51 protein-coding genes and 1 riboswitch (2 of these 52 running past the window's edge) are annotated in these 56,260 nt (G+C 65.0%); of the genes, 30 read left to right on the top strand and 21 right to left on the bottom strand.

Annotated features, from left to right (window positions below; genetic code table 11):
• The 5 genes from metF to IB275_RS28250 form a co-directional block, all read right to left on the bottom strand.
• Positions 1-10, bottom strand: partial view of a methylenetetrahydrofolate reductase [NAD(P)H] gene (metF, locus tag IB275_RS28270; protein ID WP_138213901.1) — the 5' end (the start) only. Its footprint begins 839 nt before the window's first position; only the first 10 of its 849 coding nucleotides appear in the window; the start codon lies at positions 8-10; the stop codon falls past the left edge of the window.
• A 54-nt stretch (positions 11-64) separates the two neighbouring features.
• Positions 65-595, bottom strand: a complete 531-nt coding sequence (locus IB275_RS28265; protein WP_192293223.1) for an HD domain-containing protein — start codon at positions 593-595, stop codon at positions 65-67.
• Between the two features lie 53 nt (positions 596-648).
• On the bottom strand, positions 649-2,058 hold the full coding sequence (gene ahcY, locus IB275_RS28260) for an adenosylhomocysteinase (protein ID WP_192293221.1): 1,410 nt from the start codon (positions 2,056-2,058) through the stop codon (positions 649-651).
• 22 nt (positions 2,059-2,080) lie between these two features.
• Positions 2,081-2,193: riboswitch (S-adenosyl-L-homocysteine riboswitch) on the bottom strand.
• Between the two features lie 293 nt (positions 2,194-2,486).
• Entirely contained in the window at positions 2,487-3,710 is a 1,224-nt protein-coding gene (locus IB275_RS28255) for a CaiB/BaiF CoA transferase family protein (RefSeq protein ID WP_151188564.1), read from the bottom strand.
• Between the two features lie 124 nt (positions 3,711-3,834).
• Entirely contained in the window at positions 3,835-5,016 is a 1,182-nt protein-coding gene (locus IB275_RS28250) for an acyl-CoA dehydrogenase (RefSeq protein ID WP_192293220.1), read from the bottom strand.
• Between the two features lie 228 nt (positions 5,017-5,244).
• Here IB275_RS28250 and IB275_RS28245 point away from each other — a divergent pair, with 228 nt between their 5' ends.
• The 5 genes from IB275_RS28245 to IB275_RS28225 all read left to right on the top strand — a co-directional run bounded on the left by IB275_RS28245 (position 5,245) and on the right by IB275_RS28225 (position 9,533).
• Entirely contained in the window at positions 5,245-6,153 is a 909-nt protein-coding gene (locus IB275_RS28245; protein WP_192293219.1) for a LysR family transcriptional regulator, read from the top strand.
• Positions 6,154-6,258: 105 nt separating this feature from the next.
• Positions 6,259-6,666, top strand: coding sequence for an acyl-CoA thioesterase (locus IB275_RS28240; RefSeq protein WP_045215897.1), 408 nt, complete (start codon positions 6,259-6,261; stop codon positions 6,664-6,666).
• A 193-nt stretch (positions 6,667-6,859) separates the two neighbouring features.
• Positions 6,860-7,867, top strand: a complete 1,008-nt coding sequence (locus tag IB275_RS28235) for an ABC transporter substrate-binding protein (RefSeq protein ID WP_192293217.1) — start codon at positions 6,860-6,862, stop codon at positions 7,865-7,867.
• Positions 7,868-7,950: 83 nt separating this feature from the next.
• Positions 7,951-8,757, top strand: a complete 807-nt coding sequence (locus tag IB275_RS28230; RefSeq protein WP_015479267.1) for an ABC transporter permease — start codon at positions 7,951-7,953, stop codon at positions 8,755-8,757.
• Positions 8,757-9,533, top strand: a complete 777-nt coding sequence (locus IB275_RS28225; protein WP_192293215.1) for an ABC transporter ATP-binding protein — start codon at positions 8,757-8,759, stop codon at positions 9,531-9,533. The genes IB275_RS28230 and IB275_RS28225 overlap by 1 nt, the downstream gene beginning before the upstream one ends.
• A gap of 19 nt (positions 9,534-9,552) precedes the next feature.
• On the opposite strand, the gene IB275_RS28220 is transcribed toward IB275_RS28225, so the two are convergent.
• Together IB275_RS28220 and IB275_RS28215 are read right to left on the bottom strand one after the other, a co-directional pair.
• Entirely contained in the window at positions 9,553-10,545 is a 993-nt protein-coding gene (locus tag IB275_RS28220; protein WP_192293213.1) for a TPM domain-containing protein, read from the bottom strand.
• Entirely contained in the window at positions 10,542-11,156 is a 615-nt protein-coding gene (locus IB275_RS28215) for a LemA family protein (protein WP_192293211.1), read from the bottom strand. Before IB275_RS28215 ends, IB275_RS28220 begins: the two co-directional genes overlap by 4 nt.
• 146 nt (positions 11,157-11,302) lie before the next feature.
• Between IB275_RS28215 and IB275_RS28210 the strand changes: the two genes are divergently transcribed.
• The 3 genes from IB275_RS28210 to IB275_RS28200 all read left to right on the top strand — a co-directional run bounded on the left by IB275_RS28210 (position 11,303) and on the right by IB275_RS28200 (position 13,232).
• Positions 11,303-12,133, top strand: coding sequence for an EamA family transporter (locus tag IB275_RS28210; RefSeq protein WP_192293209.1), 831 nt, complete (start codon positions 11,303-11,305; stop codon positions 12,131-12,133).
• Positions 12,134-12,233: 100 nt separating this feature from the next.
• Positions 12,234-12,620 (top strand): MAPEG family protein, encoded by a 387-nt coding sequence (locus IB275_RS28205; RefSeq protein WP_151188562.1) that lies wholly within the window; start codon positions 12,234-12,236, stop codon positions 12,618-12,620.
• A 144-nt stretch (positions 12,621-12,764) separates the two neighbouring features.
• Positions 12,765-13,232 (top strand): c-type cytochrome, encoded by a 468-nt coding sequence (locus IB275_RS28200; protein WP_192293207.1) that lies wholly within the window; start codon positions 12,765-12,767, stop codon positions 13,230-13,232.
• A 78-nt stretch (positions 13,233-13,310) separates the two neighbouring features.
• On the opposite strand, the gene IB275_RS28195 is transcribed toward IB275_RS28200, so the two are convergent.
• The gene (locus tag IB275_RS28195; RefSeq protein WP_192293205.1) at positions 13,311-13,709 is read right to left on the bottom strand and encodes a DUF1090 domain-containing protein; all 399 of its coding nucleotides are present in this window, start codon (positions 13,707-13,709) and stop codon (positions 13,311-13,313) included.
• Positions 13,710-13,887: 178 nt separating this feature from the next.
• On the opposite strand from IB275_RS28195, the gene IB275_RS28190 reads away from it, so the two are divergent.
• A complete protein-coding gene (locus tag IB275_RS28190) occupies positions 13,888-14,892 on the top strand; it encodes a CE1 family esterase (protein WP_192293202.1) in 1,005 nt (334 codons plus the stop codon).
• Here the strand turns inward: IB275_RS28190 and IB275_RS28185 are convergent.
• Positions 14,889-15,635, bottom strand: a complete 747-nt coding sequence (locus tag IB275_RS28185) for a metallophosphoesterase family protein (RefSeq protein ID WP_192293200.1) — start codon at positions 15,633-15,635, stop codon at positions 14,889-14,891. The two genes, IB275_RS28190 and IB275_RS28185, sit on opposite strands and share 4 nt — an antisense overlap.
• A gap of 172 nt (positions 15,636-15,807) precedes the next feature.
• Between IB275_RS28185 and IB275_RS28180 the strand changes: the two genes are divergently transcribed.
• Positions 15,808-17,112, top strand: a complete 1,305-nt coding sequence (locus tag IB275_RS28180; RefSeq protein ID WP_192293198.1) for a ferredoxin reductase family protein — start codon at positions 15,808-15,810, stop codon at positions 17,110-17,112.
• A gap of 5 nt (positions 17,113-17,117) precedes the next feature.
• On the opposite strand, the gene ligB is transcribed toward IB275_RS28180, so the two are convergent.
• The 3 genes from ligB to IB275_RS28165 all read right to left on the bottom strand — a co-directional run bounded on the left by ligB (position 17,118) and on the right by IB275_RS28165 (position 21,144).
• Positions 17,118-18,785 carry an NAD-dependent DNA ligase LigB gene (gene ligB / locus IB275_RS28175; RefSeq protein WP_192293189.1) on the bottom strand — a complete coding sequence of 556 codons (1,668 nt, stop codon included), beginning with the start codon at positions 18,783-18,785 and terminating at the stop codon, positions 17,118-17,120.
• Between the two features lie 148 nt (positions 18,786-18,933).
• Positions 18,934-20,124: a methionine adenosyltransferase gene (gene metK, locus IB275_RS28170; RefSeq protein ID WP_192293187.1), complete on the bottom strand. Its 1,191-nt coding sequence runs from the start codon at positions 20,122-20,124 to the stop codon at positions 18,934-18,936.
• Positions 20,125-20,142: 18 nt separating this feature from the next.
• Positions 20,143-21,144 (bottom strand): ArsR/SmtB family transcription factor, encoded by a 1,002-nt coding sequence (locus tag IB275_RS28165; protein WP_192293185.1) that lies wholly within the window; start codon positions 21,142-21,144, stop codon positions 20,143-20,145.
• A gap of 224 nt (positions 21,145-21,368) precedes the next feature.
• Here IB275_RS28165 and tkt point away from each other — a divergent pair, with 224 nt between their 5' ends.
• From tkt to IB275_RS28125, 8 genes are all read left to right on the top strand, one after another.
• Complete coding sequence (tkt, locus tag IB275_RS28160) at positions 21,369-23,366, top strand: transketolase (RefSeq protein WP_192293183.1); 1,998 nt, start codon at positions 21,369-21,371, stop codon at positions 23,364-23,366.
• Between the two features lie 59 nt (positions 23,367-23,425).
• Complete coding sequence (epd, locus tag IB275_RS28155; RefSeq protein WP_192293181.1) at positions 23,426-24,472, top strand: erythrose-4-phosphate dehydrogenase; 1,047 nt, start codon at positions 23,426-23,428, stop codon at positions 24,470-24,472.
• A 28-nt stretch (positions 24,473-24,500) separates the two neighbouring features.
• Positions 24,501-25,664: a phosphoglycerate kinase gene (locus tag IB275_RS28150; RefSeq protein ID WP_192293179.1), complete on the top strand. Its 1,164-nt coding sequence runs from the start codon at positions 24,501-24,503 to the stop codon at positions 25,662-25,664.
• A 425-nt stretch (positions 25,665-26,089) separates the two neighbouring features.
• A complete protein-coding gene (locus IB275_RS28145) occupies positions 26,090-26,425 on the top strand; it encodes an MliC family protein (RefSeq protein ID WP_192293177.1) in 336 nt (111 codons plus the stop codon).
• A 120-nt stretch (positions 26,426-26,545) separates the two neighbouring features.
• Positions 26,546-27,610, top strand: a complete 1,065-nt coding sequence (gene fba / locus IB275_RS28140; RefSeq protein ID WP_138213927.1) for a class II fructose-bisphosphate aldolase — start codon at positions 26,546-26,548, stop codon at positions 27,608-27,610.
• An 88-nt stretch (positions 27,611-27,698) separates the two neighbouring features.
• Positions 27,699-28,130 carry a hypothetical protein gene (locus IB275_RS28135; RefSeq protein WP_192293175.1) on the top strand — a complete coding sequence of 144 codons (432 nt, stop codon included), beginning with the start codon at positions 27,699-27,701 and terminating at the stop codon, positions 28,128-28,130.
• 37 nt (positions 28,131-28,167) lie between these two features.
• Complete coding sequence (locus tag IB275_RS28130) at positions 28,168-28,938, top strand: class I SAM-dependent methyltransferase (RefSeq protein WP_192293174.1); 771 nt, start codon at positions 28,168-28,170, stop codon at positions 28,936-28,938.
• Between the two features lie 49 nt (positions 28,939-28,987).
• Positions 28,988-29,482 carry a YgjP-like metallopeptidase domain-containing protein gene (locus tag IB275_RS28125; protein WP_081515415.1) on the top strand — a complete coding sequence of 165 codons (495 nt, stop codon included), beginning with the start codon at positions 28,988-28,990 and terminating at the stop codon, positions 29,480-29,482.
• Here IB275_RS28125 and IB275_RS28120 read toward each other — a convergent pair.
• Positions 29,476-29,943, bottom strand: a complete 468-nt coding sequence (locus tag IB275_RS28120; protein WP_192293172.1) for a hypothetical protein — start codon at positions 29,941-29,943, stop codon at positions 29,476-29,478. The two genes, IB275_RS28125 and IB275_RS28120, sit on opposite strands and share 7 nt — an antisense overlap.
• Positions 29,944-30,119: 176 nt before the next feature.
• Positions 30,120-32,549, bottom strand: coding sequence for a penicillin-binding protein 1A (locus IB275_RS28115; protein ID WP_192293170.1), 2,430 nt, complete (start codon positions 32,547-32,549; stop codon positions 30,120-30,122).
• 186 nt (positions 32,550-32,735) lie between these two features.
• Here IB275_RS28115 and IB275_RS28110 point away from each other — a divergent pair, with 186 nt between their 5' ends.
• The 11 genes from IB275_RS28110 (at position 32,736) to hemE (ending at position 48,661) form a co-directional block, all read left to right on the top strand.
• On the top strand, positions 32,736-33,800 hold the full coding sequence (locus tag IB275_RS28110) for a pilus assembly protein PilM (protein ID WP_017520515.1): 1,065 nt from the start codon (positions 32,736-32,738) through the stop codon (positions 33,798-33,800).
• Positions 33,800-34,393, top strand: a complete 594-nt coding sequence (gene pilN, locus IB275_RS28105; protein WP_192293168.1) for a type 4a pilus biogenesis protein PilN — start codon at positions 33,800-33,802, stop codon at positions 34,391-34,393. The genes IB275_RS28110 and pilN overlap by 1 nt, the downstream gene beginning before the upstream one ends.
• The gene (pilO, locus tag IB275_RS28100) at positions 34,390-35,052 is read left to right on the top strand and encodes a type 4a pilus biogenesis protein PilO (protein WP_192293166.1); all 663 of its coding nucleotides are present in this window, start codon (positions 34,390-34,392) and stop codon (positions 35,050-35,052) included. The genes pilN and pilO overlap by 4 nt, the downstream gene beginning before the upstream one ends.
• On the top strand, positions 35,049-35,573 hold the full coding sequence (pilP, locus tag IB275_RS28095; protein WP_192293164.1) for a type 4a pilus biogenesis lipoprotein PilP: 525 nt from the start codon (positions 35,049-35,051) through the stop codon (positions 35,571-35,573). The genes pilO and pilP overlap by 4 nt, the downstream gene beginning before the upstream one ends.
• Positions 35,574-35,626: 53 nt before the next feature.
• Positions 35,627-37,705 carry a type IV pilus secretin PilQ gene (locus IB275_RS28090; RefSeq protein WP_192293162.1) on the top strand — a complete coding sequence of 693 codons (2,079 nt, stop codon included), beginning with the start codon at positions 35,627-35,629 and terminating at the stop codon, positions 37,703-37,705.
• Between the two features lie 35 nt (positions 37,706-37,740).
• On the top strand, positions 37,741-38,232 hold the full coding sequence (gene aroK / locus IB275_RS28085) for a shikimate kinase AroK (RefSeq protein WP_263864845.1): 492 nt from the start codon (positions 37,741-37,743) through the stop codon (positions 38,230-38,232).
• A gap of 50 nt (positions 38,233-38,282) precedes the next feature.
• Positions 38,283-39,389: a 3-dehydroquinate synthase gene (gene aroB, locus IB275_RS28080; RefSeq protein WP_192293160.1), complete on the top strand. Its 1,107-nt coding sequence runs from the start codon at positions 38,283-38,285 to the stop codon at positions 39,387-39,389.
• A gap of 6 nt (positions 39,390-39,395) precedes the next feature.
• Positions 39,396-41,087 carry an AAA family ATPase gene (locus IB275_RS28075; protein ID WP_192293158.1) on the top strand — a complete coding sequence of 564 codons (1,692 nt, stop codon included), beginning with the start codon at positions 39,396-39,398 and terminating at the stop codon, positions 41,085-41,087.
• Between the two features lie 461 nt (positions 41,088-41,548).
• Positions 41,549-45,994 (top strand): glutamate synthase large subunit, encoded by a 4,446-nt coding sequence (gene gltB, locus IB275_RS28070; RefSeq protein WP_192293156.1) that lies wholly within the window; start codon positions 41,549-41,551, stop codon positions 45,992-45,994.
• Positions 45,995-46,021: 27 nt separating this feature from the next.
• On the top strand, positions 46,022-47,440 hold the full coding sequence (locus tag IB275_RS28065; protein ID WP_192293154.1) for an FAD-dependent oxidoreductase: 1,419 nt from the start codon (positions 46,022-46,024) through the stop codon (positions 47,438-47,440).
• 156 nt (positions 47,441-47,596) lie between these two features.
• Positions 47,597-48,661, top strand: coding sequence for a uroporphyrinogen decarboxylase (gene hemE, locus IB275_RS28060; protein ID WP_192293152.1), 1,065 nt, complete (start codon positions 47,597-47,599; stop codon positions 48,659-48,661).
• Between the two features lie 192 nt (positions 48,662-48,853).
• On the opposite strand, the gene gabP is transcribed toward hemE, so the two are convergent.
• Positions 48,854-50,245 (bottom strand): GABA permease, encoded by a 1,392-nt coding sequence (gabP, locus tag IB275_RS28055; RefSeq protein WP_192293150.1) that lies wholly within the window; start codon positions 50,243-50,245, stop codon positions 48,854-48,856.
• Between the two features lie 243 nt (positions 50,246-50,488).
• Positions 50,489-51,820: an MFS transporter gene (locus IB275_RS28050; protein WP_192293651.1), complete on the bottom strand. Its 1,332-nt coding sequence runs from the start codon at positions 51,818-51,820 to the stop codon at positions 50,489-50,491.
• A 245-nt stretch (positions 51,821-52,065) separates the two neighbouring features.
• Here IB275_RS28050 and IB275_RS28045 point away from each other — a divergent pair, with 245 nt between their 5' ends.
• Positions 52,066-52,959: a LysR family transcriptional regulator gene (locus tag IB275_RS28045; protein WP_081515428.1), complete on the top strand. Its 894-nt coding sequence runs from the start codon at positions 52,066-52,068 to the stop codon at positions 52,957-52,959.
• A 129-nt stretch (positions 52,960-53,088) separates the two neighbouring features.
• On the opposite strand, the gene IB275_RS28040 is transcribed toward IB275_RS28045, so the two are convergent.
• The 5 genes in view from IB275_RS28040 to IB275_RS28020 are tightly spaced (at most 47 nt apart) and all read right to left on the bottom strand, a layout consistent with a single transcriptional unit that may run on beyond the window.
• Positions 53,089-53,529, bottom strand: coding sequence for an excinuclease (locus IB275_RS28040; protein ID WP_192293148.1), 441 nt, complete (start codon positions 53,527-53,529; stop codon positions 53,089-53,091).
• 27 nt (positions 53,530-53,556) lie between these two features.
• Entirely contained in the window at positions 53,557-53,955 is a 399-nt protein-coding gene (locus IB275_RS28035) for a hypothetical protein (protein ID WP_081515430.1), read from the bottom strand.
• A 47-nt stretch (positions 53,956-54,002) separates the two neighbouring features.
• Entirely contained in the window at positions 54,003-55,229 is a 1,227-nt protein-coding gene (locus IB275_RS28030; RefSeq protein WP_192293146.1) for a beta-ketoacyl-ACP synthase, read from the bottom strand.
• The gene (gene fabG, locus IB275_RS28025; protein ID WP_081515432.1) at positions 55,229-55,957 is read right to left on the bottom strand and encodes a 3-oxoacyl-ACP reductase FabG; all 729 of its coding nucleotides are present in this window, start codon (positions 55,955-55,957) and stop codon (positions 55,229-55,231) included. The genes IB275_RS28030 and fabG overlap by 1 nt, the downstream gene beginning before the upstream one ends.
• Positions 55,954-56,260, bottom strand: partial view of a hotdog family protein gene (locus tag IB275_RS28020; protein WP_081515433.1) — the 3' portion only. Its footprint extends 191 nt past the window's final position; only the last 307 of its 498 coding nucleotides appear in the window; the start codon falls outside the window, past its right edge; the stop codon is at positions 55,954-55,956. Before IB275_RS28020 ends, fabG begins: the two co-directional genes overlap by 4 nt.

Below are 56,260 nucleotides of genomic sequence, written 5' to 3'. Positions count from 1 at the left end.
TCTGACTCATGGTCGTTCCTTCGGCGCCGCGTCATCGCGTGGCTGCCGGCATGTGCCGTCGACTTCAGAAGTGACGGCGGTAGTTGTCTATCTTCGTGCGCAGTCGCTCGGCGCTGGGCTCGTGCGCATGGCCGAGGACGGCCAGGATGCGCTGCGACTGAGCATGGTATTCGGCGATCTTGCTCCGCGCCCAGGTCGAGGGTGGCGGCTGCAGGTTGGTGATCCGGTCGCACAGCTTGACGATCGCATACTGCGCCGCGCCGGTCGCCAGCCTTTCGAGGTAGATGTCGAATGGCAGTTTCTCGCCATTCACCACCTTGCTCAGGCGCTGGGCGCCGTCGGCGACGAACTCGCCGAAACGCGTCTGCAGTTCCTCGAAGGGCACCGGGGTGTCTTCGAGCACGTCGTGCAGCAGGGCGATCTGGACGGTTTCCGCCAGGCGCTGGATGGGCGCTTCGCGGTCGGCCGCCATCACTTCATTGGCTACCATCGCCAGGTGGACTGCGTAGGGCAGCGACGAGGCGGTCAGCGTCTGCCCGGCGTGAGCGCCGGCGGCGAAGAGCCAGGCCTGGTTGTAGCTGTCCTGCAGATCCATGGGGCACCAGATGGCAAAGAGGGCAGACGATTGCTCGTCTGCCCTCTGGCACATCAGTAGCGGTAGGTGTCCGGCTTGAACGGGCCTTCCACGGTCACACCGATGTACTCGGCCTGTTTCGGGGTCAGCTGGGTGACGACGCCACCGAAGCCTTTGACCATTTCCAGGGCCACTTCTTCGTCCAGTTTCTTCGGCAGGACTTCGACGGTCAGACGCTCGGCTTTCTTCTCGGCGGAGAGGTCAGCGTACTTCTGCTCGAACAGGAAGATCTGCGCCAGCACCTGGTTGGCGAAGGAGCCGTCCATGATGCGGCTCGGGTGGCCAGTGGCGTTGCCCAGGTTCACCAGACGGCCTTCGGCCAGCAGGATCAGGTAGTCGTCGTTGGCCGGATCGAAGTCGCCAGCGCCGGTGCGGTGGATCTTGTGCACCTGCGGCTTCACCTCTTCCCAGGCCCAGGTCTTGCGCATGAAGGCGGTGTCGATCTCGTTGTCGAAGTGACCGATGTTGCACACCACGGCGCGCTTCTTCAGCGCTTTCAGCATGCCGGCGTCGCAGACATTGACGTTGCCGGTGGTGGTGACGATCAGGTCGATCTTGCCCAAGAGAGCGGCGTCAACGCTGGCTTCGGTGCCGTCGTTCAGGCCGTTCTTGTACGGGGAGACCAGCTCGAAGCCGTCCATGCAGGCCTGCATGGCGCAGATCGGGTCGACTTCGGAAACCTTCACGATCATGCCTTCCTGACGCAGGGACTGGGCGGAGCCCTTGCCCACGTCGCCGTAGCCGATCACCAGGGCCTGCTTGCCCGACAGCAGGTGGTCGGTGCCGCGCTTGATGGCGTCGTTCAGGCTGTGTCGGCAGCCGTACTTGTTGTCGTTCTTGCTCTTGGTCACAGCGTCGTTGACGTTGATCGCCGGGACTTTCAGGGTGCCGGCCTTGAGCATGTCGAGCAGACGGTGCACACCGGTGGTGGTCTCTTCGGTGACGCCGTGGATGCGCTCGAGCATCTGCGGGTATTTCTTGTGCAGGATTTCGGTCAGGTCACCGCCGTCGTCCAGCACCATGTTGGCGTCCCACGGCTGGCCATCCTTGAGGATGGTCTGCTCGATGCACCACTCGTATTCCTGCTCGGTCTCGCCTTTCCAGGCAAAGACCGGGATGCCGGCGGCGGCGATGGCGGCAGCGGCCTGGTCCTGGGTGGAGAAGATGTTGCAGGACGACCAGCGCACTTCGGCGCCCAGCGCGGTCAGGGTCTCGATCAGTACGCCGGTCTGGATGGTCATGTGGATGCAGCCGAGGATCTTCGCGCCTTTGAGCGGCTGGCTGGCGGCGTACTTGCGGCGCAGGCCCATCAGAGCCGGCATTTCGGACTCGGCGATGATCAGCTCGCGGCGGCCCCAGGCGGCCAGGGAAATGTCGGCGACTTTGAAGTCGGTGAAACCGGCAGGCGTCATGACAGCGCTCATGCGTAACTCTCCATTCGTTGTCTGCGAATGGGCGCCGTTGATGCGTTTGGCGATCGGCGGTTGCCGACCGTGACGCGCCCCATCCGAGCCTGACATGTCGAAGCGAATCGACCTGCTGCAGCGCCCCTCGGACAGGTGGCGGGAACAGCCGGACAGTGCCGGCCGTTATTGAAGCTTGCGGATTATAGCCATGGCGCATGACAAGCCAAAGGCTTTTGGTCGCGTTCGCGTACTGGATCGCGGCCGGGGTCCCCGTCGCGCCCGCACCAGGGGCCGTGAAAACCCTGACGCGGGCGTCGTGGCGGGGATCGTGGGCGCCCGCCGGAGCAGGCGCCGATGGTCTGTCGTAGGGCTGCGGAGTCGACAGGCGGCGGATAACGCCTGAGGCGTTATTCGCCCTACGGAGGTTTATCGTTCGGCCGAAGGTGTCAGATCACGCCGTCGTCGCGCAGCTTGCCGATGGCGGCCTGGTCCAGGCCCAGCACGCCTTCGAGGATTTCCTGGGTGTGCTGGCCGAGGGTCGGCGGGGCGTTGCGGTACTCCACGGGCGTCTCGGACAGACGGATCGGGCTGGCCACCTGCGGCACGCTGCCAGCCAGCGGATGCGGCAGGTCCACGCGCAGGCCGCGTGCGATGACCTGCGGGTCGGCGAAGACCTGGGCCAGGTCGTTGATCGGGCCGCAGGGTACGCTGGCCTGTTCCAGCAGCGTGATCCATTCGGCAGTGGTGCGCATCACGGTGGACTGGCGGATCAGCGGGATCAGCACCTCGCGGTGCGCCACACGCGCCTGGTTGGTGGCGAAGCGCTCGTCGCTGGCCCATTCCGGATGGCCCGCCAGTTCTGCGAACTTGCGGAACTGCCCGTCATTGCCGACGGTGAGGATGAGGTCGCCATCGGCGGTGGGGAAATCCTGGTACGGCACGATGTTCGGGTGCGCGTTGCCCAGGCGACGCGGCGGGTTGCCGGTGGTCAGGTAGTTCAGGGTCTGGTTGGCCAGGCAGGCGACCTGCACGTCCAGCAGCGCCATGTCGATGTGCTGGCCGATGCCGCTGACATCGCGGTGGGCGAGGGCGGCGAGGATCGCGGTGGACGAGTACAGGCCGGTGAGGATGTCGGTCAGCGCGACGCCGACCTTCACCGGGCCGGCGCCTTCCTCGGCGTCGGAGCGGCCGGTCAGGCTCATCAGGCCGCCCAGGCCCTGGATCATGAAGTCGTAGCCGGCGCGCTTGGCGTAGGGGCCGAACTGGCCGAAGCCGGTGATCGAGCAGTAGATCAGCTTCGGATTCAGCGCTTTCAGCGACTCGTAGTCCAGGCCGTAGGCTTTCAGCCCGCCAACCTTGAAGTTCTCCAGCACGATGTCGGCCTTGGCGGCGAGTTCGCGCACCAGGCGCTGGCCTTCGGGCTGGGTGAAGTCGATGGTCAGGGATTTCTTGTTGCGGTTCGCCGACAGGTAATACGCCGCTTCGCTGGTGTCGCGGCCGTCTGCATCCTTCAGGAACGGCGGGCCCCAGGCGCGGGTGTCGTCGCCGCTGCCGGGACGCTCGATCTTGATCACTTCCGCGCCGAGGTCGGCGAGGATCTGCCCGGCCCAGGGGCCGGCGAGAACGCGGGAGAGGTCGAGGACACGGATGTGCGAAAGGGCGCCGGACATGCAATCACCTGCAGCTTGAATAGGGGCGGGGAGGGCGCAGTGCGGGGACTCCACGGTCCTCCCCGGGGCCTCTCGGGCGAGAGGTAAAACGGGCGCCAGCTCCGAAGGAACTGGCGCGAGGCGCTTAGAAGAACGCCTGGATGCCGGTCTGGGCGCGGCCGAGGATCAGCGCGTGGACGTCGTGGGTACCTTCGTAGGTGTTCACCACCTCCAGGTTGACCAGGTGGCGGGCCACGCCGAACTCGTCGGAGATGCCGTTGCCGCCGAGCATGTCGCGGGCCAGGCGGGCGATGTCCAGGGCCTTGCCGCAGCTGTTGCGCTTCATGATCGAGGTGATTTCGACGGCGGCGGTGCCTTCGTCTTTCATCCGGCCCAGGCGCAGGCAGCCTTGCAGGGCGAGGGTGATGTCGGTCTGCATGTCGGCCAGCTTCTTCTGGATCAGCTGGTTGGCGGCCAGCGGGCGGCCGAACTGCTTGCGGTCCAGGGTGTACTGGCGAGCGGTGTGCCAGCAGGCTTCGGCGGCACCCAGGGCGCCCCAGGAGATGCCGTAGCGGGCGGAGTTCAGGCAGGTGAACGGACCACGCAGGCCGCGTACGTCCGGGAAGGCGTTCTCTTCCGGGCAGAACACGTTGTTCATCACGATCTCGCCGGTGATCGAGGCGCGCAGGCCGACCTTGCCGTGGATCGCCGGGGCGGACAGGCCTTCCCAGCCTTTTTCCAGGACGAAGCCACGGATCTGGCCTTCGTCATCCTTGGCCCAGACCACGAAGACGTCGGCGATCGGGCTGTTGGTGATCCACATCTTGGCGCCGGTCAGGCGGTAGCCGCCGTCGACTTTCTTGGCGCGGGTGATCATCGAGCCCGGGTCGGAGCCGTGGTCCGGCTCGGTCAGGCCGAAGCAGCCGATGTACTCGCCGCTGGCCAGTTTCGGCAGGTATTTCTGCTTGGTGGCTTCGTTGCCGAATTCGTTGATCGGCACCATCACCAGGGAGGACTGCACGCTCATCATCGAGCGGTAGCCGGAGTCGATGCGCTCGACCTCACGGGCGATCAGGCCGTAGCACACGTAGTTCAGGCCACTGCCGCCGTATTGTTCGGGGATGGTCGCGCCGAGCAGGCCGGTTTCGCCCATCTCGCGGAAGATCGCCGGGTCGGTCTGTTCATGGCGGAAGGCTTCCAGCACGCGCGGGGCCAGCTTGTCCTGGGCGAACTGGTAGGCGCTGTCGCGCACCATGCGCTCTTCTTCGGTGAGTTGCTGATCCAGCAGCAGCGGATCTTCCCAGTTGAAGCTTGCTTTGGTCGCCATGGAGAAACCTCGAACGCAGACAGTGAAAGACCCGCACAAGTCTAGGCGGGCTCGGTGTTGGCCATCCTAGTCAGCCGTCGGGAAGCCGGGCAACCGACTAATTCGCACGCTGTTGTGCTATTTTGTCACTCCGTAATCGCAGGGTTGATGCGATTTTTCCAGGAATGGCCTCTATATCAGGCGTTCCTGGCGAATTCTGCGCATCATGATATTCCGAAGAGGCATTCGATGCGACGCAAGATACCGACCACCGCGGCGCTGGTCGCCTTCGAATCCGCCGCTCGCCACGAAAGCTTCACCAAGGCCGCCGACGAACTGTCGCTGACCCAGAGTGCCATTTGCCGGCAGATCGCCACGCTGGAGGAGTTCCTCGGCGTCGAGCTGTTCCGCCGTTCGCGGCGCGGGGTGAAGCTGACCGAGGCGGGGCTCAACTACAGCCGCCGCGTCGCCCAGCGCCTGGATGCGGTGGAGCGCGACACCCTGGCAGTGATGGGGCAGCAGGGTGGCGGTACGCTGGAGCTGGCGGTGGTGCCGACCTTCGCCACCCAGTGGCTGCTGCCGCGGCTGAAGGACTTCAAGCGCCTGCACCCGGAAGTCACGGTCAACCTGACCAACCGCACCCGGCCGTTCCTCTTCGCCGACACCGAGTTCGACGCCGCGCTGTATTTCGGCGATGGCGTGTGGTCCGGTACGGTGGCCAATTTCCTCATGCACGAGAACCCGGTGCCGGTGTGCAGCCCTGAGCTGCTGAGGGGGCAACGGGCGTTGTCTGCGGCACAGATCGCCGAGCTGCCGCTGATGCAACAGACCACCCGCCCCTACGCCTGGCGCCAGTGGTTCGGTTCGCTGGGCATGAGCGTGGCGCACGACATGAGCGGCACCCGCTACGAACTGTTCTCCATGCTCGCCCAGGCGGCGATGCACGGCATGGGCGTGGCGCTGATCCCGCCGATGCTGATCCAGCAGGAGCTGGCCGACGGCCGGCTGATCGTGCCGATGCAACATGCCTATTTGAGCGAAAATGCCTATTACCTGATGATTCCCGAACGCAAGGTGGAGTCGGCGACCCTGGGCGCGTTCCGCGACTGGCTGGTCGACGAGGCGGCACGGTACAGAGCCGAAGCCGGCCTTGGCTGAGCCATGACAAGCAGACAGGCATCGGCCGGGTCCAGACTTGCATAGCCGGCGGGGCTTTCCCCGTCATCGCGCTCATGAGGCGCAACCTCCCAAGAAGGAGCTTCCATGAATTTCCATACCCGCAAATGGGTCAAGCCTGAAGACCTCAACCCGAACGGCACCCTGTTCGGCGGCAGTCTTCTGAAGTGGATCGACGAAGAAGCGGCGATCTACGCCATCATCCAGCTGGGCAACCAGCGCGTGGTGACCAAGTTCATCTCGGAGATCAACTTCGTCAGCTCGGCACGCCAGGGCGACATCATCGAGCTGGGCATCACCGCCACCGAGTTCGGTCGCACCTCGATCACCCTGACCTGCGAGGTGCGCAACAAGATCACCCGCAAGAGCATCCTCACGGTCGACAAGATGGTCTTCGTCAACATCGGCCCGGACGGTCAGCCGGCGCCCCACGGCCGCACCGAGATCCTCTACATCAAGGACCAGTTCAAGGACGACGCCATTCCCCAGCCCTGATGGCTGACTCGCCGAGGTGATTGCCAGCGTGCCCGGAGCCAAGCCGAACTGCGGCGAAAACCTTTGCATTTGCGCCGATTGAATGTGAGCCTGTGCCCGCCCACGGCGGGCATGGGCCGACGCACGCTCCCCGCCGATCCAGCAGCACGCATTCACCCGAATGTGCCTGCAAAACAATGACCGGGGAGAGACCATGCACACCACCTTCGCATCCGCGCTGCGCCAACTGGCCGTGGCCACTTGTGCCAGCCTTCTGCTGACCGGCGTCGCGCACGCCGCAGCGATCAAGGCCGACACCAAGCCCGAAGCCGGCCCCTTCAAGATGGGCATGCAGCCCTGGCTGGGCTACGGCCAGTGGTATGTCGCCGAACAGGCTGGCGCCTTCAAGGCCAACGGCCTGGAACAGGTCGAGCTGGTCAACTTCACCGAAGACAAGGACATGAACGCCGCCCTGGCCAGCGGCCAGATCGACGGCGGCAACCTCGCCACGCACACCGCGATGGCCATGGTCGCCGCCGGCCTGCCGGTGAAGATCGTCCTGCTGCTGGACCAGAGCACCAGCGCCGACGCGCTGATCGTCGACCCGTCGATCAAGACCCTGACCGACCTCAAGGGCAAACAGGTCGCCTACGAAGAAGGCACCACCAGCGACATCCTCCTGCACAGCGCCCTGCGCAAGGCCGGCCTGACCATCGCCGACGTGCAGCCAGTGCCGATGCCTGCCGCCAACGCCGGCAGCGCGCTGATCGCCGGCCAGGTTCCGGCCGCCGTGACCTACGAGCCCTACCTGTCCGCCGCCAAGCAGCAGAACCCCAAGGTCAACCTGCTGTACAAGGGTTCGGACGATCCGGGCATCATCAGTGACGTGTTCGTGGTCCGCGACGAAGTCCTCAAGGAGCGTCCCGGCCAGGTGCTGGCGCTGATCAAGAGCTGGGAGGCCGGCCTCAAGCACTACAACGAAAAGGGCGCCGAAGGCCGCGCCGCCATTGCCAAGGGCGTGGGCGCCGACGAGTCAGAGCTGACCAGTGCCTTCGACGGCGTGCACTTCTACTCGGTGAAGGAGAATCAGGCCGAGTTGAAGGGCGCCTTCCAGAAAGGCTCGTTCGAGCACATCCAGAAGGCCGCCAGCGAAGCCGGCATCCTCCAGCAGCCGGTCACCCCGGCGCAGGCCATCGACGCGCGTTTCGTCGAGGCGCTCTGATTCTCTGATTCATTGATCTTCCGAGACACGGCGCGCGCCGGCCCTGAGCCGGCGCGCGTCTTTCTCCGTTCGACGAGCCCGACATGAAAGCCCGTAAATCCAACCCGCTGTTCACCATCGGCAAGCCGATCGCGCAGCGCCATTTCCTGCTCATCGGCGGCGCCGTGTTCGTCCTGCTGGCGCTGCTCTGGTGGCTGGCCGGCGCCAGCGGCGCGGTGCCGAAGATATTCCTGCCGGCGCCCGGCGACGTCTGGGCGCGCATGCTCAAGCTGGCCGCCGACGGCACACTGTGGTCGGACCTGAAGGTCAGCGTGTACCGCATCGCCGTGGCCTTCCTGGTGTCCTCGGCGATGTCCATCGTGATCGGCGTGTTCGCCGGCTGCTACGGCTTCTGGAAAGCCGCCACCGAGCCGCTGGTGGACTTCGTGCGCTACATGCCGGTGGTCGCTTTCGTGCCGCTGACCATCCTCTGGGCCGGCACCAGCGACTTCCAGAAGTTCCTCATCATCTGGATCGGCACCTTCTTCCAGCAGGTGCTGATGGTGATGGACGCCATCAAGCGCGTGCCGGCGGACTTCGTCGGCCTCGGCCGCACCCTCGGCATGCCGGATCGCCGCATCCTCCTGAGGATCGTCCTGCCCAGCGCCCTGCCGGGTATCTGGGACGCGCTGCGGATCAGCCTCGGCTGGGCCTGGACCTGGCTGGTGCTGGCCGAACTGGTGGCCGCGACCTCGGGCCTGGGCTACCGCATCACCGTGTCCCAGCGCTTCTTCCAGACCGACACCATCATCGGCTACATCCTTCTGCTGGGCTTCCTCGGGCTGGTCACCGACCAGGCCATGCGCGCCGGCGAGAAGGTCCTGTTCCGCTACAACCGGAGACGCAGCTGATGGCGACTTTGGAAATCTCCGGCCTGAACAAGAGCTTCGCGGTCGGCAAGGAGCGCCGCGAGGTGCTGCGCAACATCGACCTGACCCTGGCGGACAACGAGTTCGTCTCTATCGTCGGCACCTCGGGCTGCGGCAAGAGCACGCTGCTGTCCATTGCTGCCGGCCTGGAGGAATTCGACAGCGGCAGCGTGAAGGTGGACGGCGTGCCGATCGCAGGTCCCGGCCTGGACCGTGGCGTGGTGTTCCAGTCCTACACCCTGCTGCCCTGGCTCACTGCGCGGCAGAACGTCGAGTTCGCCCTCAAGGCGGCCGGCATGTCCCGCGCGCAGTGCCGCGAGATCGCCGACGAGCACCTGGAACTGGTGAAGCTGACGAAGTTCGCCGAGGCCTATCCGAACGAATTGTCCGGCGGCATGAAGCAGCGCGTGGCGATTGCCCGAGCGCTGTCCTACCGGCCGAAGATCCTGCTGATGGATGAGCCCTTCGGCGCGCTGGATGCCATGACCCGCCACCAGATGCAGGAGCTGCTCACGCGCATCTGGGAGACCCACCGGCTGACGGTGATGTTCGTCACCCATGACGTGGAGGAGGCGGTCTACCTGTCCGACCGCATCGTGGTGATGGGCCTGGGCCCCGGGCGGATCAAGGCCACCTTCGATGTGAAGCTCGGTCGCCCGCGCCATGAGGACATGGCCGCCAGTGCCGAGTTCATCGACCTGCAGCGCCAGGTGCTGCGTTCGATCCGCGAAGAAGAGCAGGGCGTCGCCGCCCTGTAATTCTCAAGCGTGCATGGGCTTACCAGCGGCCGGAGGCCCCGCCGCCGCCGCTGGAGCCACCGCCCCCTCGGAAGCCACCGCCCCCGCCGCCCCCACGCCCACCGCCGCCACGTCCGATCGAGCTGATGATCATCAGCAGCAGCTGCAGCACGCCCGAGGTCAGCCACATCGGCGGCAGGAAGAAGATGTACAGCACCAGCGGAATCGAGAATGAACCGATCATCTGCTGCTGCAGGGCGGCGGGATTGGCTTCGCTGAACAGCAATACCGCCGAGGCCACGCCGCCGACCAGCGCGCTGCACAGCAGGTAGCGGCCCATGCTGCGCTGGCGCAGCCACTGCACCGGGAACAGCAGGCACAGCAGCGGCACACCCACCAGCAGAGCGAGCAGGCCGAGCAGGCGTGCAGGCGGGATTTCCTCAGCGGCGCTGGCGTTGCGGTTGGAGTACGCATCGCTGTAGCCCGTCACCGGGCCCGTCTGCGGCAGTTGATCCGTCGCGCCCGTATCGGGTTCGGCAGGGGCCGCCGCTGGCGGTTCTATCAGCGCTATCAGGCTGTCCACGCCGGCCTGGATGCCGCCGGCGAAGTCACCGGTCTTGAAGTGCGGGACTATGGTGTCGCGGATGATGCGCCCGGCCTGCACGTCGGTGATGGTGCCTTCCAGTCCGTAGCCGACTTCGATGCGCAGCGCGCGGTCATTCTTGGCCACTACCAGCAGCACGCCGTCGTCCACGCCCTTGCGGCCCAGCTTCCACTGTTCGAAGGCGCGGACCGCGTAGTCCTCGATGCTGTCCTCGCCGGTGCTGGGGATCAGCAGTACGGCGATCTGCGCACCCTTGCGCTGCTCCAGGCCGGCGAGCTGGCTTTCCAACTGCGCGCGCTGGCCTGCATCGAGGGTCTGGGTGAGGTCGGTGACGCGGGCGCTGAGCGGCGGGATGGCGACCGGTGCCGCCTGCAGCAGGCCCGCCCAGCACAGCAGCAGGGCGGCCAGCAGCCAGCGCGGCAGGGTCATTGCGCGGGCTGCGCCGGCGCGTTGCCGAAGTCCACTTTAGGCGCGGTGGAGATGGCGGCTTCGTTCTCGACGCTGAAGTTGGCCTTGGGCTTGTAGCCGAAGATTTTCGCGGTGATCACCTGCGGGAACTGGCGAATCATCACGTTGTATTCCTGCACCGATTTCACGTAGCGGCCACGGGCGACGGTGATGCGGTTCTCGGTGCCTTCGAGCTGGGTCAGCAGGTCCTTGAACAGGCCGTCTGCCTTGAGCTGCGGGTAGTTTTCCGAGACCACCAACAGGCGCGAGAGCGCCGAACTGAGCTGGCCCTGGGCCTGCTGGAAGCGCTTGACCGCTTCCGGATCGTCCAGCTGGTCGGCATTGAGTGTGGTGCTGCCGACCTTGGCGCGGGCCTCGGTCACCTGGGTCAGCACGCTGGCTTCATGGGCGGCGTAGCCCTTCACGGTGCTGACCAGGTTGGGGATCAGGTCGGCGCGGCGCTGGTACTGGTTGAGCACTTCCGACCAGGCGGCCTTCACCTGTTCGTCGCCGGCCTGCATGGCGTTGTAGCCACAACCGGAGAGCAGGGTGACCAGGATGTAGCCGGTGAGGAACTTGATCAAACGGGGCATGGCAGGCGCTCGTGCTGGCGAAAAGGCCCAGTCTAGGTCAGTTCCGGCTGAGGAGTCAGATGGAAATGTCCGAAACAGCCGATGCTTGCGGCCCATGGGGTGGCTCGGGGTAGAATTGGCTTGGTCTATACCAGGAGTTTGCTTTCGTGCTCGCCACTACCCTGGTGCTGCTGGCCGCCCTGCTGCACGCCACCTGGAACACCCTCGTCAAATTCAGCAGCGACCGCCTGCTGGTGGTCGCCTGCATGGACATGGTCGGCCTGGCCGCCGCGCTGGTCCTGCTGCCGTGGATCGAGATTCCTCCCGCCGAGGTCTGGCCCTGGCTGCTGGCCGCCGTGTCGCTGCAATTGGTCTACCGGGTGCTGCTGATCCAGGCCTACAAGGTCGGCGACCTGGGGCTGGTCTACCCGCTGATGCGCGGCCTGTCGCCGCTGGTGGTGCTGGCGCTGACCCTGACCTTCGGCGGCGAGCACCTGAGCGACAAGCAGATCCTCGGCATCCTGCTGATCCCGGTCGGCATGCTGTTCCTGCTCAAGGGCGGGGGCGGCTCGAAGCTGCCGTGGATCGCCTATCCCACCGTGCTGCTGATGGGGGTGTGCATCGGCAGCTACACCTGGACCGACGGCAACGCGCTGAAGCTCTGGCCCAAGCCGCTGGACTACCTGGTCTGGCTGTCGCTGCTGTCCGGCCTGCCATTCCCGCTGGTGGCGCTGGTCGGGCGCACACGGGCCTTCGCCAAGTTCTGGATCAACGACTGGAAGCTCGGCCTGAGCGTCGGTTTCTGCGTGCTGCTCAGCTACGGGCTGGTGCTCTGGGCCATGCAGATGGGTTCCATCGCCGAGGCCGCCGCCCTGCGCGAGACCAGCGTGCTGCTGGTGGTGCTGTTCGGCATGCGCTTCCTCAAGGAGCCCTTCGGCCTGCCACGCCTGGCCGCCTGCAGCCTGGTGCTGGCGGGCATGCTGGTGATGAAACTCTGAGGATTGGCCCGCGCTACGTCGCGTAGCGCCAAGCCGGTCAAGGACGAGGCGTGAGGCGATGACCTAAGCTGCGCGCTTTCCCCTCGACGAGATTCTTTCCATGCCCATTGCCTTCTGGTGCGTCCTGATCGCGATCTTCCTGCCCTATGTCGGCACCAGCCTCGCCAAGTTCACCGGCGGCGGCTTCGGCCCCCGGCAGAACCACGACCCGCGCACCTTCCTCGCCACCCTGGAGGGCTATCGCAAGCGCGCCAACGCCTTCCAGATGAACAGCTTCGAGGTCACCCCGGCCTTCGCCGCGGCGGTGATCATCGCCTACGTGGTGAACAACGCCGAACCCGCCACCATCGACCGCCTGGCCATCGCCTGGGTCACCAGCCGCCTGCTCTACCTGATCTTCTACGTCGCGGACCTGGCGCTGCTGCGCTCGTTGGTCTGGTTCCTCGGCATGGGCCTGATCATCGCGATCTTCGTCGTTTCGGCCTGACCTGTGCGCGCCTGAACGGCGGCTGAACGAAAGGCGCACGGCTGCGGCGGATGGCCGCAGCTGCTTGGGCGTGGTCTGGAACATTCGGACATCGGGGCGGATAATCCGGCGCTTCCGTGAATAGCCGTTCTACAAGAGTCCCCCATGAAGTTGAAGACCCTGCTCGTTCTGCTGCTCGCCGGCACGGCGCTCGCCGGCTGCCATCGCCAGGACCCCAACTCGCCGGAGTACAAGCGCCAGGCGGTGTTCAAGGAGATGCTCAAGACCAGCGAGGACATGGGTGGCATGCTGCGCGGACGCATCCCCTTCGATGCGGACAAGTTCCGCGCGAACTCGACCAAGCTCGGCGAGCTGGCTGACAAGCCCTGGCAGTATTTCCCCACCACCCAGCCGCCGGCGGACAAGGTGGAAAGCGACGACACCCGCGCCAAGGCGGAAATCTGGCAGCGCCAGCTGGAGTTCCAGGCTGACGCCAAGACCTTCCAGCAGGCGGTCCACACCCTGAACGAGAACACCCGCAACGCCGCGCCGACGCCCGAGGGTGTGCGCAAGGACTTCGCCGCGGTGGAAGACGCCTGCGAAGCCTGCCACAAGAAATTCCGCGCGCTCTAAGCGCAGAACAGTGGCGGACCTTGTCCGCCTTCGCGGGCGTGGCCCGCTCCTGCAGGGGCGGGCCGATTCGCGCTTTGGTTACTCCTCCAGCTCGCGCTTGGCCTGCTCCAGTTCGGCGCGGGCTTCGGCCAGCTTGTCCTTGCGCTTCTCGATCTTCTCCGCGTCGCCCTTGTTCATCGCCTTGCGCAGGTCCTTTTCGCGCTGGGCGACTTCCTTCTCGGCATCCAGCACGTTCTGCTTGCGCTCCTGCGTGAGGCTGGCGTCGGTGCAGTAGGTCTTCACCTTCTCCAGCGCGGTCTGCAGGCCGGCGACGCGGTTGCCGTTGCCCTGGGCCTTGGCCTGTTCGAGCTGGGTTTCGATGGCGGCACGCTTGGCCGCGCAGCCGGTCAGCGGTTGCTTGGCGGCATCGGCGGCGAGCAGCGGGTTTGCGCAGCCGAGGGCGAGAATGGCGGCCATCAGGGCAGAGCTTCGGAACATTTTCGGAGTCCTTGGTTACCAAACACTATGACGTTGGAGTCAACGGCTAGAGTTTGCCATGGACGGGCGGGCGAGGGGCTGCCCCAGGACAACTGCGCCAGCTCAATTGCCCCCGTTCGATAGCCTCGGGACAAGGCCGGGACTCGCAAGGCCCGCCAGGCGGGCAAGGAGAGGCGGTATGCGGGTGGCGATGCGGATCGTGCAGGCACTCATCGCACTGCTGGTGCTGGTGCTGGCGCTGCTGGTGGGTGGCTGGTGGTACGTGCCCGGTGAGCTGAGGTTGCAGCCGGTGCTGACCGGCAGCAGCGAAGATGCCTCGGTGCGCCAGGGCGAACGGCGCCGCAGCTATGTCCTTTACGTGCCGCAGAAGCTGGACGAGCGCCCGGCGCTGCTGGTGGTGCTGCACAGCTCGCAGAGCAATGGCGAGCGCATGCGCCGCGACAGCGGCTACCGCTTCGACGCCCTGGCCGATCGCGATGGCTTCCTGGTGCTCTATCCCGATGGTTTCGAAGGGCACTGGAACGACTGTCGGCGGGTGGCTTCCTACAGTGCGCGGCGCCTGAACATCGACGATGTTGGATTCCTCTCGCAGATGATCGAAAGCCTGCAACGCGAGCGCGGCGTCGATCCCGCTCGGGTATTCGTCACCGGTTACTCCAACGGTGGACAGATGGCCCTGCGCTTGGCCGCCGAGGCGCCGGACAAGGTCGATGGCGTCGCCGCAGTGGCTGCCAGCCTGCCGGGCGCCGGCAACGACGCCTGCCGTCCCGCCGAACAGCCCAAGGCCGCGCTGTTGATGAATGGCACGCGTGATCCGATCAATCCTTACGCGGGTGGCCGGGTCACGCTGTTCGGCTTCGGTGATCGCGGCGACGTGCTCTCCGCCGAGGACTCTGCCCTCGCGCTGGCGCGGCGTAACGGCCAGGGCGGCGAGCCGCAGGTGGACAAGCTGACCCAACCGGGCCCGGTGTGGACGCAGCGGCAGCGCTGGGCTGCCGGCGACGGGCCGCCCGTGGAGCTGGTGACGGTGTTCGGCGGCGGGCACCTGATTTCGCAGCCGCTATACCGACCGCCGCGCCTGCTCGGTCAGGTCGATCCGCAACTGGACGGGCCGGCTGAAATCTGGCGCTTCTTCAGCGAGCTGTCACCTGACGAGCCGCCCCACATCGGGCCGCCGTTCTAGAGTTCGATCACCCGGCGGGGCTCGAAGCCGCTGTCCTCGCCGGGATAGGCTCCGGGATTGGCGACGATCCGTCCCCGCCCGACCCGATAGTCCAGGCACTCGTGCACGTGTCCGTGAATCCACAGGTCGCAGCGTTCGGCCAGGCCTTCCAGGTTCGAGGCGAAGGCAGGCGACAGGGCGTCGCCGACGTAGTGCGAGGGAATGGATCGGGCGCTGGGTGCATGGTGCGTCACCACCACCGTCGGGCCGGCGAAGGGTTGATCCAGCTCCGCCGCCAGCCATTCGCAGCTGGCCCCGCAGAGCTCGCGACTCATCTCGGGAGTGAAAGGCTGGGTGAAGTAATCCACCGTGTTGAAATCAGGCATCAGCAACTGCGCCTGCTCACGGGCCAGATCCGACGCGCGTTCGCCGTAGAGCTGGAAGTCCGTCCACAGCGTGGTGCCGAGGAACCGCACGCCGCCGAGGATCACCGCATCCTTCTCGAGGAAGTGGATATCCAGCGCGCGGGCCAGGTTGCGCATGGCCTGGGTCAGCTCGGGCAGGTCGGAATGGTAGAACTCGTGGTTGCCGGCGACGTAGATGATGTCGCTGTCCGGGAATTCCTCCCGCGCCCAGTGCAGGCCTTGCAGATGCTCGTGAATGTCGCCGGCCAGCACGACGACATCCGCAACGGCCGGCGGCAGTTCGCGACGACCGTTGGGAAAGTGTTCGTGGTGGAGATCGGACAGGACTCGCAAGCGCATGGCAGGAAATTGGTCTGTAGGAATGTGCCGAGCATAACGAAGGACGATGCGTTTGACATGGGTCATGGCATTGCCGATGGCCGGCTAAAGACCTTTCGAAATTAAGGGATGATTCAGAAGATTCCTTCAGCTTCCGCTTGGGTTCGCTGCTTTGGCGCCCCAAGGAGGACTCATGAAACTCATCTGGATCGTACTGCTGGCCGTGGCGGCCACCTTTGGCCTGGCGCTGTTCGTCGACCCGCCGGCCGCCCTGGATATCTGGGTCCTGCGCAAGCAGGCCATTCTCTTTACCGGTGTCGCGTCCTTCGCGCTGATGTCGCTGATCATGCTGCTGGCGGTGCGCCCGGTCTGGCTGGAGAAGCCGCTGGACGGCCTCGACCGCATGTACCGTGCGCACAAGTGGGCGGGCATCCTGGCCATCGTGCTGGGCCTTGTGCACTACCTGATGGAACTGGGCGGGCCGCTGCTCGCCGAGTTCATCGCCAAGCCGGCCAAGGGGCCGCGGGTGGAAACCTTCCTCGACGTGTTCCGTGGCTCGGCCAAGGACCTGGGCGAATGGTCGGCCTGGCTGCTGGCGGCGATGCTGGTCATCACCCTCTGGCAACGCTTTCCGTACCACTTGTGGCGCTACGTCCACAAAACCCTTGCGGTGGTCTACCTGGTGCTCGCCTTCCATGGCGTAGTGCTGGCGCCGGCGGGCTATTGGGCTCAGCCGGTGGGCTGGCTGGTGGGGTTCTGTGCGGTGGTGGGCAGCCTCTGCGCGCTCTGGTCGCTCACCGGGCAGATCGGCCGTCGGCGTACCCATGAAGGCGTTGTGGTGGCGATCGAGCGCCCCGGCGAGCGCATGCTGGAAGTCACCTGCAAGCTGCAGGGCAACTGGCAGCATCGCGCCGGGCAGTTTGCCTTCCTCACCTGTGATCGTCTGGAGGGACAGCATCCCTTTACCCTTTCCAGCGGCGACCTGGGCAACGGCGAGGTGCGCTTCAGCATCAAGGCGCTCGGGGACTACACACAGCGCCTTCAGGGTGCTCTGAAGGTCGGTGATCCAGTGAAGGTGGAGGGGCCTTACGGCCGCTTCGACTTCCGTCGTGACAAGGGCGAGCGGCAAGTGTGGATCGCCGGTGGTATCGGCATCACGCCGTTTCTTGCCTGGCTCGAGTCGCTGCAGGCACGGCCGGAGGACTGTCCGGAAGTGACGCTGCTGTATTGCGTGCGCTCACCTTCCGACGCGATCTACGCCGGGCACCTGCGCGAGCTGTGCGCGAAGTTGCCACGCATTGATCTGCGCGTGCATTACAGCGAAAGCGAAGGCTACCTGCAGGCGGCGGACCTGGGTCTGCAGCCCGGAGCGCAGGGGCGTTGGCCAAGCGTCTGGTTCTGCGGTCCGCAGGCGCTGGCCGAATTGCTGCGCCGTGACCTGCGCCGCCAGGGCATGCCGGGCAGCCGCTTCCACCAGGAAGCCTTCCAGATGCGCTGAGGTGCTCAGAAACCGGAGACGCCGAGGTCGTGCAACCGCTCGCGCAGTTGCACGACTTCCGGTGCCTTGAAGAAGGCTTCCAGTTGCGTCGCGCGGACCTTGCCGACGCCGGGTTGCTCCTGCCACTGCGGCGCGCTGCGGGTGGCCAGTGCGGACCAGTCTTCTCCCGCCGGATGGGCGTTCGGCGAGGGCGCGCCGAGAGCGCGCAGCCAGACAGCGAACGAGCGTTGGCGAGCCAGCCCGAACTGCTGGTGCAGGCTGGCGGCGCTGCGCTCGCCCAGCCCAGGCACCTGGCGCAGTTGCTCCGGGGTCAGCGTCATCCAGTCGAGTAGTCCCGCCAGCAGGCCGGCTTCGTGCAGGCGCCGCCAGGTGCCCGGACCGACGCCCGATAGTCCCAGGCCGCTCTTGCCGCTCAGCCATTGCAGGCGGGCGAGGAACTGTTCAGCGCAGCCGTCGGTGGGTTGCCAGCAGGAGAGGGCGTTGAACTGCTCGTCCTTGGGTACAGCCAGTTCAGGGCGAATCGGCGAGCGCCAGACCACGCCGTCCAGGCGAGGGATGGTCAGCCCGGCGAGGGCGATGGCGATCTGATCGCCGGGCCGGATATCGAGGCTGCGCCAGCGCTTGAGCGAGCCGGTGGCGACCCGCTGGATGGTCCGCCCATCCAGTTCCACCGGGGCGAGATGCAGCACCGGCGTCACCCGCCCGCTGCGACCGACCTTGAACTCCACGCGCCGCACCTCGGCCAGTGCCTGTTGATGCGGGTACTTCCAGGCCACCGCCCAGCCCGGTGCCTGTGCGCTCCAGGCCTTGCCCGGCGGCCGGCGGCCCTGGCGGATGACGATGCCGTCGCTGGCGAACGGCAGAGGCTGGCGATACCAGCGTTCGCGCCAGGCTTCGATTTCGGGCTGCCCTGCCACCGCCTCGGTCAGCTCGGCGCTGTCGCCGAATCCCAGTCGGCGCAGGCGTGCCAGGCGCCCGGGCATCTCCAGTGGGCCGTCCGGCAGCTCCCAGACGAACAGGCCGATTTGCGTTCCTTCGTCGCCAAGTTCCTTGCGCGCCATCAGCCCGGCGACCCTGCCGCGTGCGCCCGCACCGCCCTTCAGCGCCTGCACATGCTGCGGAAGGCGCCAGTACAACTCGCCTTGCAGCACCAATTCGCCGCCCGTGCCGGGCAGTTCCTTGGGGATTGCGGCAATCCGCTGCGCATTGGCGGTCCAGTCCTGCCCGCGGGTGCCGTCGCCGCGGCTGATCGCCTGGGCAAGCCGGCCGTTGCGGTAGACGAGCGTGACCGCCACGCCGTCGACCTTCGGCTGCACCCAGAGATCGCTGCGGGTTGCCAGCCAGGTGCCCACGGCCGAGGCGTCGGGAAGCTTGTCGAGGCCTGTGTGGACGAAGGGGTGGCGAACCTCCCCGGCACTGCTGGCCAGCGGCGATTCTGGGATGGCAGAGGCTCGCGGGAAGCACCCCTGCCATTGGCGCAGGCGCTCGCGGGCCTGGTCGTAGAGTTCGTCGGCGACCGGTGATTGGCCGTCTCGGTGGTAGTTGTCATCCCACTGCCGCAGCTGTGCGCGGAGCGCGTCGATCTGCCGGGGTGCCTGCTTGGCCGGCCAGTCGGGGCAGGCATGGGCGAGAAGGGGAGGGAGCAGTAGAAGGGCGAGGGCAAGGCGAAGCATGGCGAGCGTCCGGGCAGCGGAAACCCGCAAGGCTAGGACTGGGACGCAACACTCGGCGCTGGGATGGCTGTGGATTCTTCGCGAGGGTTTGTGGGAGCGCAGAAACGAAAAAGCCCCGCCGAGGCAGGGCTTTTCCTGCTACCGGGTCTTACAGGCCGGCGGCATCACGCAGGGCGGCAGCCTTGTCGGTGCGCTCCCAGGTGAAGGCGGTGAAGGTGTCGTCACCGTAGGTCATCTCGAACGGGTTGCGACCGAAGTGGCCGTAGGCCGCGGTCGGCTGGTACATCGGGTGCAGCAGGTCGAGCATCTTGGTGATCGCGTACGGGCGCAGGTCGAAGTGCTCGCGGACCAGTTGGATGATCTTGTCATCGCTGATCTTGCCGGTGCCGAAGGTGTTGATCGAGATGGAAGTCGGCTGGGCCACGCCGATGGCGTAGGACACCTGGATTTCGCAGCGCTCGGCCAGGCCGGCGGCAACGATGTTCTTGGCCACGTAGCGGCCGGCGTAGGCTGCGGAACGGTCGACCTTGGACGGGTCCTTGCCGGAGAACGCGCCGCCGCCGTGACGGGCCATGCCGCCGTAGGAGTCGACGATGATCTTGCGACCGGTCAGGCCGCAGTCGCCCACCGGGCCGCCGATCACGAAGTTGCCGGTCGGGTTGATGTGGAACTGGGTGTCCTTGTGCAGCAGTTCGGCCGGCAGGACATGCTTGATGATCAGCTCCATCACGCCTTCGCGCAGGTCGGCCAGCGACACTTCCGGGTTGTGCTGGGTGGACAGCACCACGGCGTCGATGCCGACCACCTTGCCGCCTTCGTAGCGGCAGGTGACCTGGCTCTTGGCGTCCGGGCGCAGCCAGGTCAGCAGGTTGGACTTGCGCGCCTCGGCCTGGCGCTCGACCAGGGCGTGGGAGAAGCGGATCGGGGCCGGCATCAGCACGTCGGTTTCGTTGCTGGCGTAGCCGAACATCAGGCCCTGGTCGCCAGCGCCCTGGTCTTCCGGCTTGGCGCGGTCGACGCCCTGGTTGATGTCCGGGGACTGCTTGCCGATGATGTTCATCACGCCGCAGGTGGCGCCGTCGAAGCCGACGTCGGAGCTGGTGTAGCCGATGTCGCAGATCACGTCACGGACAATCTGTTCCAGGTCGACCCAGGCGCTGGTGGTGACTTCGCCGGCAACGATGGCGACGCCAGTCTTGACCAGCGTTTCCACGGCCACGCGGGCGTGCTTGTCCTTGGCGATGATGGCGTCGAGCACCGCATCGGAGATCTGGTCAGCGATCTTGTCCGGATGGCCTTCGGAGACGGATTCGGAGGTGAAAACAGAGTATTCGCTCATCTAACGGTTCCCATTCAATTACCGGTGGGTGAGGACGCTTCGCGAATCCGGTTTGGCGAAGTGCCGTACCTGGATCTGAAAGCCATTACGTAAACCGATGTAAACACTTTCGCCGGACGCGAGCCCGGCGGCGTCGGCCCAGTGGGCCAGGTCTTCCTGTTCGAACCCCAGCCAGAGATCACCGCAGGCCTCGCGGGCCCAGCTCTGGTCGTGGCTGCAGAGTTCGGTCACCAGCAGGCTGCCACCGGGTTTCACCAGGTGTGCCAGCTGCTTCACGGCCTCCGCCGGCGCGGCGAAGTGGTGCAGCACCATATTCAGCACCACGCAGTCCGCCGCATCGTCGACATCCTGCAGGGCATCGCCCAGCCGCAGCCGGACGTTGTTCAAACCTTCGCTGGCGCAGCGTTGCCGCGCCATGTCGAGCATGGCCTCGCTGTTGTCCAGCGCCGTGACCTGGCCGAAACGCCGGGCCAGTTCGGGGAGGAATCCGCCGTCGCCGGGGCCGACTTCCAGCGCCGTGGCGCCGGGGGCGAAGCTCAGTGCATCGAGCAGTGCCAGCACGCTTTCGCGGTATTGCGGCAGTCCTGCGATCAGGTCCTGGGTCGCCTGGAACTTCTCCGCGCTGCGGGCGAAGAAATCACGGCTGACGGCGGCACGCTGGGCGTGTACGCCATCGATGCGGGCGCTGACCACATCGGCCAGTGCCAGTTCGTCCACTTCTTCGAGCAGCGCACCGTGCAGCGTGCCGCCCAGGCTTTCGCCCTGGGGCAGGGCGCGGCGATAGAAGATCGCGTTGCCTTCGCGGCGGGTGGCGACCAGGCCGGCCTGGGCCAGCACCTTCAGGTGGTGGCTCATGCCCGACTGGCGGACGCCGAAGATATGCGCCAGCTCCAGCACGCCGAACGAGTCGTTGGCCAGCACCCGCAGGACATTCAGCCGCAGCGGATCACCGCCGGCCTTGCACAGGGCAGCCAGCTGGTCGCAATCGTCATGGCGGATTTCGGGCAGGCGCAGACTCATAGGTCGGGCAGTCTAGTCGTGGCTTCCGGGGTGGGCAATAGCTGTATCAAAAAGTTTTGATATTGGCGGATGAGCGGTTTTTGACCAGTTGAATGCCCCCTGCGCGTGCCTTGCATCAGGCATCTGCCGATCTGTCATTGCCCCGCGGGGCCCGGCTGGGCGAAAATACCGGCCTTTTTTCATTCCCTTCGATCTTTCGAAGCAGCCCCCGCAGGAGATTAGCGATGCCCAGCCGTCGTGAGCGAGCCAACGCCATCCGCGCACTGAGCATGGATGCCGTGCAGAAAGCCAACAGCGGCCATCCGGGCGCCCCCATGGGCATGGCGGATATCGCCGAAGTCCTCTGGCGCGACTTCCTCAAGCACAACCCGAGCAACCCGCAGTGGGCTGACCGTGACCGCTTCGTGCTGTCCAACGGCCACGGCTCGATGCTGATCTACTCGCTGCTGCACCTCACCGGTTACGACGTCACCGTCGATGACCTGAAGAACTTCCGCCAGATGCACTCGCGCACCCCGGGTCACCCGGAGTATGGCTACACCGCCGGCGTCGAGACCACCACCGGCCCGCTGGGCCAGGGCATCGCCAATGCCGTGGGCATGGCGCTGGCCGAGAAGGTGCTGGCCGCCCAGTTCAACCGTGACGGCCACAGCATCGTCGACCACTACACCTACGCCTTCCTGGGCGACGGCTGCATGATGGAGGGCATCTCCCATGAAGTCGCTTCGCTGGCCGGCACCCTGCGCCTGAACAAGCTGGTCGCCTTCTACGACGACAACGGCATCTCCATCGATGGCGAAGTCCACGGCTGGTTCACCGACGACACCCCCAAGCGCTTCGAAGCCTACGGCTGGCAGGTGATCCGCAACGTCGACGGGCATGACGCCGACGAGATCAAGACCGCCATCGAGACCGCCCGCAAGAGCGATGTGCCGACCCTGATCTGCTGCAAGACCATCATCGGCTTCGGCTCGCCGAACAAGCAGGGCAAGGAAGAAAGCCACGGCGCCGCCCTGGGCGTCGACGAAGTGGCCGCCACCCGCGCCGCGCTGGGCTGGAACCACGCGCCGTTCGAAGTCCCGGCGGACATCTACGCCGAGTGGAGCGCCAAGGACACCGGCGCCACCCGTGAAGCCGAGTGGAACAAGCGCTTCGCCGCCTACCAGGCCGCGCACCCGGAACTGGCCGCCGAGTTCGAGCGCCGTGTTGCCGGTGAGCTGCCGGCCGACTTCGCCGAGAAGGCTGCCGCCTACGTCGCCGACGTCGCGCTGAAAGGCGAGACCATTGCCAGCCGCAAGGCCAGCCAGAACGCCCTGAACGCCTTCGGCCCGCTGCTGCCGGAACTGCTGGGCGGCTCCGCCGACCTCGCCGGTTCCAACCTGACCCTGTGGAAAGGCTGCAAGGGCGTGACTGCCGACGACGCAAACGGCAACTACCTGTTCTACGGCGTGCGCGAGTTCGGCATGAGCGCCATCATGAACGGCGTGGCCCTGCACGGCGGCTTCATCCCCTACGGCGCGACCTTCCTGATCTTCATGGAATACGCCCGTAACGCGGTGCGCATGTCCGCCCTGATGAAGCAGCGCGTGCTCTACGTGTTCACCCATGACTCCATCGGTCTGGGCGAAGACGGCCCGACCCACCAGCCGATCGAGCAGCTGGCCAGCCTGCGCCTGACCCCGAACCTGGACACCTGGCGCCCGGCCGATGCCGTGGAATCCGCGGTGGCCTGGAAGTACGCCATCGAGCGTGCCGACGGTCCGTCCGCGCTGATCTTCAGCCGCCAGAACCTGCCGCACCAGCCGCGCGACGCCGCCCAACTGGCCGACGTGGCCCGTGGCGCCTACGTGCTGAAGGACTGCGACGGCGAGCCGGAACTGATCCTGATCGCCACCGGCTCCGAAGTCGGCCTGGCCGTCCAGGCGTTCGACAAGCTCAGCGCCGAAGGCCGCAAGGTGCGCGTGGTCTCCATGCCGTCCACCAGCGTCTTCGACCAGCAGGACGCCGGCTACAAGCAGGCCGTGCTGCCGGTGCAGGTCGCTGCGCGTATCGCCATCGAAGCCGCCCACGCCGACTACTGGTACAAGTACGTCGGCCTGGAAGGCCGTGTCATCGGTATGACCACCTTCGGTGAGTCGGCCCCGGCCCCGGCGCTGTTCGAGCACTTCGGCTTCACCGTCGAGAACGTGCTGGAAGTTGCCGCCGAGCTGCTCGAAGCCTGACGAGCGCCTGAGCCTGCCGGGGCCTATCAGGCCCCGGCAGCGATCACCAAGGGATAACAATGTCCAAGCGCCCTTACCGAGTTGCCCTCAACGGCTACGGCCGTATCGGCCGCTGCGTGTTCCGTGCCCTGCACGAACGCGGCGCCAAGGCTGATTTCTCCATCGTCGCGCTGAACGACCTGGCGGACCTGGCCAGCCTGGAATACCTGACCCGCTTCGACTCCACCCATGGCCGATTCCCCGGCGAGGTGAGCGTGGCCGACGGCTGCCTGCATGTCGGCGGCGACTGTGTGAAGGTGTTCCGCGAAGCCGAACCCGAGGCCATCGACTGGCGCGCCCTGGACATCGACCTGGTGCTGGAATGCTCCGGCGTCTACAACACCCGCGCCGACGGCGAGCGCTTCCTCGGCGCCGGTGCGCCGCGGGTGCTGTTCTCCCAGCCGATGGCCAGCGAGGCGGACATCGACGCCACTGTGGTCTTCGGCATCAACCAGCAGGGCCTCTCCGGCGCCGAGATGCTGGTGTCCAACGCCTCCTGTACCACCAACTGCAGCGTGCCGCTGCTCAAGCTGCTGAACGAGGCGGTGGGCATCGAGTACGTCTCGATCACCACCATCCACTCGGCGATGAACGACCAGCCGGTGATCGACGCCTACCACCACGAAGACCTGCGCCGCACGCGCTCGGCCTTCCAGTCGGTGATCCCGGTGTCCACCGGGCTGGCGCGTGGCATCGAGCGCCTGCTGCCGGAACTCGCCGGACGAATCCAGGCCAAAGCCATTCGGGTGCCGACGGTGAACGTCTCAGCCCTGGACATCACCCTGCAGGTCTCCCGCGATACGTCCGCCGAGGAGATCAACCGCGTGTTGCGCCAGGCCGCCACCGAAGGCCCGCTGAAAGGCCTGCTGGCGTACACCGAACTGCCCCACGCCAGCTGCGATTTCAATCACGACCCGCACTCGGCCATTGTCGATGGCAGCCAGACCCGCGTTTCCGGCCCCCGCCTGGTGAACGTGCTGGCCTGGTTCGACAACGAGTGGGGGTTCGCCAACCGCATGCTCGACACTGCAGGGCACTTCCTGCGGGTCGCCGCTACCGAACGTTAATCAAACAGCCCCAACAGGACTGACTGTCATGACCGTGTTGAAGATGACCGACCTCGACCTCCAAGGTAAGCGCGTACTGATCCGCGAAGACCTCAACGTTCCGGTGAAGGACGGTGTGGTCAAGAGCGACGCGCGCATCCTGGCCTCGCTGCCGACCATCAAGCTGGCCCTGGAGAAGGGTGCGGCAGTGATGGTCTGCTCGCACCTGGGCCGACCGACCGAAGGCGAATTCTCCGCCGATAACAGCCTGCAGCCGGTCGCCGACTACCTGTCCAAGGCCCTGGGCCGCGCCGTGCCGCTGGTCAAGGATTACCTGGGCGGCGTCGAAGTGAAAGCGGGTGAAGTCGTGCTGTTCGAGAACGTGCGCTTCAACAAGGGCGAGAAGAAGAACGCCGACGAACTGGCCCAGCAATACGCCGCCCTGTGCGACGTATTCGTCATGGACGCTTTCGGCACCGCCCACCGCGCCGAGGGGTCCACCCACGGCGTGGCCAAGTTCGCCAAGGTCGCCGCCGCCGGCCCGCTGCTGGCCGCCGAACTGGATGCCCTGGGCAAGGCCCTGGGTAACCCGGCGCGCCCGATGGCGGCCATCGTCGCCGGCTCCAAGGTGTCCACCAAGCTCGACGTGCTGAACAGCCTGGCGCTGATCTGCGACCAGCTGATCGTCGGCGGCGGCATCGCCAACACCTTCCTCGCCGCGGCCGGCCACAAGGTCGGCAAGTCGCTGTACGAGGCCGATCTGGTCGATACCGCCAAGGCCATCGCCGCCAAGGTCAGCGTTCCGCTGCCGGTGGACGTCGTGGTTGCCAAGGAATTTGCCGAGACCGCCGTCGCCACCGTCAAGGATATCGCTGACGTGGCCGATGACGACATGATCCTGGACATCGGTCCGAAGACCGCCGCCCAGTTCGCCGAGCTGCTGAAGACCTCCAAGACCATCCTGTGGAACGGACCGGTTGGCGTGTTCGAATTCGACCAGTTCGGCGAAGGCACCAAAACCCTGGCCAAGGCCATCGCCGAAGGCTCCGCCTTCAGCATCGCCGGCGGTGGCGATACCCTGGCGGCGATCGACAAGTACGGCATCGGCGAGCAGATCTCCTACATTTCCACCGGTGGTGGCGCCTTCCTCGAGTTCGTCGAGGGCAAGGTCCTGCCGGCCGTGGAAGTGCTGGAGCAGCGCGCCAAGGCCTGATCCGGGCGACACGGCCGGGCGACAGTAAAGCAAACCTCTGCGGCATCACCGGGTCACAAGCCTTGTACGGATGCCAAGGAGAACGGTCATGCGAGCTGTCACCCCTCTGCTGTCGTTTTGCCTCGTGCTGGTCGGCTGTGCCGGAAGCGGTGGAGCCCCCAGTACCTGTGAAGTGATGAGCCCGCCCCCGGTTATGGTGCCTTCGGACCAGAACCGCGAGCGGGTGGATAGCCAGAGCAGCGGCGATCCGACGCCCGAGCAGAAGCCGGTTAACTGCCCCTGAGGCAGCGGCCTGGCGGCCGGGATCACGATCTGACAGTACCGCCCGCGCCCCGGCGCAGGCGGTACTGGCGTTCCTGCGGCGGGACGGGCAATCTGGCGCATTGGATATCCGGCGGCGCGTCCGCCCGAAGGAGAATCGCCCGATGCTGCGTTATCTCGTCCCGGCCCTGGCGCTTGCGCTGGTGGCGGGTTGTTCCAGTCACTCGGCAGGCGGCAAGTCCGCTGCGGGGGGCGACTGGAACCACTGGCTCTGCGACAGCGAGGCCGAAGTGCGGTGGCGCTACGTTGACCCCAGCAAGTCGGTCGTCGATCTGAAGCTGGGGGAGGATGACGTGGTTCATCACCTGGAAGAGGAACCCGGCGGCTCCGGCGCTTTCTATAGCGACGGGCTGATCGGCTTGAGCATCAAAGGCGACCAGGGCCTGGTCTACTGGGTCGAGAGCAACGACCTGATCGGCCGCGGTTGCAAGGCGCGCTGAGCGCCGACTGTCCGGCACGCGCCGGAAGACTTGAACACGGCCTGCCCCTGCGGCAGGCTTCCAAACATGTAGTTAAGGGGCTCGTGCAACCGAGCCTGACTTCTGGGAGAAGCGAAGACCATGGCACTCATCAGCATGCGCCAAATGCTGGACCACGCCGCCGAGTTCGGCTACGGCGTTCCGGCTTTCAACGTCAACAACCTCGAGCAGATGCGCGCCATCATGGAAGCGGCCGACAAGACCGATTCCCCGGTGATCGTGCAGGCCTCCGCTGGTGCCCGCAAATACGCCGGTGCGCCCTTCCTGCGCCACCTGATCCTCGCGGCCATCGAAGAATTCCCGCACATCCCGGTGTGCATGCACCAGGACCACGGCACCAGCCCTGACGTCTGCCAGCGCTCCATCCAGCTGGGCTTCTCCTCCGTCATGATGGACGGCTCGCTGAAGGAAGACGGCAAGACCCCGGCCGACTACGACTACAACGTCCGCGTCACCCAGCAGACCGTTGCCTTCGCCCACGCCTGCGGCGTGTCCGTGGAGGGTGAACTGGGCTGCCTGGGCTCCCTGGAAACCGGCATGGCCGGTGAGGAAGACGGCGTTGGCGCCGAAGGCGTGCTGGACCACAGCCAGCTGCTGACCGATCCGGAAGAAGCCGCCGACTTCGTCAAGAAGACCCAGGTCGATGCCCTGGCCATCGCCATCGGCACCAGCCACGGCGCCTACAAGTTCACCAAGCCGCCGACCGGCGACGTGCTCTCCATCGAGCGCATCAAGGAAATCCACAAGCGCATCCCCAACACCCACCTGGTGATGCACGGCTCCTCCTCGGTGCCGCAAGAGTGGCTGAAGGTGATCAACGAGTTCGGCGGCGACATCAAGGAAACCTACGGCGTGCCGGTCGAGGAAATCGTCGAAGGCATCAAGCACGGCGTGCGCAAGGTCAACATCGACACCGACCTGCGCCTGGCCTCCACCGGAGCCATCCGCCGCATGATGGCCGAGCAGCCGAGCGAGTTCGACCCGCGCAAGTTCTTCGCCCAGACCATCGTCGCCATGCGCGATATCTGCATCGCCCGCTACGAAGCCTTCGGCACCGCCGGCCATGCCTCCAAGATCAAGCCGATTTCCCTGGAAGGCATGTTCCAGCGTTACGCCAAGGGTGAGCTGGTGTCGAAGGTCAACTGATCCCGCGCCTGGTCCCTGCTCTGTTCCATAAGAGCTGAAGAGCCCCGCCCTGCGGGGCTCTTTCGTATTCGCCAGAAGGAAATTGCCGATGCTGCGTGCGTTGTTTTGTGTCCTGCTGCTGACGCTTCTCAGCGCTTGTTCGCTGCGTCCGGCCGCGCCTGTTGCGCCGCCGGCCGAGCCGCCGGTGGACCTGCCGGTGGACGCACAGAACTGCCTGACCCATCAGGAGTGCACGCTGAAGACCTCGCGCACCCTGCTGTTCGTCTTCGACTATGCCGAGGCGGGCGCAGCCCTGGTAGAAAACGAGAAGCGCGTACTCAGCACGCCGGAAAAGGCGCCGAAGAAAGGCTGGCCGGCGATCCGCATCCAGCTCGCCGATCCGGATGGTGGCCGCTTCGAGTTCTCCAGCGAATGCCGGCAGAAGCGCTGCCGTATCAAGGAATCGCGTCTGCTCAGCTGCTACCGTAGTTACCTTGATGGAAAGACCACTCTCGACGGCAAGGCCTGCCGGTTCCGCTGAGCGCTGGTGCTCGGGCCGGGCGGGCTCTGGAGGCACGATGACGGATGTACATGGCAGTGCGCAGGAAGGTTTCTCCCGTGAAGCGAAGGCCTACGCCCATGGGCGCCCGGACTATCCGGACGAGCTGCTGGGCTGGCTCGGCGAAGAGCTGGGCATCGGTGCCGGCAAGGAAGTGGTCGACCTCGGCGCAGGTACCGGGAAGTTCACTTCCTTGTTGTTGCGCACCGGTGCGCAGGTCACCGCCATCGAGCCGGTGGCGGCCATGCGCGAGCAGCTCGGCGCTTCACTGCCCGTCGTGAAGGTGCTCGATGGCACAGCCCAGGCGATGCCGCTGGTGGCGGAAAGCGTCGATGCGCTGACCTGCGCCCAGGCCTTCCACTGGTTCGCCGACGAGCGGGCGCTCGAGGAAATCCATCGCGTGCTGCGGCCGGGCGGCCACCTGGGGCTGGTCTGGAATGTGCGCGACGAGCGCGTCGACTGGGTTGCCCAGGTGACGCGCATTCTCGAACGCTACGAAGGCAGCACGCCGCGCTTCCACACCGGGCAGTGGCGCCGCGCCTTTGCCGGGTCGCGCTTCGAAGACCTGCGCCTGCGCGAGTTCAGCTACCAGCACATCGGCCCGCCGGAACAGGTGATCGTCGCGCGCACCCTGTCGGTGAGCTTCATCGCGGCGTTGCCCGACGAGCAGAAGCAGCGGGTCGCCGAGCAACTTCACGAGCTGATCGCCACGCACCCCGCGCTGAAGGGGCGCAGCGAAGTCGCCTTCCCCTATCGCACCGAGGCCTACAGCACCCGCGCGCTGGCCTGACCGGGGAATGCGGTAGACTGGTGGGCGTTTCCTCCGCCAGTCGTATCCCATGCAGCCGCTTCGCTATCTCCAGGCCTATCCGCCACAACTTCAGGATCAGGTGCGCCAGCTCATCGAGCAGGACCGCCTCGGCGAGTACCTGGAGCGCCGCTATCCGGGTCGTCATGACGTGCAGAGCGACAAGGCGCTGTACGGCTACGCCATGGACCTCAAGCAGCAGTACATGCGCACCGCGCCCGCGGTGGACAAGGTGCTCTACGACAACAAGCTGGACGTGGTGCAGCGTGCGCTGGGCCTGAACACGGCGATCTCCCGCGTGCAGGGCGGCAAGCTCAAGGCGAAGAAGGAAATCCGCGTCGCATCGCTGTTCAAGGACGCGGCCCCTGAATTCCTGCAGATGATCGTCGTCCACGAACTGGCGCACCTGAAGGAGCGCGATCACAGCAAGGCCTTCTACCAGCTCTGCGAGCACATGCTGCCCGGCTATCACCAGCTGGAGTTCGACCTGCGTGTCTATCTGACCTGGCGCGACCTGCCTCAGTAGTACAGTCGCCCCAGGTAGAGCAGCCCCAGGCACCACGGCAGCAGCAGGGCGAAGCCCAGATAGCGCAGCGCCGTGCGCGGGCCGCTCTCGCCCCGGTTCAGCCAATTGACGCCCGCCAGCACCAGCGCATAGGTCGCGAGGCCTGCCAGCAGCCATTCGTACTGCTCCGTCGTGGGCGAAACCGGCCCGAGGTGGGTATGGGTGAGGTGCCATGCGCAAAGAGCGATTGCCGGCACCAGCAGGGCCGATGCCACCAGGACTCGCCCGGCGAGGCGCAGCAGGAAGGCGATCAGCATCCCAGCCAGGCCGGCGCTGGCGATCAGCACGGCAAACAACTGGTCGAGATAGACGAGATCGGGTGCGGGTTCGAGCGAGCGGGGTTGCGCGAGCAGGCGCAGCAAGGGTGCGCCGAGCAGAAGGGCGATCAGGCAGAACAGCCAGCCTGGCAGGGCGCGTGGCATGCGAAGCTCCTGATGAAGTTGCTGCGGGAAGCCCCTGACGCGCCGGATGGGGTCGGTCGCCTGGGGTTGTTCGCCGCCGCAAAGCCCAGATTAATCAATGATTTGGCGAAATGCCATAACTTTGTCGGGAATGATTCCCGAAAATGAGAAGGCCCCTCCGGGGAGGGGCCTTTCTATCAGAACAGGTCGATCGGCGCTTCTTCGTCCGCCGGCATGCCGCTGCCGGGAGCGCTGCCGGGCGCCAGTTCGTTCATCGATGGCGGCGTGTCTTCGTTCTTGAACAGTTCGAAGTACGCGCCCGGGGTGCCCGGAGGCGCAGCACGGCCGGTGACCGGGTCGATGCGCAGGCTGACCAGGCCGGGCGGCTCGGGCAGCAAGTGCGACGGCTTGTCTTTCAGCGCCGCGCCCATGTAGCGCATCCAGATCGGCAGGGCGACGTTGCCGCCGTATTCGGCGCGGCCGAGGCTTTCCGGCTGGTCGAAGCCCACCCAGACGGTGGTCATGTAGTCGGCGTTGAAGCCGGAGAACCAGGCGTCCTTGGACTCGTTGGTGGTGCCGGTCTTGCCCGCCAGATCATCGCGCTTGAGCGCCAGTGCGCGACGGCCTGTGCCGCGCTTGATCACGTCCTGCAGCATGCTGGTCATGATGTACGCGGTACGTGCATCGATGACGCGTTCGGCGGCCGCTGGCTCGATGGTGGTCTTGGCCTGGCTCGGGTCGTCGTTGCCGAAGGCGTCGGTGGCGGCCGGTTGCGGCTGCGCCTGCACCTGTTCCTCGTTCTGCGGAATGCTCGGCGGGTTGGCCTGGTAAAGCACCTGCCCGTCGCGGCTTTCGATGCGCTGCACGATGTAGGGCGCGACCTTGAAGCCGCCGTTGGCGAAGACGGTCCAGGCGCTGGCGATCTCCATCGGGGTCAGGGTCGCGGTGCCCAGGGCCATGGACAGGTTCGGCGGCAGGTCGTCCTTGTTCAAGCCGAACTTGCTGATGCAGTTGCGTGCGCGGTCGACGCCCAGGGCTTGGAGGATGCGGATCGATACCATGTTGCGCGACTTGTACAGCGCCTCGCGCATGGGGATCGGGCCGAGGAAGGTGTTGGTGTCGTTCTTCGGACGCCAGACCTTGTCCAGGTACTCGTCGTAGAACACCACCGGGGCGTCGTTGATCAGCGAGGCGGCAGTGAAGCCGTTGTCCAGCGCACAGCTGTAGATGAACGGCTTGAAGCTGGAGCCGGGCTGGCGACGGGCCTGGGTGGCGCGGTTGTAGTTGCTCTGCTCGAAGGAGAAGCCGCCCACCAGCGCCATGATCGCGCCGTCCTGCGGGTTGAGCGAGACCAGGGCGCTCTGCGCGGCCGGCACCTGGGTCAGGCGTAGCGAGCCGTCGTCCTTGCGTTGCACGCGGATTACGTCGCCGGCCTGCACCACATCGCTGGGCTGGCCGGGCATGCGACCCATGCTGTTGTTGCTCAGGTAGGGGCGGGCCCACTTCATGCCGTCCCAGCTCAGGGCTTCTTCCTTGCCGTCGCGGGTCATGACCATGGCACCGCTTTTCTCGACCTGGGTGACGATGGCTGGTTCCAGGCCGCCCAGCGGACGCTGCTGCGCGATGGCCTGGCGCCAGGCGTCACGAGTCTTGCCCGGGAGACGCGTCTCGGGGCCGCGGTAGCCGTGTCGCTGATCGTAATCCTGCAGACCTTCGCGCAGGGCGGTGTTGGCGTCTTCCTGCAGGTCGCTGCGCACCGTGGTGTAGACGCGATAGCCCTCGGTGTAGGCATCGCCACCGAAGCGGCCGACCAGTTCGGCGCGGGCCATCTCGGCGATGTATGGGGCCGCCAGCTCCGGAGTCTGGACGTGGTAGGACGCACCAACAGGCTCCTGGATAGCGGCCTGATAACGCGGCTGGTCGATGAAGCCGAGCTTGAGCATGCGCTCAAGAATCCAGTTGCGACGCTCCAGGCTGCGTGCGGCGTTGGCCAGCGGGTTGTAGCGCGACGGTGCCTTGGGCAGGCCGGCGATCATCGCCATCTGCGCCAGGCTCAGGTCCTTGATGGACTTGCCGTAATAGACCTGGGCGGCGGCTTCGACGCCGTAGGCGCGGTTGCCCAGGTAGATCTTGTTGACATAGAGCTCGAGGATCTCGTCCTTGGTGAGCGAGCGCTCGATCTGCAGGGCGAGCAGAATCTCGTTGATCTTGCGGGAGAAGCTTCGCTCGTTGGTGAGGAAGTAGTTCTTCGCCACCTGCATGGTGATGGTACTGCCGCCGGTCTGGATGTGGCCGGTTTTCAATAATTGCGCGGCAGCACGCATCAGGCTTTTGACGTCCACGCCATAATGGTTGGCGAAATTGTCATCTTCAGCCGATAACAGTGCGTGGGTGAAATCCGGGGGGATTTCAGCAAATCGAATCGGCGTTCGGCGCATCTCGCCAAACTCTGCTATCAATTTGTTATCAGCACTGTACACGCGCAGCGGCATCTGCAGCCGCACGTTGCGCAAGGCCTCCACGGACGGGAGGTTCGGGCTGAGGTACAGATAGGCGCCGCTGAAACTGAGCAGCACTCCACAAATAATGGTGACGCAGGTCCACCACAGAAACTTCAGCAGGCGCATCGGGAAGGTCTTGGATTTCCAGGGAAAAGAAAGAGTTAAGCGGATGGCGCGGTAAAAAGGGAAAAGCTGATCACATTATAAGCAGTTTTTTTGCTGGCGAGCCATTTGCGAAGCTGTCAAGTCTGGTATCTAATGTGGAAAAACATAAATCGTCCGTAAGTCTCGGATGCTGATAGGAAATCAGTCGTGCTAGGGCTCTTCAATAAGAAAGCGAACACGCTGCTGGGGATAGACATCAGTTCGACTTCGGTCAAACTTCTCGAATTGAGCCGCTCTGGAGGCCGCTACAAGGTAGAGGCCTACGCTGTCGAGCCGCTCCCGCCCAATGCAGTGGTAGAAAAGAACATCGCTGAGCTGGAGGGTGTCGGCCAGGCGTTGTCACGTGTGGTCGCCAAGGCGCGGACCGCAGTGAAGACGTCTGCGGTCGCGGTTGCCGGCTCGGCGGTCATCACTAAAACCATCGAGATGGATGGCGGACTCTCGGACGACGAGCTGGAGAATCAGCTCAAGATCGAGGCCGACCAGTACATCCCCTATCCCCTCGAAGAGGTCGCGATCGACTTCGAGGTGCAGGGCACGTCCGCACGCAACGCGGATCGCGTCGATGTTCTTCTCGCCGCATGCCGGAAGGAGAACGTCGAGGTGCGCGAAGCTGCGCTGGCGCTCGCGGGCCTGACGGCCAAGGTCGTCGACGTCGAAGCCTACGCGCTGGAGCGAGCGTTCAGTCTGCTGGGAGACCAGTTGGGCGGCAATGCCGACGAGCTCACAGTTGCGGTGGTCGATATCGGCGCCACCATGACCACGCTGAGCGTCCTGCACCATGGCCGCACCATCTATACGCGTGAGCAGCTGTTCGGCGGGCGTCAGCTCACCGAGGAGATCCAGCGTCGCTATGGGCTGTCGGTCGAGGAAGCGGGTCTCGCCAAGAAACAGGGCGGTCTTCCGGATGACTACGACAGCGAAGTGCTGCAGCCGTTCAAGGACGCCGTGGTTCAGCAGGTGTCGCGTTCGCTGCAGTTCTTCTTCGCGGCCGGCCAGTTCAATGATGTGGACTACATCCTGCTGGCGGGAGGCACTGCGTCCATTCCTGACCTGGATCGCCTGATCCAGCAGAAGATCGGCACTCCGACCCTGGTGGCCAACCCGTTCGCGGACATGGTGCTGAGCGGCAAGGTCAACGCTGGTGCGCTGGCCAGTGATGCGCCCGCGCTGATGATTGCCTGCGGTCTGGCGATGAGGAGTTTCGACTGATGGCACGCATCAACCTATTGCCGTGGCGGGAGCAGCTGCGCGAGGAACGCAAGCAGCGTTTCCTGGTGATCCTGGGTGCCGTTCTGCTGGCTTCCGGGGCGATCGTTTTCCTGGGGGATCAGTACTTCAACTCTGCCATCGAGAACCAGGCTGCGCGCAACGACTTCCTGCGCAAGGAAATCGCCGTGCTGGATGCGCGCATCAAGGAGATCAGCGAGCTGAAGACCCGTCGCCAGCAATTGCTGGAGCGGATGAAGATCATTCAGGACCTGCAGGGTAACCGTCCGATCATTGGCCGGGTGTTCGACCAACTGGTCCGCACCTTGCCTGATGGCGTCTACTTCACTGAGTTGAAGATGGCCGGGAAGTCCATTGCCATTGCCGGCGCGGCCGAGTCCAACAACCGCGTCTCCAACCTCATGCGCAACCTCGATTCGTCGGAATGGCTGACTTCGCCGAACCTGACCGAAGTGAAGGCTGTCACCCAGGGCGCCCTGGATCAGGCAAACGTCTTCCAGTTGACGGTGCAGCAGACCCAGCCCGGTAGCGAGGAACAGGACAAGCAGAGTACCCCGCAAGGAGCCAAGAAATGAGTCTGGCCAGTTCTCTTGAGAGCTTGCGCAAGGTCGATATCAACGATCTTGACCTGAATAACCTTGGTTCCTGGCCGGCAGCAGTCAAGGTCATCGCCTGTATCCTGCTGATGGCCGTGGTTCTCGCGCTTGGCTACAACTTCCATCTGAAGGACCTGCAGGACCAGCTCGACCGCAATCGCCAGGAAGAGCAGACCCTCAAGCAGCAGTTCTCGACCAAGGCCTTCCAGGCGGCGAATCTGGAAGCCTACAAGGTGCAGATGAAGGAGATGGAAGAATCCTTCGGTGCCCTGCTGCGTCAGCTTCCGAGTGATACCGAGGTGCCCGGCCTGCTGGAAGACATCACCCGCACCGGCCTGGGTAGCGGTCTGGAGTTCGAAGAGATCAAGCTGCTGCCGGAAGTGACTCAGCAGTTTTATATCGAGCTCCCGATCCAGATCAGCGTCGTAGGCGGATACCACGACCTGGCGACCTTCGTCAGTGGCGTGTCCAGCCTGCCGCGGATCGTCACGCTGCATGACTTCGACATCAAGCCGGCGAGTTCGGACAGCACCTCCAAGCTGCGCATGAGCATCCTGGCGAAAACCTATCGGTACAACGACAAGGGCGTGAAGGCAACTGCCCCGGCGGCTGGAGCGAAGACAGGAGCTAAGAAATGAGGGGGCGCCTGATCATTTGCAGTTTCCTGCTCCTGACCTTGAACGGTTGTGGTTCGGGTAGTGATTTTGCCGACCTGCAGGGTTACATGGACGAAGTCCGCGCTCGCCCGAAGGGGACGATCGAGCCGCTGCCCAAGTTCCAGACCTACGAGGCCTTTACTTATAGCGCTTCATCCCTGCGCAGCCCGTTCCAGCCGCCGGTGAAGATCGACCTGGCGGTCAAGCAGAAGGGCAACAGGGTCATCAAGCCCGATGAGACGCGGGTCAAGCAGTTCCTCGAAGGCTTCAACATCGAAACCTTTGAAATGGTCGGTACCCTGGCCAAGGACAGTCAGGTATTTGCCCTCGTGAAAGGTGCAGGAGGGGTGCATCGGGTGCGAGTGGGTGACTACCTTGGGCGTAACGACGGCAAGATCGTTGCGATCAACGAAGCCAAGATCGACGTGATTGAAATCGTTCCTGATGGTGAGGGTGGCTGGCTGGAGCGTCCGCGCAGTCTGACTCTCAAGGAACGCTCCTAAGGGCGGGGATGAACATGGATAACAAACAGCAGTCTGCACGACGGATTCAGACGATGAATAGAAAGCTTTCCCGCCTCGGCATTTCCGTGCTCGCGGCCGTATTCGCGCCGGCCCTGCTGGCCGCGAACCTGCAGAGTGTCGACGTGGCGGCGCTGCCGGGTGATCGCGTGGAGCTGAAGCTGGGCTTCGACGAGCCGGTGGCTGCGCCGCGTGGCTACACCATCGAGCAGCCGGCGCGAATCGCGCTGGACCTGCCGGGTGTGCAGAACAAACTGGGCAGCAAGAACCGCGAGCTGGGCGTGGGTAATGCCCGCAGCCTCACCGTGGTCGAGGCGAAGGACCGTACTCGCCTGATCGTCAACCTGGCGACCCTCGTGCCCTACAGTACCCGTGCGGAAGGTTCGAACCTGTTCGTCGTGGTGGGCGCGGGCGCAGCGACTTCCAGCTCCTATGCCTCCGCGGCGCCGACAGCGGCTCCGGCGGCCAAGCCCGCTCAGCCCAAGCCGTACGTCCCGGCTGGCAAGGCGATTCGTAATATCGACTTCCAGCGTGGCGAGCAAGGCGAAGGCAATGTCGTGATCGATCTGTCCGATCCGACTGTCAGCCCGGACATCCAGGAGCAGGGCGGCAAGATCCGCCTGGACTTCCCGCGTACCCAACTGCCGGACAATCTGCGCGTCCGTCTGGACGTGAAGGACTTCGCGACGCCGGTGCAACTGGTCAACGCTTCTACGGTTGGCGACAAGGCCAGCATCACCATCGAGCCGACCGGCCTGTACGACTACCTCGTCTACCAGACCGACAATCGCATGACCGTCAGCATCAAGCCGCTGACCCAGGACGATGCCGAGAAGCGCAAGAAGGACACCTTCGCCTACACCGGTGAAAAACTGTCGCTGAACTTCCAGGACATCGATGTGCGCTCGGTGCTGCAGCTGATCGCGGATTTCACCGACCTGAACCTGGTGGCTTCGGATACCGTGCAGGGCAACATCACTCTGCGCCTGCAGAACGTGCCGTGGGATCAGGCGCTGGATCTGGTGCTCAAGACCAAGGGTCTGGACAAGCGCAAGGTCGGCAACGTGCTGCTGGTCGCGCCGGCTGACGAGATCGCGGCTCGCGAACGTCAAGAACTGGAAGCGCAGAAGCAGATCTCCGAGCTGGCTCCGCTGCGTCGCGAGCTGATTCAGGTGAACTACGCCAAGGCGGCGGACATTGCCAAGCTGTTCAGCTCTGTCACGGGTAGCGGTGCCTCCGCTCCCGGCGTTGCGGTGGCTGCACAGGGCGACAATCGCGGCTCGATCACTGTGGATGACCGTACCAATAGCATCATCGCTTACCAGACCCAGGATCGCCTGGACGAGCTCCGCCGCATCGTGGCCCAGCTGGACATTCCGGTCCGTCAGGTGATGATCGAGGCACGCATCGTCGAAGCCAACGTCGACTACACCAAGGAGCTGGGTGTGAACTGGAGCGGCTCGCTCTCCGGTCATGGCAACTTCGATGTCTCCGGCGGCACCAACAGCACCGGAAACACCTTCGTTGACCTTGGGGCTTCAAGCACCACTCCGACTTCGGGCATCAGCATCGGCTTCACCACCAGCAACACCATTCTGGACCTCCAGCTCAACGCCATGGAGAAAACCGGTAACGGTGAGGTGGTGTCCCAGCCGAAGGTCGTCACTTCGGACAAGGAAACCGCGAAGATCCTGAAAGGCTCGGAGATTCCCTATCAGGAAGCCAGCTCCAGCGGCGCGACCTCGGTGTCCTTCAAGGAAGCGGCGCTGTCCCTGGAGGTGACCCCGCAGATCACTCCGGACAACCGCATCATCATGGAAGTGAAGGTCAACAAGGACGAGCCGGACTACGCCAACGCCCTGAACGGCGTACCGCCGATCAAGAAGAACGAGGTGAACGCGAAAGTGCTGGTCAACGATGGCGAAACCATCGTGATTGGTGGCGTGTTCTCCAACACCCAGACCAAGTCCACGGCCAAGGTGCCGTTCCTGGGCGACGTGCCGATGATCGGCCGCCTGTTCAAGAACGACTATGTGACCGACAGCAAGAACGAGCTGCTGGTTTTCCTTACCCCGCGGATCATGAATAATCAGGCCATTGCAATCGGCCGTTGATCAATGTCGTGTCCAATTTGATTCTGGTAGGCCCGATGGGGGCTGGTAAAAGCACCATCGGGCGTCTTCTCGCCAAAGAGCTTCACCTCGTCTTCAAAGATTCGGATAAAGAAATCGAGCAGCGCTGCGGAGCCAACATCCCCTGGATATTCGATGTCGAGGGCGAGGCTGGCTTCCGTGAGCGTGAGCAGGCGATGCTGGCCGAGCTGTGCGATGAAGGGGGCATGGTCATCGCCACGGGCGGCGGCGCCGTCATGCGTGACGCCAATCGGCTCATCCTCAAGGGTGGCGGCAAGGTGATTTACCTGCACGCTTCGGTCGAGCAGCAGATTTCCCGTACGGCGCGCGACAAGAATCGCCCGTTGCTGCAGAAGCCCAATCCGGAGCAGATCCTTCGTGATCTCATGCAGATGCGCGATCCGCTTTATCGCGAAATTGCCGACGTGATCATCGAAACCGACGAGCGGCCTCCGCGTCTTGTCGTGCTGGAGATCATCGAGCGCCTGCGTGAGCTGGAGCGCCATTAACGGCGCTGCAATCTGCGGTATCCTAGTCCCCTTTATTGCCTGGGGGTTTCATGCGCACACTCAACGTCGATCTGGCCGATCGCAGCTACCCGATCTATATCGGCGAAGGGCTGCTGGATGATCTGCGCTACTTCGAGCCGCACATCCGTGGCCGTCAGGTAGCCATCGTCACCAACGAAACCATCGCGCCGCTGTACCTGGATCGACTGCAGAAGACCCTGGCCGGCTACAAGGTCACCACGGTCGTGCTCCCCGACGGCGAAGCCTACAAGCAGTGGGAAACCCTGCAGCTGATCTTCGATGGTCTGCTGACCGCGCGGCACGACCGCAAGACCACCCTGATCGCCCTGGGCGGCGGCGTCATCGGCGACATGACCGGTTTCGCCGCAGCCTGTTACCAGCGCGGCGTCGACTTTATTCAGGTTCCGACCACCCTGCTGTCCCAGGTCGATTCCTCCGTGGGCGGCAAGACCGGCATCAACCACCCGCTGGGCAAGAACATGGTCGGGGCCTTCTACCAGCCTCAGGCTGTGATCATCGATACCGCGACCCTGAAGACCCTGCCGCCGCGCGAGCTGTCGGCGGGCCTGGCGGAAGTGATCAAGTACGGGTTCATCTGCGACGAGCCTTTCCTCGCCTGGCTGGAAGCGCACATGGATGATCTGCTGGCGCTGGAGCCGACAGCGCTGACCGAAGCCATCGAGCGCTCCTGCGCTGCCAAGGCCCGCGTAGTCGGTGCCGACGAGAAGGAAACCGGCGTCCGGGCCACCCTCAATCTGGGCCACACCTTCGGCCATGCCATCGAGACCCACATGGGGTATGGCGTGTGGCTGCACGGCGAAGCCGTGGGTGCGGGAACCGTGATGGCACTTGAGATGTCGCATCGGCTGGGATGGTTGACAAAGGCCGAGCTCGATCGCGGCATCCGTCTGCTCTCCGCAGCGAAGCTGCCGGTGGTCCCGCCGCAGGAAATGAACGCCGAGCATTTTCTCGAGCACATGGCCGTTGACAAGAAAGTGCTCGATGGCCGTCTGCGTCTGGTATTGCTCCAAGGGCTGGGGGGCGCGGTCGTGACCGCCGAATTCCCCCGTGAGATTCTGGAAGAAACACTGCGCGCTGACTACCAGGCACTGGTCGGTCAGGCAGGAGAACACTGAGGTCCCATGTCCAGCTTGCATGCCGATGAGGCCTTCCTGGCCCACTACCAGTTCAGTCACGACCCGTTCGCACCGCGGGTTCCGGGCTTCAAGTTCTTTCCGGCGCAGCGCAAGCCCGTACTGGGTCAGCTGCACCACCTGGCGCGATACAGCCAGCTGCTGCTGGCCGTGACCGGCCCGCTGGGTAGTGGCAAGACCCTGTTGCGCCAGGCCCTGGTGGCCAGCACCAACAAGGACGCCGTCTCCAGCGTAGTGATTTCCGGTCGCTCGGTGACCGATGAAGCCACTCTGCTGCGTCAGCTCGCACAAGGACTGGGCATCACCCAGACCAGCATCGAGCCGATCCTCGCCAAGGTCGCCCAGCTGGCGATCACCGGCCAGGACGTCTACCTGCTGGTGGATGACGCCGAGCAACTGCGCGACGACGCCCTCGAAGTTCTGCTGCTGCTGGCGGCCGGCAACTCCGAAGCGCGCCTGCACGTCTTCCTGTTCGGCGAGCCCGAGCTGCTGTCGCGCCTCGAGGTGCTGTCCGAGGGCGAGGAGCGCTTCCACGCCATCGAGCTTCAGCCGTACAGCGAGGAAGAGACCCGTGAGTACCTGGCGCAACGCCTCGAGGGTGCAGGACAGGGTATCGAGCTGATCTCGGCCGACCTGCTGGCTGACATCCACGAGCAGTCCGGCGGCTGGCCCGGCACCATCAACCAGACCGCCCGCGACGCCATGATCGAGGCGATGCTGGCTGACCGCAGTGGCGAGCGCAAAGCCGCCGGTGCCGGCTTCAAGCTGCCGAAGAAGCACCTGGCGATCCTTGGCGTGGTTGCCATCGGCGTCATCGCCGCCTGGTTCATGCAGGGCAAGACTACCAAGCCGGAGACTGCGAGCAACACCACTGCGCAGACTTCGTCGCAACTGCCGCTGGGTGGCGCTGCTGCTCCGCAGCCGGGCGCGCAGCCGCAGCCGGATGCCCAGGGCAATGGCCCGTCGGTGGAGTTCGCCGGCTCCAACCAGCCGCTGCCGTTGCCGCTGGTGGGCGAAAGCCAGCCGGTGATCCGCGAACCCATGGCCCAGGCCGGTGGCCAGGAAGATGCCGACGAAGGCGGCATGCCTTCGGCAGCCATCCCTCCCACTGTGACCACCACCGCGCCGCCGGTGACCCCGCTGGCGAACAATGGCCCGAAACCACTGAACCCGGTGCCGGCGGCTCCCGTCCAGCAGCAGGCTGCGATCCAGCCAGCTCCGACTCCTGCGCCCACGCCGCGTGCGGAGCCGGTCAAGCCGGCCGCCACCGCGCAGGCCAAGCCCGCCCAGGCCGCCAAGCCGGCTGTGACCAAGCCCGCCACCACCGTTGCCAGCGCCAAGCCGGCGACTGCTGCTAGCAAGCCCGCCGCAGCAACCGGTAGTGCCGGCGGCAGCAGCTGGTACCAGTCCCAGGCCGGTTCGCGCTACTCCGTGCAGGTGCTGGGCACCGGCTCCGAAGCCAGCGCGAAGGCCTTCATCAGCCAGCAGGGCGGCGGCGACTACCGCTACTTCCGCAAGAACCTGCAGGGCAAGCCGTTCTACGTCGTGACCTATGGCAGCTTCGCCGACCGCGCCTCCGCGCAGGCGGCGATCAAGAAGTTGCCGGCGAAGATCCAGGCTTCCAAGCCCTGGGCTCGTCCGTTCTCCAGCATCCAGCAGGACATCGCCGGGGCGCGCTGAAAGGTCGCAGTGTCGCAATGCTGAAAAAGCCGAGCCCCATACCCTGGGGCTCGGCTTTTTTATTGGCTTGTGTCTTTTGCTGCATTCTTATAAAAATGCGACATCGGGTGTCAGCAGTGCGTCAAAAAAAACAGTGACGTCGCTTTCCCCATGTGTACAATGACCTCCCTTTGCCTATCGGAAACTTGCCGCTTGAGCGAGTAGACAGGCGAAGTGCTTGAAGAGGGTCTGCTGACGTTTCGTCATGGCCAGGGCCGGAACCGCCGCCACGTTGGGTAAGACGTGGCATCTCGCGCGGAGCGGTCATTCCAGGTGAACCAGGGGCTACAACGGCGCTGCACGATAGATGCGGCCCGAGCCTTTGGGGTGCGCGGGAAACGAGCCTGCACGGCGAAACAGGGCGATGGCGAAACGTCAGCAGACCCTGGAATTTATAAAAGTTTTGCCGGTGAGAGTTCCCTATGAAAGCAGGTCTGTACCATCCTGAGACGTTCAAGGATAACTGCGGATTCGGTCTGATCGCCCATATGACGGGCGAGGCAAGCCACGAACTTCTGCAAACCGCCATCGAAGCACTGACCTGCATGACCCACCGAGGTGGGATCAACGCGGACGGGAAAACCGGGGACGGCTGTGGGCTGCTGATCCAGAAGCCCGACCAGTTCCTGCGCGCCGTGGCCCAAGAGTCCTTCAGCGCCGAGCTGCCCGCCCAATACGCCGTGGGCATGGTCTTCTTCAATCAGGACCCGGTGAAAGCCGAAGCCGCCCGCGCGAACATGAATCGCGAGATCGAGCGCGCCGGCCTGAAGCTGGTCGGCTGGCGCAAGGTGCCGATCGACACCAGCGTCCTGGGTCGCCTGGCGCTGGAGCGCCTGCCGCAGATCGAACAGGTGTTCATCGGCGGCGAAGGCCTGTCCGACCAGGAATTCGCGGTCAAGCTGTTCAGCTCCCGTCGCCGCTCCTCCGTGGCCAACGCCGAGGACGCCGATCACTACATCTGCAGCTTCTCGCACAAGACCATCATCTATAAGGGCCTGATGATGCCGGCGGACCTCGCCGCCTTCTATCCGGACCTCTCCGACGAGCGCCTGAAGACCGCCATCTGCGTCTTCCACCAGCGCTTCTCGACCAACACCCTGCCGAAATGGCCGCTGGCCCAGCCGTTCCGCCTGCTGGCGCACAACGGCGAGATCAACACCATCACCGGCAACCGCAATTGGGCCCAGGCCCGTCGCGCCAAGTTCGCCAACGAGTGGATGCCGGACTTGGACGAGCTCGGCCCGCTGGTCAACCGCGTGGGCTCCGACTCCTCCAGCATGGACAACATGCTCGAGCTGATGGTCACCGGCGGCATGGACATGTTCCGTGGCCTGCGCATGATCATTCCGCCGGCCTGGCAGAACGTCGAGACCATGGACGCCGACCTGCGCGCGTTCTACGAATTCAACTCGCTGCACATGGAGCCGTGGGACGGCCCCGCCGGCGTCGTGCTGACCGACGGCCGCTATGCCGTCTGCCTGCTCGACCGCAACGGCCTGCGTCCCTCGCGCTGGGTCACCACCAAGAACGGCTACATCACCCTCGCCTCGGAAATCGGCGTGTGGGACTACAAGCCCGAGGACGTCATCGCCAAGGGCCGTGTCGGTCCGGGCCAGATCCTCGCGGTGGACACCGAGACCGGCCAGCTGCTGCAGACTGAGGACATCGACAACCGCCTGAAGTCGCGCCACCCTTATAAGCAGTGGCTGCGCCAGAGCGCGCTGCGCATCCAGGCGACCCTGGATGATGACCAGGGCGTTGCCAGCTATGACGGCGACCAGCTCAAGCAATACATGAAGATGTTCCAGGTCACCTTCGAGGAACGTGACCAGGTGCTGCGCCCGCTCGCCGAGCAGGGCCAGGAAGCGGTCGGCTCCATGGGCGACGACACCCCGATGGCGGTGCTGTCCAAGCGCATCCGCTCGCCCTACGACTACTTCCGCCAGGTCTTCGCGCAGGTCACCAACCCGCCGATCGACCCGCTGCGCGAAGCGATCGTGATGTCCCTGGAAACCTGTCTGGGCATCGAGCAGAACATCTTCGAAGAGTCTCCGCACCACGCCAACCAGGCGATCCTGACCACCCCGGTGATCTCCCCGGCGAAGTGGCGGACCCTGATGAACCTGGAGCGTCCGGGCTTCGACCTGCACCACATCGACCTGAACTACGACGAGTCCGTCGGCCTCGAAACGGCCGTACGCAACATCGCCGACCAGGCCGAGGAAGCCGTGCGCGCCGGCAAGGTGCTGCTGGTGCTGTCCGACCGTCACATCGCCCCCGGCAAGCTGCCGGTGCATGCGGCCCTGGCCGTCGGCGCCGTGCACCACCGCCTGGTGCAGACCGGCCTGCGTTGCGACTCCAACATCCTGGTGGAAACCGCCACCGCCCGTGACCCGCACCACTTCGCGGTTCTCGTGGGCTTTGGCGCGTCCGCGGTCTACCCGTACCTCGCCTACGAAGTGCTGGCCGACCTGATCCGTACCGGCGAAGTGCTGGGCGACCTCTATGAGGTCTTCAAGTACTACCGCAAGGGCATCTCCAAGGGGATGCTGAAGATCCTCTCGAAGATGGGCATCTCCACCATCGCCTCCTACCGTGGCGCCCAGCTGTTCGAAGCCATCGGCCTGGCCGACGAAGTCACCGGCCTGTGCTTCCCGGGTACCCCGAGCCGCATCCAGGGCGCGCGCTTCCTCGACATCGAGAACGAGCAGAAGCTGCTGGCCTTCGAGGCCTGGAACAACCGCAAGCCGATCCAGCAGGGTGGCCTGCTGAAGTTCGTCTACGGCGGCGAATACCACGCCTACAACCCGGACGTGGTGAACACCCTGCAGGCCGCTGTGCAGCAAGGTGATTACGCCAGGTTCAAGGAATACACCGCTCTGGTGGACAGCCGCCCGGTGTCGATGCTGCGCGACCTGCTCAAGGTGAAGACCGTCGAGCAGCCGCTGAGCCTGGACGAGATCGAGCCGCTGGAATCCATCTTCAAGCGCTTCGACGCCGCCGGCATCTCCCTCGGCGCGCTGTCGCCGGAGGCCCACGAGGCCCTGGCCGAAGCCATGAACCGCCTGGGCGGGCGCTCCAACTCCGGTGAGGGCGGTGAAGACCCGGCGCGCTATGGCACGCTGAAGAGTTCGAAGATCAAGCAGGTGGCCACCGGCCGCTTTGGCGTCACCCCGGAATACCTGGTCAACGCCGAAGTCCTGCAGATCAAGGTGGCTCAGGGCGCCAAGCCCGGTGAAGGTGGCCAGCTGCCTGGCGGCAAGGTCAACGGCCTGATCGCCCGCCTGCGCTATGCGGTCCCCGGCGTGACCCTGATCTCGCCGCCGCCGCACCACGACATCTACTCCATCGAAGACCTTGCCCAGCTGATCTTCGACCTCAAGCAGGTCAACCCGCAGGCGCTGGTATCGGTGAAGCTGGTTTCCGAGCCCGGCGTCGGCACCATCGCCGCCGGCGTGGCCAAGGCCTATGCCGACCTGATCACCATCTCCGGCTATGACGGCGGTACCGGTGCTTCGCCGATCACCTCCATCAAGTACGCGGGTTCCCCGTGGGAGCTGGGCCTCGCCGAGGCGCACCAGACCCTGCGCGGCAACGACCTGCGCGGCAAGGTCCGGGTGCAGACCGACGGCGGCCTGAAGACCGGCCTGGACGTCATCAAGGCGGCCATCCTCGGCGCCGAGAGCTTCGGTTTCGGCACCGCGCCGATGATCGCCCTGGGCTGCAAATACCTGCGTATCTGCCACCTGAACAACTGCGCCACTGGCGTCGCCACCCAGAACGACAAGCTGCGCAAGGACCACTTCATCGGTACCGTGGACATGGTGGTGAATTTCTTCACCTTCATTGCCAGCGAGACCCGTGAGTGGCTGGCCAAGCTCGGCGTGCGCAGCCTGGAAGAACTGATCGGCCGTACCGATCTGCTGGAAATCCTGCCGGGCGAGACGCCCAAGCAGGGCAACCTCGACCTCACGCCGCTGCTGGGCAGCGACCTGATCCCGGCCGAGAAGCCGCAGTTCTGCGAAGTCGAGAAGAACCCGCCGTTCGACCAGGGCCTGCTGGCCGAGAAGATGGTCGAGCTGTCGCGCTCCGCTATCCAGGGCGCCAAGGGTGGCGAGTACGAACTGGACATCTGCAACTGCGACCGTTCCATCGGCGCGCGGATTTCCGGCGAGATCGCCAAGGTCCACGGCAACCAGGGCATGGCCAAGTCGCCGATCACCTTCCGCTTCAAGGGTACTGCGGGCCAGAGCTTCGGCGTGTGGAACGCCGGCGGCCTGCACCTGTACCTGGAAGGCGACGCCAACGACTACGTCGGCAAGGGCATGACCGGCGGCAAACTGATCGTTACCCCGCCCAAGGGCAGCCCATTCAAGTCGCAGGAATCGGCCATTGTCGGCAACACCTGCCTGTACGGCGCCACTGGCGGCAAGCTGTTCGCCGCCGGTACCGCGGGCGAGCGTTTCGGCGTGCGCAACTCCGGCGCCCATGCCGTGGTTGAAGGTACCGGTGACCACTGCTGCGAATACATGACCGGCGGCTTCATCTGCGTACTGGGCAAGACCGGCTACAACTTCGGCTCCGGCATGACCGGCGGCTTCGCTTATGTCCTCGACATGGACAACACCTTCGTCGACCGCGTGAACCATGAGTTGGTGGAAATCCAGCGCATCAGCGGCGAGGCGATGGAGGCCCAGCGCAACCATCTGCGCAAGGTGCTGGTCGAGTACGTGGCGGAAACGGCGAGCGAGTGGGGCGCACATCTGCTGGAGAACCTCGACGACTACCTGCGTCGGTTCTGGCTGGTGAAACCGAAGGCGGCAAGCCTCGGTTCCCTGCTGACCAGCACTCGTGCCAACCCGCAATAAGCGCCAGAAGTTTGATGAGGTCTGAAAATGTCTGAACGTCTTAACAATGACTTCCAGTTCATCGAAGTCGGGCGCAAGGATCCGAAGAAGAAGCTTCTTCGCCAGCGCAAGCGCGAGTTCGTGGAAATCTACGACCTGTTCAAGCCGCAGCAGGCGGCTGACCAGGCCCACCGTTGCCTGGGCTGCGGCAACCCGTACTGTGAGTGGAAGTGCCCGGTCCACAACTTCATCCCCAACTGGTTGAAGCTGGTCTCCGAAGGCAACATCCTCGCCGCCGCCGAACTGTCCCACCAGACCAACACCCTGCCGGAAGTCTGCGGCCGGGTGTGCCCGCAGGACCGCCTGTGCGAAGGCGCCTGCACCCTGAACGACGGCTTCGGCGCGGTCACCATCGGCTCGGTGGAGAAGTACATCACCGATACCGCCTTCGCCATGGGCTGGCGCCCGGACATGTCCAAGGTCAAGCCCACCGGCAAGCGCGTCGCGGTGATCGGCGCGGGCCCGGCGGGCCTGGGCTGCGCCGACGTGCTGGTGCGCAATGGCGTGACCCCGGTGGTGTTCGACAAGAACCCGGAAATCGGTGGGCTGCTGACCTTCGGCATTCCCGAGTTCAAGCTGGAGAAGCAGGTGCTCTCGCGCCGTCGTGAAGTCTTCAGCGGCATGGGCATCGAGTTCCGCCTGAACACCGAGATCGGCAAGGACGTGACCATGGAGCAGCTGCTCGATGAGTACGATGCCGTGTTCATGGGCATGGGCACCTACACCTACATGAAAGGCGGCTTCCCCGGTGAGGACCTGCCCGGCGTGCACGACGCGCTGGACTTCCTGATCGCCAACGTGAACCGCAACCTGGGCTTCGAGAAGTCGCCGGAAGACTTCGTCGACATGAAGGGCAAGCGCGTCGTGGTGCTGGGCGGTGGTGACACCGCGATGGACTGCAACCGCACCTCCATCCGCCAGGGCGCCAAGAGCGTGACCTGCGCCTATCGCCGTGACGAAGAGAACATGCCCGGCTCGCGCAAAGAGGTGAAGAACGCCAAGGAAGAGGGCGTGAAATTCCTCTTCAACCGCCAGCCCATCGCCATCGTCGGCGAGGATAAGGTGGAAGGCGTGAAGGTCGTCGAGACCCGTCTCGGCGAGCCGGACGCCCGTGGCCGTCGCAGCCCCGAGCCGATCCCGGGTTCCGAGGAAATCATCCCGGCCGAAGCCGTGCTGATTGCCTTCGGCTTCCGCCCGAGCCCGGCCCCGTGGTTCGACCAGCATCAGGTGGAAATCGACAGCCAGGGTCGCGTCATCGCCCCGGCCGCCTCGCAGTTCAAGCACCAGACCAGCAACCCGAAGATCTTCGCCGGTGGCGACATGGTCCGCGGTTCCGACCTGGTGGTGACGGCGATCTTCGAGGGCCGCACCGCCGCCGAAGGCATCCTGGACTACCTGGGCGTCTGAGTGCGATCCACGTAGGCGAATAACGCCTTTGGCGTTATGCGCCCTACGAGGATGACGCAGCGACAAACTGTCGCGATGGACGAAAGGCACGGCACCCGCCGTGCCTTTTCTTTTGGGCTTTGCGAAAATACCCGCACTTTTTTGCCGGATGCCGTTATGACTGCCTTGAAGAACGATCGCTTCCTCCGCGCCCTGCTCAAGCAGCCCGTCGATGTCACCCCTGTCTGGATGATGCGCCAGGCAGGCCGCTACCTGCCGGAGTACCGCGCCACTCGCGCCAAGGCCGGTGACTTCATGAGCCTGTGCATGAACCCGCAGATGGCCTGCGAAGTGACCCTGCAGCCGCTGGACCGCTACCCGCAGCTGGACGCGGCGATCCTCTTCTCCGATATCCTCACCATCCCCGACGCCATGGGCCAGGGCCTGTACTTCGAGACCGGCGAAGGCCCGCGTTTCAAGAAGGTCGTCAGCAGTCTGGCCGACATCGAAGCCCTGCCGATCCCCGATCCGGAAAAGGACCTGGGCTACGTGATGGACGCCGTGCGTACCATCCGCCGTGAGCTGAACGGCCGCGTGCCGCTGATCGGCTTCTCCGGCAGCCCCTGGACCCTGGCCACCTACATGGTCGAGGGCGGCTCCAGCCGAGACTTCCGCAAGTCCAAGGCGATGCTTTACGAAAATCTGCAGGCCATGCACGCGCTGCTGGACAAGCTGGCGCAGTCGGTCACCAGCTACCTGAACGGCCAGATCCTGGCGGGCGCCCAAGCGGTGCAGATCTTTGATTCGTGGGGCGGCAGCCTGTCGGCGGCGGCGTACCAGGAGTTCTCCCTGGCCTACATGCAGAAGATCGTCGATGGCCTGATCCGTGAACACGAAGGGCGTCGCGTGCCGGTGATCCTCTTCACCAAGGGTGGCGGCCTGTGGCTGGAATCCATGGCCAATACCGGCGCCGAAGCGCTGGGCCTGGACTGGACCTGCGACATCGGCAGCGCCCGCGCCCGCGTCGGCGACAAGGTGGCCCTGCAGGGCAACATGGACCCGGCAGTGCTCTACGCCAAGCCGGAAGCCATCCGCGCCGAAGTGGCGCGCATCCTCGGCGCCTTCGGTAACGGCAATGGCCACGTGTTCAACCTTGGCCACGGTGTTACACCGGAGGTCGATCCAGCCCATGCCGGCGCGTTCTTCGAGGCGGTACACGAGCTGTCGGCGCAGTATCACTGAGCCTGACGCTTCACTGAAAAGCCCTGCAAATGCGGGGCTTTTTTGTACCGGCAGCGAAGCTCCCTGAAGGAGTGGCCATGCCCGCGATCGCGTCCATGGGGTGCTCGTGCAGGTGAGCACCATAAAAGAAGCCCCGCTCTGCAGCGGGGCTTCTTCATTCCCTCAAAGAGCCTCAGGCCCCTTCAGAGTGCATCACGCGGCGTCGCCTACCAGGCCGGCGGCGCGCTGGGACTTGCGGCGGTTGGACACCAGCAGGCCGGAGCAGACCACCACGACGGTCAGCAGGGTGGTGGCGACCACTTCCATGCGGTGATCCGGGCGGATCAGCATGATCACCAGGGCGCCGACGATGAAGACGATCACCGCCCACGTCAGCCAGGGGAACAGCCACATCTTCAGCTTCAGCTGGTGGCCCTGGGCGAGCAGCTTCTTGCGCATGCGCAGTTGCGACATGGCGATCACCAGGTACACCAGCAGGGCGATGGCGCCGGAGCTGGCCAGCAGGAAGTTGAACACTTCGGCCGGAGCCAGGTAGTTGGCGAAGGTGCACAGGAAGGCCATGGCGGTGGACAGCAGCACGGCATAGACCGGGGTGCGGCTGGCGCTGGTTACCTGGGCGATCTTCGGTGCGTCACCGCGCTTGCTCAGCGAGTACATCATGCGCGAAGCGGTGTAGAGCGCCGAGTTCAGGCAGCTGGTCACCGAGACCAGCACGATGATGTCGACGATCAGCTTGGCGTATGGGATGTGCAGGTGCTCGAGCACGGTCTGGTAGGAGCCCATGCTCACCAGGCGCGGGTCGTTCCACGGTACCAGGCAGACCACGATCAGGATCGACAGCAGGTAGAACAGCGCGATACGCCAGATCACCGAGTTGGTGGCGCGGGTGATCTGCTGCTCCGGGTCCTTGGACTCGGTGGCGGCGATGGTGACGATTTCCGAGCCCATGAAGGAGAACATGGTGGTCAGCAGCGCGGCGAGCACGGCGCCCCAGCCCTTGGGCAGAAAGCCTTCGCTGGTCAGGTGGCCGATGCCGGAGACTTCGCTGTTGGGCGAGAAGCCGAAGATGGCCGCACAGCCCAGCACCAGGAAGGCAATGATCGAGACGACCTTGATCAGCGCCAGCCAGAACTCGAACTCACCGTAGTTCTTCACGCTGAACAGGTTGGTCACGGTCAGGGCGGAGGTGATCAGGAAGGCCAGCACCCAGATCGGCGCGCCGGGGAACCAGGCGTGGATGATCGCGGCGGCGGCGTTGGCTTCCAGCGGGATCACCAGAACCCAGAACCACCAGTACAGCCAGCCGATGGTGAAACCGGCCCAGTGACCGATGGCGCGGTCGGCGTAGGTGGAGAAGGAGCCGCTGTCCGGCTGCGCGACGGCCATTTCGGCCAGCATGCGCATCACCAGGACCACCAGCAGGCCGGCGACCAGATAGGAAACCATGACGGCCGGGCCGGCTTCGGCGATGGCGTGGCCGGAGCCTACGAACAGGCCCGCGCCAATGGCACCGGCGATCGAAAGCATCGTGACGTGACGATTTTGCAGGCCCTGGGAGAGCCCGGAAGAGGGGGTGCTGCTCATGCTTTACCTACAACTACGGAGGGAATTGCGTACTGCGGGAGTCGAGGTCCGTTTCAGGATTCCAACAAGTCGTTCGACATAATGAACGCAAGGATCGCGCCACATTCTGTTACGACTTAAGTCGTAGGTTGGGAATTTATCCCACAACGCCCGCCTGGCAGGCGTTGTCTGATCTGAGATAAATGTCTTTGCACGACCGTTCCATGTCGTTTTTAGGCATGCAGATTATCTTGTGTGTAGAAACTACCCAGCCTTGTTGAGCGCGGGCAGGTCGCGCGGTAACACTGGCAGGCGCGCCAGGTGCAGAGCCACCAGCAGGCCGATGCCCAGCAGGCTGGCGATGAACAGGCCCACGCCGTTCCAGCCGTACTGGTGCCAGAACAGGCCGCCAGCGGTGCCGGCGACGCTGGAGCCGGTGTAGTAGCAGAACAGGTACAGCGACGACGCCTGGCCCTTGGCCTTGAGGGCGCGGCGGCCGATCCAGCTGCTGGCCACCGAGTGCGCGCCGAAGAAGCCGAACGTGAACACCAGCAGGCCAGCCAGTACCAGGGGCAGTGGCTGCAGCAGGGTGATCAGTACGCCGCCGAGCATCAGCGCGATCATCGCCCAGAGCACCTTGCGTCGGCCCAGCTTGTCGGCCAGCGAGCCGACCCAGGCCGAGCTGTAGATGCCTGACAGGTAGACCAGCGAGAGCACGCCGACGATGGCCTGGCTCAGGTGATAGGGCTCTGCCAGCAGGCGGTAGCCGATGTAGTTGAACAGGGTGACGAAGGCACCCATCAGCAGGAACGCCTCGAGGAACAGCCAGGGCAGGCCGGCATCGCGGAAGTGCCCGGTGAAGCCCTCGATGAGCCGACGCGGCTTGAGCGGCGCCGGGCGGAAGTTCTTCGATTCGGGAAGGATGCGCCAGAACAGCAGCGCCGCGGCCAGGGCGAGCACGCCCAGGGTGGCCAGCGCCACGTGCCAGTTCACGTAGTCCACCAGCACGCCGCTGATCAGCCGCCCGCTCATGCCGCCAATGGCGTTGCCGCCGATGTACAGCCCCATGGACAGCCCGATGTGCTGCGGATGGATTTCCTCGGAGAGGTAGGTCATGCCCACCGCCGCCAGACCGCTGAGTGACAGGCCGAGCAGCGCGCGCATGGCCAGCACGCCGTGCCAGGTCGGCATCAGCGAGCTGCCGAGGGTGAACAGGGCGGCGAGGACCAGCGAGGCGACCATGATCGACTTGCGCCCGATGGCGTCGGAGATCGGCCCGGTGACCAGCAGGCCGAAAGCCATGGTGATGGTGGAGATCGACAGTACCAGGCTGCTCTGCGCGGCGGTCAGGCTAAAGGCCCTGGACAGCACCGGCATCATCGGCTGCACGCAGTACAGCAGGGCGAAGGTGGCGAAGCCGCCGGAGAACAGCGCCAGCGATGTGCGCATGAATTCCGGGGTGCCTTTCTCGATGTAGGTTTCGATCTCTTCGACGGCGCGCACCACGTCGTCGTTGGCTTCACGCGCAGCGTCCAGCAGCTCGGCCGGGTCGTTGGCGGCTACCGGTTCTTGTACGACAGGCGGCTCGGCCGCCATGGAATGTTCTTCCCGCAAAGCCCGCAGGGCAGGTTGACTCACGACACACCTCTGGATGGAAAAGCTGGGGTAGATGACAGCAGAGGACCTGGAGTGGCGGAAAAAGGCCCGCGCGGCCAGGCAAGGAGCAGATTGGTAGTCGTTATTGGGCTTGTGTGGAAAGGATAAGGAGCGAGCTTTATTATTTCCAATATATTAATCGACACATTTGAGTCGTTTTACGAATCGTTGATGGCGGAGGCCGGATGGAACTGCGACACCTGCGTTATTTCATCGCCGTGGCGGAAGAGCTGCACTTCGGCCGTGCCGCCGAACAGCTGGGGATTTCCCAGCCGCCGCTGAGCCAGCAGATCCAGGCGCTGGAGGAGGAAATCGGCGCGCGGCTGCTGGAGCGCACCAACCGCCGCGTGGCGCTGACCGAGGCCGGCAAGCTGTTTCTCGACGAAGCGCGGCAGGTGTTGCAGCAGGTGGATCGCGCCGTCTTGCTGGCGCGGCGTGCGCACCAGGGCGAGATCGGCGAGTTGAAGGTGGGTTTCACCGCCTCGGCGCCGTTCACCTCCAGCATCCCGCGAGCCATCCTGGCATTCCGTCAGGCCTACCCGGACGTGCACCTGGACCTGCAGGAACTGAGCAGCGGGCAAGCGGTGCAGGCGCTGCTGGAAGAGCGCGTGCAAGTCGGCCTGATCCGCCCGATCCCGCTGCCGGAAACCCTGGAAGCCGTGGAGTTGTTCAGTGAACCGCTGGTGGCCGTGCTGCGCGCCGATCACCCGCTGGCGCAGGCCAGTCAGGAGGGGCTGGAGTTCGCCTTGCTGGCGGACGAGCCTTTCGTGTTCTTCCCGCGCAGTTACGGCACGGGCCTCTACAGCCAGCTGATGGCGCTGTCGCGGCAGGCCGGCTTCAGCCCGCGCATCGCCCAGGAAGCGGGCGAAGCGATGACCATCATCGGCCTGGTGGCAGCGGGGCTCGGTGTGTCGATGCTGCCGGCGTCGTTCCGCCGGACGCGGGTGGATGGCGTGGTCTATCGCACCCTGAGCGATCCGGGCGCGACCAGTTCGGTGTGGCTGGTGCGGCGGCGCAACGAGACGTCGCGCCTGGCGCAGTCGTTCTTCGACCTGGTGACCCAGCAAATCCAGGCCTGACTCAGGCACATCGGCGGATAACGCCTGGGGCGTTATGCGCCCTACGGGTGGGCAGGGCGCATAAAGCGGAACGCTTTATCCGCCGATACCCAAAGTCGGGCACGGCGGACAGCGCTGCGGGACAGGGGCTTATTTGGCGTAGTCGGCCTTCAGCGCGACGCCGGCGATGACCGCGCCGGCGTGGCACTCGAACTGCTTGGCGTCCTTGAACTCGTTGCGCTTGTAGTAGCTGACGATGTTGGTCACGGCGGTGGCGCCGGCCTTCTTCGCCGAATCCTGCAGGGTGATCAGCGCCGATTGCAGGGCCCAGCGGCAGGCTTCCTCGTCGCTCTTGTTGAAGGCGTTGGTCTTCTTGTTGGTGATGGCACCGGACTGGACCACGTTCAGCTTGTCACCCGCCGGGTTGCCCGCCAGGTAGAACTTCACGCTGCCGTCCAGGCGACCGGCCTTCACCGCCTCGGCGACGACTTCGTCGAAGGGCAGGTGCAGGGTGGTGTCGCGAGCCTGGCTGATGCCGGGGATGGACGCGCAGAGCGCGAGGGCGAACAGCCCGAGGGTCTTGCGTTGCATGGATCGACTCCTTGTCGATGAGGGGGATCAGTTGCTCGGCGGGGCGAGGTGCAGGTTCTGCAGGATCTTGTTGTTGAGGATGGCGACCCACTTGTTGTAGTTGCGGTGGATCTGCCCGTCCTTCTCGTCCAGGCCGCGGCTGCTGCGCAGCTTGATGGAGTACTGCTGACTGCTGTACGGAATGCTGACCTCGGCGTGGTGCCGCTCACGCACGGTGATCTCGGCGTAGATCACGTTGCCGGAGTCCTGCTGCACGGTCCATTTCTGCTCTTCCAGCGCATCGTGGATTGCCGCCTGCACCTGCACCGAGGTGCGGTTGCTGTCCGGCGGCAGGCTCTGGTCGATGTTTTCCACGGGCTTGGTGGTGCAACCGACGGCCATCGCGGTGGCCACGCAGAGCAGCAGGCTGCGGATCAGTCGGGACATGGTTTGCTCTCCTTGCAGTGTCGTTGGGCGGTAACGGTGAGAAAGGCTCAGCGCCAGCGGCGGAAGATCAGCGAGGTGTTGATCCCGCCGAAGGCGAAGTTGTTGTTCATCACGTACTCGTGGCTCATCGCGCGCGGCTCGCCCCGCAGGTAGTCGAGGTCGCCGCAGCGCGGGTCGATCTCGTCCAGGTTGAGGGTGTGCACGTAGCGGTCGCTGTTCATCATCTCGATGCTGAACCAGGACTCCAGCGCACCGCACGCTCCCAGAGTGTGGCCCAGGAAACTCTTCTGCGAGCTGATCGGCATGCGATTTCCGAAGAGTTCGCTGGTCGCCAGGGTTTCGGCGATATCGCCCTGCTCGGTGGCGGTGCCGTGGCCGTTCACGTAACCGATGGCCTCGGTCGGCAGGCCGGCATCTTCCAGCGCCAGCTCCATCGCGCGGCGCATGGTCGACTGTTCCGGGCGGGTGGTGTGCTGGCCGTCGGCGTTGCTGCCGAAGCCGACGATCTCGGCGTGGATGCGCGCACCGCGGGCGAGGGCGTGGTCCAGGTCTTCCAGTACCAGCATGCCGGCGCCTTCGCCGATCACCAGGCCATCGCGGCCGCTGTCATAAGGGCGCGGCGTCTGCTGCGGGGTGTCGTTCTTCAGGCTGGTGGCGTACAGCGCATCGAAGACCATGGCCTCGGTTGGGCAAAGCTCCTCGGCGCCGCCGGCGAGCATCAGCGGCAGGCGGCCGAAGCGGATCGCCTCGTAGGCGTAGCCGATGCCCTGGCTGCCGCTGGTGCAGGCGCTGGAGGTCGGGATCACCCGGCCGGTGAGGCCGAAGAAGATGCTGATATTCGCCGCCGTGGTGTGCGGCATCATGCGTACGTAGGAGTTGGCGTTGAGGCCGTCGGCCACCGAGTTCAGCAGCATGTTGCCGAACGCCTTGATCTCGTCGGTGCTGCCGGTGGACGAGCCGCAGGCGACGCCCATTCGGCCGTCGCGGATGGATTCGTCGCCCAGCAGCCCGGCGTCGGCCAGCGCGCGCTCGGCGGCGCCCACCGACAGGCGCGAGACGCGGCCCATGCTGCGCAGCTGTTTGCGGGTCCAGTGCCTGGGCACTGTGAAGTCCAGCACCGGGCCGGCCAGGCGGGTGTTCAGCTCGGTGAAGCGGTCCCACTCGTCCATGCGGCGGATGCCGCTCTGGTTGGCGCTGAAGTTCGCCTCGATGCTCGCCCAGTCCGAACCCAGGGAGGTGATGCCGGACATGCCGGTGATGACGACGCGCTTCATCAGCACAGCCCTCCGTTGACCGCCAGCACCTGGCGGGTGATGTAGCCGGCCTCGGCCGACATCAGGAAATTCACCGCGCCGGCGACTTCTTCCGGGGTGCCCATGCGCTGGGCGGGGATCATCTTGAGGATTTCCTCCACCGGCACCTGCTCGTCGAGCATCGCGGTATCGATGAGGCCCGGCGCCACGCAGTTCACGGTGATTTTCCGCTTGCCCAGCTCAATGGCCAGCGCCTTGGCGGCGCCGATCACGCCTGCCTTGGAGGCGCTGTAGTTGACCTGGCCGCGGTTGCCGATCAGCCCGGACACCGAGGTGATGCAGACGATGCGCCCCGGCTGGCGGCGACGGATCATCGGCATGATCACCGGGTGCAGGACGTTGTAGAAACCGTCGAGGTTGGTCCGCAGCACCTGGTCCCAGTCCTCTTCGGTGAGCGCGGGGAAGGCGCCGTCGCGGGTCAGGCCGGCGTTGCACACCACGCCGTAATAGGCGCCGTGGGTTTCCACGTCGGCCTCGAGGATGTTGCGCGCGGCTTCGCGGTCGGCCACGTCGAACTGCAGCACGCGGGCGCTGCGCCCCAGTGCTTGGACTTCGGCCTGCACGGCATCGGCTTCGGCGCGGCCGCTGCGGCAGTGCAGCACCAGATCGAAGCCGGCCCGCGCCAGGCGCAGGGCAATGGCGCGGCCGATGCCACGGCTGGAGCCGGTTACGAGGATGGAATCAGTCATACGCTTGGCTCTTTCGGCTCTCGGTTCTCGGTTTTTTGATCAGCGAGAGCGGGTTCTTGTAGATAGCTGGCAACCTCTGGCGGGCGGAACACGGTGAGGCGCGCCAGCGCCTTGATCCCCGGTCCTTCCAGATGGCATTCGAAAACGCCCATGCCATTGTCGTCCTGCAGGGTGCGGATGGCATGGATAGTGAGCTGCGCGCCGGCCGGAAAGCTCGCCACGTCGCACTGGTACTGGCGGGTGCCGAGCAGGAAGCCCAGCTCCACCGGCTCGCCGCGCGAGCGTGCCTGGCAACCGGCGTAG

The sequence above is a fragment of the Pseudomonas sp. PDM21 genome, assembly GCF_014852505.2.
Taxonomy (GTDB): Bacteria; Pseudomonadota; Gammaproteobacteria; order Pseudomonadales; family Pseudomonadaceae; genus Pseudomonas.
The sequence above is the reverse complement of the archived record's forward strand: the minus strand, read 5'-3'. Positions and strand labels throughout refer to the sequence as shown.

What these genes read in the sequence shown, in the direction of transcription:
- IB275_RS28265 (WP_192293223.1), bottom strand. Translation starts at nt 595, where the DNA reads ATGGATCTGCAGGACAGCTACAACCAGGCCTGGCTCTTCGCCGCCGGC.
- ahcY (WP_192293221.1), bottom strand. Translation starts at nt 2,058, where the DNA reads ATGAGCGCTGTCATGACGCCTGCCGGTTTCACCGACTTCAAAGTCGCC.
- IB275_RS28255 (WP_151188564.1), bottom strand. Translation starts at nt 3,710, where the DNA reads ATGTCCGGCGCCCTTTCGCACATCCGTGTCCTCGACCTCTCCCGCGTT.
- IB275_RS28250 (WP_192293220.1), bottom strand. Translation starts at nt 5,016, where the DNA reads ATGGCGACCAAAGCAAGCTTCAACTGGGAAGATCCGCTGCTGCTGGAT.
- IB275_RS28245 (WP_192293219.1), top strand. Translation starts at nt 5,245, where the DNA reads ATGCGACGCAAGATACCGACCACCGCGGCGCTGGTCGCCTTCGAATCC.
- IB275_RS28240 (WP_045215897.1), top strand. Translation starts at nt 6,259, where the DNA reads ATGAATTTCCATACCCGCAAATGGGTCAAGCCTGAAGACCTCAACCCG.
- IB275_RS28235 (WP_192293217.1), top strand. Translation starts at nt 6,860, where the DNA reads ATGCACACCACCTTCGCATCCGCGCTGCGCCAACTGGCCGTGGCCACT.
- IB275_RS28230 (WP_015479267.1), top strand. Translation starts at nt 7,951, where the DNA reads ATGAAAGCCCGTAAATCCAACCCGCTGTTCACCATCGGCAAGCCGATC.
- IB275_RS28225 (WP_192293215.1), top strand. Translation starts at nt 8,757, where the DNA reads ATGGCGACTTTGGAAATCTCCGGCCTGAACAAGAGCTTCGCGGTCGGC.
- IB275_RS28220 (WP_192293213.1), bottom strand. Translation starts at nt 10,545, where the DNA reads ATGACCCTGCCGCGCTGGCTGCTGGCCGCCCTGCTGCTGTGCTGGGCG.
- IB275_RS28215 (WP_192293211.1), bottom strand. Translation starts at nt 11,156, where the DNA reads ATGCCCCGTTTGATCAAGTTCCTCACCGGCTACATCCTGGTCACCCTG.
- IB275_RS28205 (WP_151188562.1), top strand. Translation starts at nt 12,234, where the DNA reads ATGCCCATTGCCTTCTGGTGCGTCCTGATCGCGATCTTCCTGCCCTAT.
- IB275_RS28200 (WP_192293207.1), top strand. Translation starts at nt 12,765, where the DNA reads ATGAAGTTGAAGACCCTGCTCGTTCTGCTGCTCGCCGGCACGGCGCTC.
- IB275_RS28195 (WP_192293205.1), bottom strand. Translation starts at nt 13,709, where the DNA reads ATGTTCCGAAGCTCTGCCCTGATGGCCGCCATTCTCGCCCTCGGCTGC.
- IB275_RS28190 (WP_192293202.1), top strand. Translation starts at nt 13,888, where the DNA reads ATGCGGGTGGCGATGCGGATCGTGCAGGCACTCATCGCACTGCTGGTG.
- IB275_RS28185 (WP_192293200.1), bottom strand. Translation starts at nt 15,635, where the DNA reads ATGCGCTTGCGAGTCCTGTCCGATCTCCACCACGAACACTTTCCCAAC.
- IB275_RS28180 (WP_192293198.1), top strand. Translation starts at nt 15,808, where the DNA reads ATGAAACTCATCTGGATCGTACTGCTGGCCGTGGCGGCCACCTTTGGC.
- ligB (WP_192293189.1), bottom strand. Translation starts at nt 18,785, where the DNA reads ATGCTTCGCCTTGCCCTCGCCCTTCTACTGCTCCCTCCCCTTCTCGCC.
- metK (WP_192293187.1), bottom strand. Translation starts at nt 20,124, where the DNA reads ATGAGCGAATACTCTGTTTTCACCTCCGAATCCGTCTCCGAAGGCCAT.
- IB275_RS28165 (WP_192293185.1), bottom strand. Translation starts at nt 21,144, where the DNA reads ATGAGTCTGCGCCTGCCCGAAATCCGCCATGACGATTGCGACCAGCTG.
- tkt (WP_192293183.1), top strand. Translation starts at nt 21,369, where the DNA reads ATGCCCAGCCGTCGTGAGCGAGCCAACGCCATCCGCGCACTGAGCATG.
- epd (WP_192293181.1), top strand. Translation starts at nt 23,426, where the DNA reads ATGTCCAAGCGCCCTTACCGAGTTGCCCTCAACGGCTACGGCCGTATC.
- IB275_RS28150 (WP_192293179.1), top strand. Translation starts at nt 24,501, where the DNA reads ATGACCGTGTTGAAGATGACCGACCTCGACCTCCAAGGTAAGCGCGTA.
- IB275_RS28145 (WP_192293177.1), top strand. Translation starts at nt 26,090, where the DNA reads ATGCTGCGTTATCTCGTCCCGGCCCTGGCGCTTGCGCTGGTGGCGGGT.
- fba (WP_138213927.1), top strand. Translation starts at nt 26,546, where the DNA reads ATGGCACTCATCAGCATGCGCCAAATGCTGGACCACGCCGCCGAGTTC.
- IB275_RS28135 (WP_192293175.1), top strand. Translation starts at nt 27,699, where the DNA reads ATGCTGCGTGCGTTGTTTTGTGTCCTGCTGCTGACGCTTCTCAGCGCT.
- IB275_RS28130 (WP_192293174.1), top strand. Translation starts at nt 28,168, where the DNA reads ATGACGGATGTACATGGCAGTGCGCAGGAAGGTTTCTCCCGTGAAGCG.
- IB275_RS28125 (WP_081515415.1), top strand. Translation starts at nt 28,988, where the DNA reads ATGCAGCCGCTTCGCTATCTCCAGGCCTATCCGCCACAACTTCAGGAT.
- IB275_RS28120 (WP_192293172.1), bottom strand. Translation starts at nt 29,943, where the DNA reads ATGCCACGCGCCCTGCCAGGCTGGCTGTTCTGCCTGATCGCCCTTCTG.
- IB275_RS28115 (WP_192293170.1), bottom strand. Translation starts at nt 32,549, where the DNA reads ATGCGCCTGCTGAAGTTTCTGTGGTGGACCTGCGTCACCATTATTTGT.
- pilN (WP_192293168.1), top strand. Translation starts at nt 33,800, where the DNA reads ATGGCACGCATCAACCTATTGCCGTGGCGGGAGCAGCTGCGCGAGGAA.
- pilO (WP_192293166.1), top strand. Translation starts at nt 34,390, where the DNA reads ATGAGTCTGGCCAGTTCTCTTGAGAGCTTGCGCAAGGTCGATATCAAC.
- pilP (WP_192293164.1), top strand. Translation starts at nt 35,049, where the DNA reads ATGAGGGGGCGCCTGATCATTTGCAGTTTCCTGCTCCTGACCTTGAAC.
- IB275_RS28090 (WP_192293162.1), top strand. Translation starts at nt 35,627, where the DNA reads ATGAATAGAAAGCTTTCCCGCCTCGGCATTTCCGTGCTCGCGGCCGTA.
- aroK (WP_263864845.1), top strand. Translation starts at nt 37,741, where the DNA reads ATGGGGGCTGGTAAAAGCACCATCGGGCGTCTTCTCGCCAAAGAGCTT.
- aroB (WP_192293160.1), top strand. Translation starts at nt 38,283, where the DNA reads ATGCGCACACTCAACGTCGATCTGGCCGATCGCAGCTACCCGATCTAT.
- IB275_RS28075 (WP_192293158.1), top strand. Translation starts at nt 39,396, where the DNA reads ATGTCCAGCTTGCATGCCGATGAGGCCTTCCTGGCCCACTACCAGTTC.
- gltB (WP_192293156.1), top strand. Translation starts at nt 41,549, where the DNA reads ATGAAAGCAGGTCTGTACCATCCTGAGACGTTCAAGGATAACTGCGGA.
- IB275_RS28065 (WP_192293154.1), top strand. Translation starts at nt 46,022, where the DNA reads ATGTCTGAACGTCTTAACAATGACTTCCAGTTCATCGAAGTCGGGCGC.
- hemE (WP_192293152.1), top strand. Translation starts at nt 47,597, where the DNA reads ATGACTGCCTTGAAGAACGATCGCTTCCTCCGCGCCCTGCTCAAGCAG.
- gabP (WP_192293150.1), bottom strand. Translation starts at nt 50,245, where the DNA reads ATGAGCAGCACCCCCTCTTCCGGGCTCTCCCAGGGCCTGCAAAATCGT.
- IB275_RS28050 (WP_192293651.1), bottom strand. Translation starts at nt 51,820, where the DNA reads ATGGCGGCCGAGCCGCCTGTCGTACAAGAACCGGTAGCCGCCAACGAC.
- IB275_RS28045 (WP_081515428.1), top strand. Translation starts at nt 52,066, where the DNA reads ATGGAACTGCGACACCTGCGTTATTTCATCGCCGTGGCGGAAGAGCTG.
- IB275_RS28040 (WP_192293148.1), bottom strand. Translation starts at nt 53,529, where the DNA reads ATGCAACGCAAGACCCTCGGGCTGTTCGCCCTCGCGCTCTGCGCGTCC.
- IB275_RS28035 (WP_081515430.1), bottom strand. Translation starts at nt 53,955, where the DNA reads ATGTCCCGACTGATCCGCAGCCTGCTGCTCTGCGTGGCCACCGCGATG.
- IB275_RS28030 (WP_192293146.1), bottom strand. Translation starts at nt 55,229, where the DNA reads ATGAAGCGCGTCGTCATCACCGGCATGTCCGGCATCACCTCCCTGGGT.
- fabG (WP_081515432.1), bottom strand. Translation starts at nt 55,957, where the DNA reads ATGACTGATTCCATCCTCGTAACCGGCTCCAGCCGTGGCATCGGCCGC.